46 protein-coding genes and 1 riboswitch (1 of these 47 cut by a window edge) are annotated in these 57,671 nt (G+C 68.7%); of the genes, 30 read left to right on the plus strand and 16 right to left on the minus strand.

The window, feature by feature from the left end:
- Together AC07NI_RS04540 and AC07NI_RS04545 are read right to left on the minus strand one after the other, a co-directional pair.
- A protein-coding gene (locus tag AC07NI_RS04540) for a PepSY-associated TM helix domain-containing protein (RefSeq protein ID WP_494616495.1) crosses the window boundary here: on the minus strand, window positions 1-1,524 show its 5' portion. Its footprint begins 45 nt before the window's first position; only the first 1,524 of its 1,569 coding nucleotides appear in the window; its start codon is at window positions 1,522-1,524; the stop codon falls past the left edge of the window.
- A complete protein-coding gene (locus tag AC07NI_RS04545) occupies window positions 1,521-1,772 on the minus strand; it encodes a hypothetical protein (RefSeq protein ID WP_494616496.1) in 252 nt (83 codons plus the stop codon). The genes AC07NI_RS04540 and AC07NI_RS04545 overlap by 4 nt, the downstream gene beginning before the upstream one ends.
- 230 nt (window positions 1,773-2,002) lie before the next feature.
- On the opposite strand from AC07NI_RS04545, the gene AC07NI_RS04550 reads away from it, so the two are divergent.
- The 4 genes from AC07NI_RS04550 to AC07NI_RS04565 all read left to right on the plus strand — a co-directional run bounded on the left by AC07NI_RS04550 (window position 2,003) and on the right by AC07NI_RS04565 (window position 5,800).
- Window positions 2,003-2,830 carry an AraC family transcriptional regulator gene (locus AC07NI_RS04550; RefSeq protein WP_494616497.1) on the plus strand — a complete coding sequence of 276 codons (828 nt, stop codon included), beginning with the start codon at window positions 2,003-2,005 and terminating at the stop codon, window positions 2,828-2,830.
- Window positions 2,831-2,872: 42 nt separating this feature from the next.
- Window positions 2,873-3,256 (plus strand): BlaI/MecI/CopY family transcriptional regulator, encoded by a 384-nt coding sequence (locus tag AC07NI_RS04555; RefSeq protein ID WP_494616498.1) that lies wholly within the window; start codon window positions 2,873-2,875, stop codon window positions 3,254-3,256.
- On the plus strand, window positions 3,253-4,440 hold the full coding sequence (locus AC07NI_RS04560; protein ID WP_494616499.1) for a M56 family metallopeptidase: 1,188 nt from the start codon (window positions 3,253-3,255) through the stop codon (window positions 4,438-4,440). Before AC07NI_RS04555 ends, AC07NI_RS04560 begins: the two co-directional genes overlap by 4 nt.
- 61 nt (window positions 4,441-4,501) lie before the next feature.
- Window positions 4,502-5,800, plus strand: a complete 1,299-nt coding sequence (locus AC07NI_RS04565) for a hypothetical protein (protein WP_494616500.1) — start codon at window positions 4,502-4,504, stop codon at window positions 5,798-5,800.
- Here the strand turns inward: AC07NI_RS04565 and AC07NI_RS04570 are convergent, their stop codons facing one another.
- On the minus strand, window positions 5,801-6,154 hold the full coding sequence (locus tag AC07NI_RS04570) for an L-rhamnose mutarotase (protein WP_494616501.1): 354 nt from the start codon (window positions 6,152-6,154) through the stop codon (window positions 5,801-5,803).
- Window positions 6,155-6,247: 93 nt separating this feature from the next.
- Here AC07NI_RS04570 and AC07NI_RS04575 point away from each other — a divergent pair, with 93 nt between their 5' ends.
- Genes AC07NI_RS04575 through AC07NI_RS04625 form a run of 11 tightly spaced genes read left to right on the plus strand, consistent with a single transcriptional unit; the run spans window position 6,248 to window position 19,081 of the window.
- A complete protein-coding gene (locus AC07NI_RS04575) occupies window positions 6,248-7,426 on the plus strand; it encodes an aldose 1-epimerase family protein (RefSeq protein WP_494616502.1) in 1,179 nt (392 codons plus the stop codon).
- A gap of 1 nt (window position 7,427) precedes the next feature.
- Entirely contained in the window at window positions 7,428-8,174 is a 747-nt protein-coding gene (locus AC07NI_RS04580) for an SDR family NAD(P)-dependent oxidoreductase (protein WP_494616503.1), read from the plus strand.
- Between the two features lie 23 nt (window positions 8,175-8,197).
- Window positions 8,198-9,385 carry a CaiB/BaiF CoA transferase family protein gene (locus AC07NI_RS04585; protein ID WP_494616504.1) on the plus strand — a complete coding sequence of 396 codons (1,188 nt, stop codon included), beginning with the start codon at window positions 8,198-8,200 and terminating at the stop codon, window positions 9,383-9,385.
- Entirely contained in the window at window positions 9,382-10,479 is a 1,098-nt protein-coding gene (locus tag AC07NI_RS04590) for an extracellular solute-binding protein (protein ID WP_494616505.1), read from the plus strand. Before AC07NI_RS04585 ends, AC07NI_RS04590 begins: the two co-directional genes overlap by 4 nt.
- Window positions 10,480-10,490: 11 nt before the next feature.
- Window positions 10,491-11,261: an enoyl-CoA hydratase/isomerase family protein gene (locus AC07NI_RS04595; protein WP_494616508.1), complete on the plus strand. Its 771-nt coding sequence runs from the start codon at window positions 10,491-10,493 to the stop codon at window positions 11,259-11,261.
- A 10-nt stretch (window positions 11,262-11,271) separates the two neighbouring features.
- The gene (locus tag AC07NI_RS04600; RefSeq protein WP_494618261.1) at window positions 11,272-12,426 is read left to right on the plus strand and encodes a fumarylacetoacetate hydrolase family protein; all 1,155 of its coding nucleotides are present in this window, start codon (window positions 11,272-11,274) and stop codon (window positions 12,424-12,426) included.
- Window positions 12,427-12,435: 9 nt separating this feature from the next.
- The gene (locus AC07NI_RS04605; protein WP_494616509.1) at window positions 12,436-13,392 is read left to right on the plus strand and encodes a 2-hydroxyacid dehydrogenase; all 957 of its coding nucleotides are present in this window, start codon (window positions 12,436-12,438) and stop codon (window positions 13,390-13,392) included.
- A complete protein-coding gene (locus tag AC07NI_RS04610; protein WP_494616511.1) occupies window positions 13,376-14,155 on the plus strand; it encodes a kinase in 780 nt (259 codons plus the stop codon). The genes AC07NI_RS04605 and AC07NI_RS04610 overlap by 17 nt, the downstream gene beginning before the upstream one ends.
- Entirely contained in the window at window positions 14,152-15,291 is a 1,140-nt protein-coding gene (lldD, locus tag AC07NI_RS04615) for an FMN-dependent L-lactate dehydrogenase LldD (protein WP_494616513.1), read from the plus strand. Before AC07NI_RS04610 ends, lldD begins: the two co-directional genes overlap by 4 nt.
- Window positions 15,292-15,347: 56 nt before the next feature.
- Window positions 15,348-16,979, plus strand: coding sequence for a rhamnogalacturonidase (locus AC07NI_RS04620; protein WP_494616514.1), 1,632 nt, complete (start codon window positions 15,348-15,350; stop codon window positions 16,977-16,979).
- Window positions 16,980-17,002: 23 nt separating this feature from the next.
- On the plus strand, window positions 17,003-19,081 hold the full coding sequence (locus AC07NI_RS04625) for a glycoside hydrolase family 2 protein (protein WP_494616515.1): 2,079 nt from the start codon (window positions 17,003-17,005) through the stop codon (window positions 19,079-19,081).
- A gap of 78 nt (window positions 19,082-19,159) precedes the next feature.
- Here AC07NI_RS04625 and AC07NI_RS04630 read toward each other — a convergent pair whose 3' ends face one another.
- The 9 genes from AC07NI_RS04630 to AC07NI_RS04670 form a co-directional block, all read right to left on the minus strand.
- Window positions 19,160-22,381, minus strand: a complete 3,222-nt coding sequence (locus tag AC07NI_RS04630) for an alpha-L-rhamnosidase (protein ID WP_494616516.1) — start codon at window positions 22,379-22,381, stop codon at window positions 19,160-19,162.
- Window positions 22,378-24,399 (minus strand): right-handed parallel beta-helix repeat-containing protein, encoded by a 2,022-nt coding sequence (locus tag AC07NI_RS04635; RefSeq protein WP_494616517.1) that lies wholly within the window; start codon window positions 24,397-24,399, stop codon window positions 22,378-22,380. Before AC07NI_RS04635 ends, AC07NI_RS04630 begins: the two co-directional genes overlap by 4 nt.
- A gap of 40 nt (window positions 24,400-24,439) precedes the next feature.
- Window positions 24,440-25,282 carry a fumarylacetoacetate hydrolase family protein gene (locus AC07NI_RS04640; protein ID WP_494616519.1) on the minus strand — a complete coding sequence of 281 codons (843 nt, stop codon included), beginning with the start codon at window positions 25,280-25,282 and terminating at the stop codon, window positions 24,440-24,442.
- Window positions 25,282-26,007, minus strand: a complete 726-nt coding sequence (locus tag AC07NI_RS04645; RefSeq protein WP_494616521.1) for an SDR family oxidoreductase — start codon at window positions 26,005-26,007, stop codon at window positions 25,282-25,284. The genes AC07NI_RS04640 and AC07NI_RS04645 overlap by 1 nt, the downstream gene beginning before the upstream one ends.
- 147 nt (window positions 26,008-26,154) lie before the next feature.
- Window positions 26,155-28,860 (minus strand): TonB-dependent receptor, encoded by a 2,706-nt coding sequence (locus AC07NI_RS04650; RefSeq protein ID WP_494616522.1) that lies wholly within the window; start codon window positions 28,858-28,860, stop codon window positions 26,155-26,157.
- Window positions 28,861-28,976: 116 nt separating this feature from the next.
- Window positions 28,977-30,236, minus strand: a complete 1,260-nt coding sequence (locus tag AC07NI_RS04655; RefSeq protein ID WP_494616523.1) for an MFS transporter — start codon at window positions 30,234-30,236, stop codon at window positions 28,977-28,979.
- Window positions 30,233-31,102, minus strand: a complete 870-nt coding sequence (locus tag AC07NI_RS04660; RefSeq protein WP_494616524.1) for an amidohydrolase family protein — start codon at window positions 31,100-31,102, stop codon at window positions 30,233-30,235. The genes AC07NI_RS04655 and AC07NI_RS04660 overlap by 4 nt, the downstream gene beginning before the upstream one ends.
- The gene (locus AC07NI_RS04665; RefSeq protein WP_494616525.1) at window positions 31,099-32,040 is read right to left on the minus strand and encodes an aldo/keto reductase; all 942 of its coding nucleotides are present in this window, start codon (window positions 32,038-32,040) and stop codon (window positions 31,099-31,101) included. The genes AC07NI_RS04660 and AC07NI_RS04665 overlap by 4 nt, the downstream gene beginning before the upstream one ends.
- A 37-nt stretch (window positions 32,041-32,077) precedes the next feature.
- Window positions 32,078-33,235 (minus strand): mandelate racemase/muconate lactonizing enzyme family protein, encoded by a 1,158-nt coding sequence (locus tag AC07NI_RS04670; protein ID WP_494616526.1) that lies wholly within the window; start codon window positions 33,233-33,235, stop codon window positions 32,078-32,080.
- Between the two features lie 196 nt (window positions 33,236-33,431).
- Here AC07NI_RS04670 and AC07NI_RS04675 point away from each other — a divergent pair, with 196 nt between their 5' ends.
- A complete protein-coding gene (locus AC07NI_RS04675; RefSeq protein WP_494616527.1) occupies window positions 33,432-34,181 on the plus strand; it encodes a FadR/GntR family transcriptional regulator in 750 nt (249 codons plus the stop codon).
- On the opposite strand, the gene AC07NI_RS04680 is transcribed toward AC07NI_RS04675, so the two are convergent.
- Window positions 34,178-34,912, minus strand: a complete 735-nt coding sequence (locus tag AC07NI_RS04680) for a CbtA family protein (protein ID WP_494616528.1) — start codon at window positions 34,910-34,912, stop codon at window positions 34,178-34,180. The genes AC07NI_RS04675 and AC07NI_RS04680 overlap by 4 nt on opposite strands.
- 19 nt (window positions 34,913-34,931) lie before the next feature.
- Entirely contained in the window at window positions 34,932-35,159 is a 228-nt protein-coding gene (locus tag AC07NI_RS04685; protein ID WP_494616529.1) for a CbtB domain-containing protein, read from the minus strand.
- Between AC07NI_RS04685 and AC07NI_RS04690 the strand changes: the two genes are divergently transcribed.
- The 10 genes from AC07NI_RS04690 (at window position 35,152) to AC07NI_RS04735 (ending at window position 50,534) form a co-directional block, all read left to right on the plus strand.
- A complete protein-coding gene (locus AC07NI_RS04690; protein WP_494616530.1) occupies window positions 35,152-35,901 on the plus strand; it encodes a histidine phosphatase family protein in 750 nt (249 codons plus the stop codon). The two genes, AC07NI_RS04685 and AC07NI_RS04690, sit on opposite strands and share 8 nt — an antisense overlap.
- Window positions 35,902-35,920: 19 nt before the next feature.
- A riboswitch (cobalamin riboswitch) is annotated at window positions 35,921-36,104 on the plus strand.
- A 117-nt stretch (window positions 36,105-36,221) separates the two neighbouring features.
- Window positions 36,222-37,256 carry a cobalamin biosynthesis protein CobW gene (gene cobW, locus AC07NI_RS04695; RefSeq protein ID WP_494616531.1) on the plus strand — a complete coding sequence of 345 codons (1,035 nt, stop codon included), beginning with the start codon at window positions 36,222-36,224 and terminating at the stop codon, window positions 37,254-37,256.
- Window positions 37,256-40,951 (plus strand): cobaltochelatase subunit CobN, encoded by a 3,696-nt coding sequence (cobN, locus tag AC07NI_RS04700; RefSeq protein WP_494616532.1) that lies wholly within the window; start codon window positions 37,256-37,258, stop codon window positions 40,949-40,951. The genes cobW and cobN overlap by 1 nt, the downstream gene beginning before the upstream one ends.
- Entirely contained in the window at window positions 40,948-41,559 is a 612-nt protein-coding gene (gene cobO / locus AC07NI_RS04705; protein WP_494616533.1) for a cob(I)yrinic acid a,c-diamide adenosyltransferase, read from the plus strand. The genes cobN and cobO overlap by 4 nt, the downstream gene beginning before the upstream one ends.
- Entirely contained in the window at window positions 41,556-42,419 is an 864-nt protein-coding gene (locus tag AC07NI_RS04710) for an ABC transporter substrate-binding protein (protein ID WP_494616535.1), read from the plus strand. The genes cobO and AC07NI_RS04710 overlap by 4 nt, the downstream gene beginning before the upstream one ends.
- Window positions 42,420-42,749: 330 nt before the next feature.
- A complete protein-coding gene (locus AC07NI_RS04715; protein WP_494616536.1) occupies window positions 42,750-45,551 on the plus strand; it encodes a TonB-dependent receptor in 2,802 nt (933 codons plus the stop codon).
- A gap of 71 nt (window positions 45,552-45,622) precedes the next feature.
- A complete protein-coding gene (locus tag AC07NI_RS04720; protein WP_494616539.1) occupies window positions 45,623-46,261 on the plus strand; it encodes a sulfotransferase family 2 domain-containing protein in 639 nt (212 codons plus the stop codon).
- On the plus strand, window positions 46,258-46,869 hold the full coding sequence (locus AC07NI_RS04725; RefSeq protein WP_494616540.1) for an aspartyl/asparaginyl beta-hydroxylase domain-containing protein: 612 nt from the start codon (window positions 46,258-46,260) through the stop codon (window positions 46,867-46,869). The genes AC07NI_RS04720 and AC07NI_RS04725 overlap by 4 nt, the downstream gene beginning before the upstream one ends.
- Complete coding sequence (locus tag AC07NI_RS04730) at window positions 46,866-48,764, plus strand: tetratricopeptide repeat-containing sulfotransferase family protein (RefSeq protein WP_494616541.1); 1,899 nt, start codon at window positions 46,866-46,868, stop codon at window positions 48,762-48,764. The genes AC07NI_RS04725 and AC07NI_RS04730 overlap by 4 nt, the downstream gene beginning before the upstream one ends.
- Window positions 48,765-48,767: 3 nt before the next feature.
- Window positions 48,768-50,534, plus strand: a complete 1,767-nt coding sequence (locus tag AC07NI_RS04735) for a sulfotransferase (RefSeq protein WP_494616543.1) — start codon at window positions 48,768-48,770, stop codon at window positions 50,532-50,534.
- On the opposite strand, the gene AC07NI_RS04740 is transcribed toward AC07NI_RS04735, so the two are convergent.
- Window positions 50,526-51,101: an HD domain-containing protein gene (locus AC07NI_RS04740; protein ID WP_494616544.1), complete on the minus strand. Its 576-nt coding sequence runs from the start codon at window positions 51,099-51,101 to the stop codon at window positions 50,526-50,528. The genes AC07NI_RS04735 and AC07NI_RS04740 overlap by 9 nt on opposite strands.
- Window positions 51,102-51,124: 23 nt before the next feature.
- The gene (locus tag AC07NI_RS04745) at window positions 51,125-53,248 is read right to left on the minus strand and encodes a phosphocholine-specific phospholipase C (RefSeq protein ID WP_494616545.1); all 2,124 of its coding nucleotides are present in this window, start codon (window positions 53,246-53,248) and stop codon (window positions 51,125-51,127) included.
- Between the two features lie 185 nt (window positions 53,249-53,433).
- Between AC07NI_RS04745 and AC07NI_RS04750 the strand changes: the two genes are divergently transcribed.
- The 4 genes from AC07NI_RS04750 (at window position 53,434) to phnX (ending at window position 57,472) form a co-directional block, all read left to right on the plus strand.
- Window positions 53,434-54,153 carry a UTRA domain-containing protein gene (locus AC07NI_RS04750; protein WP_494616546.1) on the plus strand — a complete coding sequence of 240 codons (720 nt, stop codon included), beginning with the start codon at window positions 53,434-53,436 and terminating at the stop codon, window positions 54,151-54,153.
- Between the two features lie 69 nt (window positions 54,154-54,222).
- Window positions 54,223-55,536: a DUF5690 family protein gene (locus AC07NI_RS04755; RefSeq protein WP_494616547.1), complete on the plus strand. Its 1,314-nt coding sequence runs from the start codon at window positions 54,223-54,225 to the stop codon at window positions 55,534-55,536.
- Window positions 55,536-56,663: a TIGR03364 family FAD-dependent oxidoreductase gene (locus AC07NI_RS04760; protein ID WP_494616548.1), complete on the plus strand. Its 1,128-nt coding sequence runs from the start codon at window positions 55,536-55,538 to the stop codon at window positions 56,661-56,663. The genes AC07NI_RS04755 and AC07NI_RS04760 overlap by 1 nt, the downstream gene beginning before the upstream one ends.
- Window positions 56,660-57,472 (plus strand): phosphonoacetaldehyde hydrolase, encoded by an 813-nt coding sequence (gene phnX / locus AC07NI_RS04765; RefSeq protein ID WP_494616549.1) that lies wholly within the window; start codon window positions 56,660-56,662, stop codon window positions 57,470-57,472. Before AC07NI_RS04760 ends, phnX begins: the two co-directional genes overlap by 4 nt.
- Window positions 57,473-57,671 lie beyond the last annotated feature (199 nt).

Genomic DNA, 57,671 nt, shown 5'->3' on the forward strand with positions numbered 1-57,671 from the left:
CTTCTGCTTGGCTTGCGAGCGGGCCACGCGCCAGGCGATCAGCAGGAAACTCGCGCCGGTGGCTAGCAGGCCCAGCTCCATACCGACCAACGCGCCGTCGCCGGCCTTCAGGCTGTCGATCAGGCCTCGGGCGGTGGCGGCCTGATCGAAGACCGGCAGCAACACCAGCGCGATCCCGGTCAGGCTCAACTGCTCGATCCAGCCTCGACGCGGGGCGCGGACGAAGGCGTGGAGCAGCGTGGCGGCCCAGGTCAGGAACATGGCGTGGACCTCCCAGTCCGCGCGGTGGGCCATGCCAACGGGCAAGAGGCGGTTGGCCCATAGGAAGCCGGTCATGGCTAGAGGCAGGCCGGCCACCGCGCCGATGTTCAGCCGCTCGACCAGCCAGAAACCGAAATGGCGCGTATTGCCCAGCTTGGCGCGACGCTTGGCGGTCCATAGGACCAAGCCAGAGGCGACCATGGCCGTGCCCGCGACGCCCGACAGGAAGAACAGCCAGCGCAGGGTCATCGGCGCGAAGCGGCCGGCGTGGATGCCGATCATGCCGCCGCGCGTGATCATGCCGGCCGAGGTCGGCGCGACGCTGCTGCGGACCTTGCCGGTCACGCCGTCGAAGACGATCTCCCAACGGCCATCGACCAGCTTGTCGGACGCGCGGCGGGTCAGGACGATGCGGGCGGCCTTGTCGCCCGGATTGTCGATGCGGATGATCCCCGGCTGGCCGCCATCCCAAGTCTTGGCCGCCGTCGCCAGCACCGGTCCGATGTCGGTCAGCGGCGCGGCCTCGCCCTTGGGCTTGGGCGCCTTGGTGCGCGGCGCGCTCTCGGCGTAGTAGGCGGTCTTGGTCGGGTAGTTGGCCGTCACGCCGAAGGGCACATAGATCACCATCAGGGTGACCAAGCCCGTGTAGGTGATCATGGCGTGGAACGGCAGGGCCAGCACCGCCAGGGCGTTGTGGCCGTCCAGCCAACTACGCTGACCCTTGCCCGGCCGGAAGGTGAAGAAGTCGGCGAAGATCTTCTTGTGGGTGATGACGCCGCTGATGATCGCCACCAGCATGAACATCGAGCAGAAGCCGACCACCCAGCGGCCCCAGATCGCGGGCATGTACCGAAGGTCGAAATGCAGCCGATAGAAGACGTCGCCGCCCTCGGTGTCGCGGGCGATCACGGGCTTGCCGTCCGGGGCGATGGTCGTGGCGGTCGGATCGGCGGCGCCGGGACGCAGCGGTTTGGGCTTGCCCTTCGCCTTCCAGGTGGTCTCCGCGCCGCTGGCCCGTTCGTCGGGCAGGACGATCTGCCAGGAGGCGGCCTTCGGCGCCGTGGCCTGCAGGTGAGCAACCGCGCCGCGCGCCACGGTCTCCAGGTTCTGGGTGGCGGCGATCTCGGGGCGCGCCCAGCGGGTCAGCTCCTCACGCCAGTAGCTGACCGCGCCGTTGAGGAAGATCAGGTACAGCACCCAGCCGACCAGCAGGCCGGTCCAGGTGTGCAGGCCCGCCTGCGATTGCCGAAAGCCTTGCTTCATGCGGCCAGCACCGCGCCGAGCCACGCGAGGCCGCCGATGGCTAGCAGGACGGCGCCCGCGCGCAAGGCGCTGGACGCGGCGAACACCCACACCACCAGGGCCGCATAGATTCCAAACGCCGCGATGGTCGACCACAGGGTGGCGTCGAGGCGGGCGGCGGGGATCGTCCGGGCCAGCAGCATGGTGCAGGCGGCCATCACGAAATAGGCCCCCGGAATGGCCAGCACCACCCGAGCGGCCAGGTCCAAGCCCCTTGGCCAGCCGCCTTGCTTCCGTCCTTGAACGACACCCGTCGCCATACGCCTGACACCCCCGCGGCAGCGCCGCTTTGATTTCAGGCTCGCCTAGCGTTATTGATAGTCAGTCGCAACGATGAGGCCGGGCTTTGGCCCGATCGCTGAACATATCGACCCGTTCGCGACTGCCGCGCGCGCCGATCCGCGGCTGATATCGATCGCCAGTTGTCCTCAGAGATTCCGTGTCCTCTCCCGATCCCACCGAACCGCCGATCGACCAGAGCAGCGCCGACTACCCGCCCGTGCGGCCGGTCATCGGCTTCTACGGCCGCCAGCCCACCGGCTATTACGACCCGCCACACGTCCACGACCGCGCCCAGTTCTCGTACCGGCTGGAAGGCGTGGCTGCGGTGCGGGCAGGGGATGCGGCCATCGTGTTGCCGCCGGGCCGCGGGGTCTGGATCCCGGCCGGCATGCGTCACGAGGTCAGCTGCCGGGGCCCCGCCGCCTACAACGTCCTCTATGTGACGACGCAAGCCAGCCCGCAGCCTGACGACCTGCGGGTGATCGACATCAGCCCGTTTCTCCACGCCCTGGTCGAGGAGTTCCTGACCTTCGACGCGCGCTATGACGACGCCGGCCGGGAAGGCGACATCGTCCGCTTGATGCTGGGCGAGATCACCCGCGCGCCGCCCTCGACCGACGCCGGACCGCGCCTGCCGACCGATCCGCGCCTGCAACGGGTCTGTACCGCCCTGCGCAAGGACCCGGCCGACCCCAACGACATCGACGCCTGGGCCGCCGAGGCCAGCATGAGCCGCCGGACCTTCACCCGCAATTTCCGCCTGGAGACTGGGATGAGCTTCGTCGCCTGGCGCCAGCAGCTGCGCATGACCCAGGCCGCCGCCTTGCTGGCCACGGGGCAGTCGGCCACCCAGGTGGCCCAGGTCCTGGGCTTCTCGTCGCTCAGCGCCTTCGCGACGTTGTTCCAGAAGTCGTTCGGCATCTCACCAGGACGCTATGCGGAGCAACTGGAGCCCGGCCGACGGAGCGCGCTGCGGCGACCTTAGGCTGGTCTTGTCCGCCCGCGTCGAAGCAAGCATCCTGGGCCGATGACGACCAGCACGCCCACCGCCGCGGAATTGACCGTGCTCCAGGTCCTCTGGCGCGAAGGGCCCTCGACGGTCCGGGCCGTGCACGACCTCGTCCATGGCGGCAGCGAGGTGGGCTACACCACGACCTTGAAGACGATGCAGAACATGTTGGCCAAGCAGCTGGTGACCCGCGTCGCCGACAGTCGTCAGCACGTCTACGCCGCCGCCGCCGACCAGCGCCCAACGCTGAACCATCTGGTGCGCGGCTGGATCGACACCGCCTTCGCCGGCTCGTCCCTGGCCCTGGCCATGCAGGCCCTCGACGCCCGGCCGGCCGCGCCCGGCGAGCTGGAAGAGCTCAAGGCGTTGATCGCCCGGCTGGAAGCCGAGAGCGCCGAATGACCGACTTCACCCTCAGCTATCTGGCGCGGCTGGCCAGCTGGGGGATCGCGGCGGCGCTGGTCCAGGGCGGGTTGCTCTGGCTGTCCTGGCGGGTCTGGGATCGAAGGACGCGTCACCTGTCGGCGCGGGTTCGCTACAACCTGCTGAGTGGCCACCTCGTGGCCTTGCTGCTCCTTCCGGTGCTGACCGTGCTGGTCCTGCACGCTGGCTTCGCGGGGATGGGGCCGGAGATTTCTCGCAGTAAGCCGCCGCAACCGCTCGCCGCGCCACTGATTGGTGCGCCGGTCATCATCGTCGGAGTCTGGCTGGCGGGGATCGGCGCGATGGTCTGGCGGCTGGGCGCCCAGCTGCGAGCCCTCGACCGCCTGGCGCTCATGCGGCCGCCGTTTGGCCTGACACGGGCTGTGCGCGGCTTGTGGGGGAGCAAGCTGACCGTGAGGGTGGCCGAGGTCCCCAGCCCCTTCGTGATCGGCGCGGCGCGTCCGGTGCTGATCGCGCCGCGTGGCCTGGAGGCGCGTCTTGCGCCCGCCGAGCGGGATGCGGTGCTGCTGCACGAGCTGGCCCATGTCGAGCGTCGGGACTACGCCTGGAACCTAGTCCTGCGCGTCGGGCTGGCGCTGGTCTGGTTCAATCCGTTCGCCTGGCGGCTCTATCGGAACCTGGCCGAGGAGCGGGAGGCGGCCTGCGACGCCTTGGCCGTGGCCTGGGGCGCATCGCCGATCGCCCTGGCGCGGGCGCTGGTCCGGCTGGCCGAGACGGCGCCGACCGCGCCGCAGGTCGCCATGCTGCTGTCGGCCCAGGGCGCGCTGACGTCGCGCATCCACCGCCTGCTGGAACCCGCGCCGGCTGCGAACGGTGGAGTCCTCGCGGTGGTCGCTGTGACCGCGCTCTGCCTCGCGGGGCCGGTGCTGGGCGGGGTAGGCCGCATCGATCGCGCCATGGCCGACGTCTATGTCGCCAGCGCCTTTGGTCCCGTCGTCCGCATCCAAGCTCGCGATCCCGCCGGCCCGTTCGCGCTGAAGATCCGCCAGGGCCGGGTGATCGAGGCTTCGGTCCAAGGCGCGCCTTCGCGCGTCGTGCAGGTCGGGCAATCCGTGACCCTGCTGGGCACGCGCGCGCCCAGCCTGTCCCTACACGTGTCACCCCACGGCGTAGTGACCTGGGAAGCCCGTCGAAAGGGCTGATTGACAAATACGATCGACGTCGTAGTTCTTGTCTACGATTTCCATCGTAGGGGGGGCGAGCATGCGCGCGATCGGCTTGAGCGGGGCGGTACTGGCGGCGGCCTTGGCCGCATCTCCGGCGAAGGCGCAGGTCGATCCCGCTGGCGCGGCGCGGACCTTCGCCGAGGCCAAGGCCATCTGCGAGCGCGATGGCGGGGCGCTGTGGGGCCACACGCTGTGCGGACCGATCCTGCTGGTCGAGCCGGCTACGCGGGACATCATCGCCAACCAGGCTGACGCCGAGGGGCGTCTGAAGCCTTCCGGCGCGACCTATGTCGGTCGGCTGCCGGACGGCGAACTGATCGCCAACACCTCGGTCAAATGGTCCGGGACCCTGTGGTCGCAGCTGCTGTGGCCGCTGCCCGAGGATGCCGAGGCGCGGCAGGTGATGCTGGCGCACGAGATGTTCCACCGCGTCCAGACGACGCTGGGCATGGTGCGCGACGACGGCGACAACGGCCATCTTGATACGTTGGAGGGCCGCTATCTCCTGCAACTCGAATGGCGCGCCCTGGCCGAGGCCCTGACCGCTAAGGCGGCTCGCCAGAAGCGCGAGGCGACCGGTGACGCCCTGCTGTTCCGCCAGGAGCGCTATCGCCTGTTCCCCAAGGCCGCCGTGGCCGAAGGGGCGCTAGAAGCCAATGAGGGCGTGGCCGAATATACCGGCGTGAAGCTGGGCCTGACCACGCCGGACGCCCGCACCGCCTTCGCCGTTCGCGACCTTTCGGCCTTCGTCGGCGCGCCCAGCTTCGTGCGCTCGTTCGCCTATGCGACGGGGCCAGCCTACGGCCTGCTGCTTGACCAGGCCGACCCGGACTGGAAGCGCAAGGTGATCTCCGGCGCCCGGTTCGACACCGTGCTGGCGGCGGCTTTGAAGATGCCGACGACCGACGCCTCGGCCGTGACCAAGCGCGCGGCGGTCTACGACGCCGACCGCGCCTTGCGCACGAGCGAAGAAGCGCGCGAGGCGGCGCGGCTGGCTCGGGCGGCGGAGATGAAGGCGCGCCTGGTCGATGGCCCCGTGCTGCTGCTGCCGCTGAAGGCCGCTGGCTACCAGTTCAATCCGCAGACCCTGATGGCGCTGGCGCCCCACGGTACGGTCTATCCGACCGTGCGCCTCAGCGGCCCCTGGGGCGTGCTGGAGGTCAAGAGCGGCGGGGCGCTGTTCGACAAGACGCGCGGCATGGCGGCGGTGGCCGCGCCGAGCCTGGATGTCGCCCATCCGGCCGGGGAGGGCTGGACCCTGACCCTGAAGCCGGGCTGGTCGATCCAGCCGGGCTCGCGGCCTGGCGACTATGCCGTCGTCGCCAACCAGCCCTAGTTAGGGCTGTTCCGACAGGGCGTAGATCCGCTCCATTTCGACCCAGGTCTGGCCCGGGGCGAAGGGCAGGGACTTTTGGAAGGTGCGCATCAGCGCGTCCCAGGCCTGGACGTCGGGATTGGCGGCGTCGCGGTCGGCCTTGGCGGCCGGATCGTACTGGTCGCCCTGTTCCAGGATCATGAACATCCGGTCGCCGACCAGCCAGATCTCCAGCTCGCGTACGTCGTCGGCGCGGATCGCCTCGGTGACGGCTGCGGGCGGCCCGCCGGCTTCGTGCCAGGCGCGGTAGCGCGCGATCGAGACGGGGTCGTCGTACAAGTCGACCGCGAAGCATCGACGGACAGTCTTGCTCATTTCCACCTCGACAAGCCCGTTGACGGGATCGGCGTGACGCCTATAAACATCATACATATTATCTTATAGAGATCGTTGCCGGGGAGGCAAGGCGTGCCCGAGTTGTATGGACGGAGTCTGAGCCGACGCACGCTAGCCGAACATACCGGTTCGCTGTCGCAGTTCGCCGGTGTCCGCCTCTCGACCCTGGGCGACGGCGTCGAGCGCGGCGTGCGGCAGCTGGAATTCCGTACCGGCACGGGTCTGCGTTTCACCGTCCTGGTCGACCGGGCCATGGACATCGCCGAGTGCGAGCACAACGGTCGCGCGGTCGGCTGGCACTCGCCGTCGGGCTTCCGCCATCCGGGCCTGCACGAATACGAGGGGGAGGGCGGCCTCTCGTGGTTCCGGTCGTTCTCGGGCCTGATGGTCACCTGCGGCCTGGACCACGTGCTGTTCATGCACGACGACCCGGCGGGCCACTATTTCTACGACCCCAAGAAGACGGTCAGTTCGTCGCTGCACGGCCGCGTCGGCACGATCCCCGCGCGCCTGACCGGCTATGGCGAACGCTGGGAGGGTGATGAGTGCATCCTGTGGGCCGAGGGCGTCGTCCAGCAGTCGACGGTGTTCGGCGAGGACCTGCACCTGATCCGCCGTATCGAGGCGACCGTCGGCTCCGACGAGATCCGCCTGCACGATCGGGTGGTCAATCACGGCTTCTACAAGACGCCGCACATGTACTGCTACCACATCAATGTCGGCTATCCGGTGCTGGCCGAGGGCTCGCGCTATGTGGCCCCGATCCGCGACGTGGTCTGGGCCGCCCATGCAGGCGAGGACTACCAGAAGCAGGGCGTCGGCTACCGCACGCTGTCGGCGCCGATCCGCAACTTCCACGAACAGGTCTGGCAGCACGACATGGCCCCCGACGCCGAGGGCAAGGTCAATGTCGCCCTGGTCAACGAGGCCTTGGGTTTCGGCTTCGAGGTCCAGACCCTGAAGTCGCAGTTCCCGGCCATGTACGAGTGGCAGAACCTGCACGCCGGCCACTACGCCCTGGGTATCGAGCCCTCGACCAACCACGTGCTGGGCAAGGACTTCGCCCGCGAGCGCGGTGAGCTGATCGAGCTCGAGCACGGCGAGGAGCGCCGCTACGACAGCGTCTTCCGCATCCTGCCCGACGCCGCGGCGGTGTCCGAAGCCGTGACCCGCATCGAAGGTATCGCCCGCCAGCCGGCAGAGGACTATCCCGCGCCGTCCGGCGTCTATCCCGCCATCGGGGGGCGCTGAGATGGAGGGCAAGGTCGTCCTCTACACGGGCGCTGCTGGGGGTCTCGGTCAGCAGACCACGCTGCAGCTGATGGAACGCGGTGCGACCGTCGTCGCCATCGACAACGACCCGGTCAAGGTCGAGGTGTTGAAGGCCGCCGCCGAGGGCGTGGCCACCGGCAAGCTGATCGTCTCGACCTCGGACCTCTCCGACCTGGAGGGCTTCCGCGCCGACCTACGCGCGTTGTTGGCGCAGGTCGGCGGCTTTGACGTGGTGATCAACAACGCCGCCATCTACCCGTCGCGGCCGTTCGAAGAGTACACGATCGAGGACCACCAGATGGTCCAGCGGGTCAATGTCGACGCGGCGATCGTGGCGGTGCAGGAGGCCTTGCCGGCCATGCGCGCCAAGGACTTTGGCCGCATCGTCAACATCTCCAGCATCACTATCTCGGGCGAGTGGGCGAACTTGTCGCCCTATGTCGCGTCCAAAGGCGCGCTGATCGGCCTGACGCGGGCCTGGGCGCGCGAGTTCGGGCCGTACGGGATCACCGTCAACGCCATCGCCCCTGGCGCCTTCCCGACCGACGCCGAGAAGATCCATCCCGATCCCGAGGGCTACACCCGCCACGTCCTCGACAGCCAGGCCATCAAGCGCCGCGGCCATGTCGGCGACATCGCCCACGCCATCGCCTTCTTCGCCGCCGACGCGGCGGGCTTCATCACCGGCCAGACGCTGCACGTGAACGGCGGCTGGGTGATGAGCTGATCCAGCCAAAGGTTTGTTCTGAAATGGGTATCCTGAGCGGAATTCGCGTTCTCGACTGTTCGATCGCCATGGCCGGCCCGTTCGCCGCCCAACGCATGGGCGACATGGGCGCCGACGTCATCAAGGTCGAGCCGACCACCGGCGAGTGGCAGCGCCACGTCGCGGCCGGCGGGGCGCGCGGCAATCAGATCAATGTCTCGTTCCTGTCCCTGAACCGCAACAAGCGCTCGCTGGCCGTCGACCTGAAGAGCGCCGAGGGCAAGGCCCTGCTGCTGGAAATGGTCAAGACGTCCGACGTCTTCCTGCAGAACTACCGCCCCGGCGTCGCCCAGCGGCTGGGGGTCGACTACGAGACCCTGTCGAAGATCAATCCGCGGCTGATCTACGTCTCGATGTCGGGCTATGGCGAGGACGGGCCGTACAAGAACTATCCCGGCCAGGACCTGCTGCTGCAGGCGATGTCGGGGGCGATGATGTCCGCAGGGTCGGCCGACCAGCCGCCGCAGCCGGCCGGCCAGTACCTCGTCGACGCCATCACCGCCTACACCGCCTTCGAGGGCGCCCTGGCGGCCCTGTTCCATCGCGAGCGGACGGGCGAGGGGCAGCTGGTCCAGATCAACATGCTGGACGCCATCACCACCATCCAGATGCAGGAGCTGTCGGTGTTCACGGTCGGCGGCAAGCCGCAGACCCGCTCGGCCGAGCCGCACGCCCACACCTATATCCGCGCGCCCTACGGCGTGTACCAGACCGCCGACGGCTACATCTCGATCGCCATGGCCTCGCTGAAGACCCTGGGCAAGCTGATCGAGGAGCCGTTCTTCGCCGACCTGGACGACGAGACCGACAGCTGGACGCACCGCGACGAGATCTTCGCCTGCGTCCGCAAGCGCCTCGTCAACCGCACCAGCGCCGAGTGGCTTGCCCTGTTCCGCGAGCACGACATCTGGTGCGGCCCGGTCTACGGCTATGCCGATCTCGTCCAGGATCCGCAGATCCAGCACAACGGCACGTTCGTCGAGTACGACCACGCCACGGAAGGCCGGGTGAAGGTTCCGGGCTTCCCGATCAAGTTCTCCAAGACGCCTTCGACCATCGACCGTGGGGCGCCGCTGGTCGGCGAGCACACCCGCGAGATTTTGGCCGAAGCCGGTCGCTCGGCGGAAGATATCGAGGCCCTGATCCAGGCCGGCGTGGTCCGTTCGGCATGACGGCCTATCGCGGCCTGACCTGGGATCATCCGCGCGGCTACAAGGCCCTGGAGGCCGCCGCCGCGCAGGCGCGCAACCTCTCGCTGACCTGGGATCGCCATTCGCTGGAGGGCTTCGAGGAACGGCCGATCGGCGAGCAGTGTGCGCTCTACGACCTTGTGGTGCTGGATCATCCGCACGTCGGCGAGGCCGTGGCGGCAGATTGTCTGCGGCCGCTGGAAGAGCTGTTCGCGCCCGGGGAGATCGCCGCTTGGCGCGACCAGGCCATGGGCAAGAGCATGGTCAGCTACCACTATGCCGGTCAGCACTGGGCGCTGCCTCAGGACGCGGCCACCCAGGTCATGGCCTGGCGCCGCGACCGCCTAGATGCTCCGCCGGTGCAGTGGGACGAGGTCGCGCGGCTGTCCGAGGCCGGCGTCGTGGCGATGTCGCTCTCGGGTCCGCACGCGGCCCTGACCTTCCAGTCGATCTGCGCGGCGCATGGCGGGACCTTCCGCAACCGTCCTGAGGCTCGCGCGGCCTGGGATCTGCTGAGCCGGCTGGCGGCGAACAGCCCGCAGGCCCTTCAGTCGCTCAACCCGATCGGCATCCTGGAGCACATGAGCCGCCACGACGACGTCGCGGTCTGCCCGCTGGTCTACGGCTATGTAAACTACGCCCCCGGCGGGTCCTTGAGCTTCGCCGACGCGCCGCGCGTGACGGCGGACGGGCCGGTGGGATCGATCCTGGGCGGCACGGGTATTGGCGTCTCGCGTCGATGCGAGGTGACGCCGCAATTGCTGGACCACTTGCGTTGGCTGATGTCGGACGAGGCCCAGCGCGGCTTCATCCCCGAGCACGAAGGCCAGCCGGCCCTGAAGAGCGCCTGGCGCCATCCGGCGGTCAACGCGCGCTGGGGCGGGTTCTATGCCGACACCTACGCCACCCTGGACGGGGCGAGCCTGCGGCCGCGCCACGACGGGGCCATCGCCTTCCAGACGGCGGCCTCGCAGCGCATCCGCGTCGGTCTCGACGCCGGCGAGCCCGCCGATGTCGTGCTGGACGACTTGCAAGCGCTGTTCGAGCGCCACCGCCCCGCCGGCGCTGAGATCTAAAGGACTGCGAGATGAGCCAAGACGTTCTGTTCGATGTGACGGGCCACGTCGCCGTCATCACCCTGAACCGCCCGCAGAAGCTGAACGCGGTCACGCCCGACATGGCCAAGGCCGTCGAGGCGGCGATCGCCGAGGTCGACGCCTCCGACACCATCCGCTGCGTGGTCATCACCGGCGCGGGCGAGAAGGCCTTCTGCGCCGGGTCGGACATCTCGACCCTGGACAGCTACGAGACCCCCTGGGACTTCCGGAACCGTGGCGACTATTGCGACGCGGTCCGCCTATGCCGCAAGCCGACGATCGCGGCGGTCAATGGCTACGCCCTGGGTGGTGGGCTGGAGACGGCGATGAGCTGCGACATCCGCATCGCTTCGACCAACGCCAAGTTCGCCGCGCCGGAGATCAAGCTGGGCTGGATCGGCGGCGGTGGCATGGCGGCGGGGCTGGTCCACTCGATTGGCGCGTCGAATGCGGCGCTGATGATCCTGACCGGCGACCCTGTCGATGCCGAACGCGCCCGCGAGTGGGGCCTGGTCAGCGAGGTCGTCGCGCCCGAGGACCTGCTTGCCCGCGCCAAGGCCCTGGCCGAGACCATCGCCTCGCGCGCCCCGATCGCCGCCGAGACCGCCAAGCTGAACCTGAAGGCCGCCCACGCCATGCCCTACGAAAAGGCCGTGGAATATGAGCGCGACCTGCAGACCATCTGCTTCGCCACCCAGGACGCCGCCGAGGGCCGCGCGGCCTTCGCCGAGAAGCGTTCGCCCGTGTTCAAGCGCCGGTAGAGCCATGCGTCTGCAACCCTCCGACATCCTGCCCGCCGACACGCGGGCCCTGTTGTTCGGCCGCGTCTGGACGCCGGCCGGCCCGGCGGTGGTCCGCGTCGATGGCGAGCGCCTGACCGACGTCTCGCGGGCCTTCCCGACGGGCCGCGATCTTTGCGAGGTCGACGACCCGGCTGGTGCCCTGCGCGCCGCCGAGGGCGAGGACCTTGGCCTGCTGGCCGACGTCCTGGCCAACACCGATCCAGATACCCGCGATCCCGCCAAGCCCTGGCTGCTGTCGCCGATCGACCTGCAGGCCGTGAAGGCCGCCGGCGTCACCTTCGTCACTTCTATGCTGGAGCGGGTGATCGAGGAGCGGGCGCGGGGCGACCTCTCGGCCGCTGCTGGCCTGCGGGGCCAGATCCGTGATCTGGTCGGCGACGACCTGCGGCGGCTGAAGCCCGGTTCGCCCGAGGCGGCGGCGCTGAAGGCGACCCTGATCGCCGCCGGCGCCTGGAGCCAATATCTGGAAGTCGGCATAGGTCCCGACGCCGAGATCTTCACCAAGGGCCAGCCGATGTCGTCGGTCGGCACGGGCGCGGATGTCGGCGTGCACCCGGCCTCGACCTGGAACAATCCCGAGCCCGAGGTGGTGCTGGCCGTCTCGTCCAGCGGTCGGATCGTCGGCGCGGCGTTGGGCAACGACGTCAATCTGCGCGACGTCGAGGGCCGCTCGGCCCTGCTGCTGGGCAAGGCCAAGGACAACAACGCCGCCGCGGCCATCGGCCCGTTCGTGAGGCTGTTCGACGAGGGCTTCGACCTCGACACCGTCGGCCGGCTGGAGATCGCTCTCACCGTGACCGGCGAGGACGGCTTCGTCATGCGGGGGCGTTCGTCGCTCAGCGAGATCAGCCGCGCGCCGGCCGACCTTGTCGCCCAGGCGATCAATGAGCATCACCGCTATCCCGACGGCCTTGTGCTGTTCCTGGGGACCCTGTTCGCCCCGGTCGAGGACCGCTACGAAAGCGGCAAGGGATTCACCCACGCGACGAACGACGTGGTCCGCATCGCCTGCGACGAGCTGGGCGCGCTGGTCAACCGCGTGCGCCCAACCGACGTTTGCGAGCCGTGGACCTTCGGCGTCGCCGACCTGATGCGGAACCTGGCCGGTCGCGGCCTGATCTAGGACGAGACGATGAAGCCGAAGATCCTGATCAGCCGCAGTTGGCCCGAGGCCGTCCAGCAGCGCCTGGCCGCGCGCTACGACGTGACGCTGAACGCCACCGACACGCCGCTGACCGTCGACCAGCTGAAAGCGGCAATGACCGAGTACGACGCCCTGTGCCCGACGGTGTCGGACAAGATGCCGGCCGAGGTGCTGAGCACGCCGGGCGCACGGGTGAAGATCGTCGCCAACTACGGTGCGGGCTTCGAGCATATCGACCTGGAGGCCGCCAAGGCCGCTAGTGTCGTGGTGACCAACACGCCCGACGTCCTGACGGACGCGACGGCCGAGCTGGCCGTGCTGCTGATGCTGATGACCAGTCGGCGGGCCGGAGAGGGCGAGCGCGAGCTGCGCGAGGGCCGCTGGGCCGGCTGGCGGCCGACGCACCTGCTGGGCCAGTCGCTGGCCGGCAAGACCCTGGGTCTGGTGGGCTACGGCCGCATCGCCCGCGCCACCGCCCAGCGGGCCAAGGCGGCCTTGGGCATGGAGCTCGCCTACTACAGCCGCCGGCGCGTGGCGGACGAAGACGGCGCTACCTATCACGAGAGCCTGGAAAGCCTGGCCGCGGCCTCGGACGTACTGTCGCTGCACACGCCGGGCGGCGCCGAGACCCATCACCTGATCGACGGCGCGCTGCTGGCGCGGATGAAGCCGACGGCGATTCTGATCAACACCGCGCGCGGCTCGGTCGTGAACGAAGCGGACCTGGCCCAGGCCCTGATCGACGGCGTCATCGCCGGGGCGGGCCTCGACGTCTATCAGGGCGAGCCCAAGGTGAACCCGCTGCTGCTGGCCGCGCCCAACACAGTGCTGCTGCCGCACCTGGGCAGCGCGACGCTGGAGACCCGCACGGCCATGGGCATGCGGACCGCCGACAATCTCGACGCCTTCTTCGACGGCAAGCCGCCTCATGACCGGGTCGCTTGACGTCGTCGAGCGGGCGCTGGACGGCTGGCGCGGCGACGGGCCGTTCGTCCTGGGCGTCTGCGGCGCGCAGGGCTCGGGCAAGTCGACCCTGGCCGAGGGGTTAGCGGAACGCTTGACCGCGAAGGGCCTACGGGCGGCGACGCTGTCGATCGACGACCTCTACCTGTCCCATGCCGAACGGGCGCGGCTCGGCGAGATCGTCCATCCGTTGTTCGCCACGCGCGGTGTTCCGGGGACGCATGACACTGGACTGGGTGTCCGTCTGCTGGACCAAGTCCGCGCCGGCGCTGACGTCGTGCTCCCGCGCTTCGACAAGGCCACCGACGATCCCGCGCCGGCTGGCACGCCGGTGAAGGGGCGGCTGGACGTGCTGATCTTCGAGGGTTGGTGCGTTGGCGCGCGCGCCCAGGACGACACGGCCCTGGGTACTCCAATCAACGCCTTGGAGGTCGAGCGCGACCCCGACGCCACTTGGCGGCGCTGCGTGAACCTCGCCCTGGCCACCGACTATGCCGACCTGTTCGCGCGGATCGACCGTCTGGTGCTACTCGCCGCGCCCGGCTTCGAGGTCGTGCGCGACTGGCGCATCCAGCAGGAGCACGAGCTCAAAGCCCGCGTGGGCGAGGGCGCGCGGACGATGAGCGACGCCGAGATCGGCGTGTTCATCCAGCACTACGAGCGCCTGACCCGTCACATCCTTTCCGACATGCCGGCCTATGCGGACCTGACGCTGCGGCTGGACGAGCAACGCGGCCTCACATGATCATCGCCTCGACGACCGACTTCCGCGCGGCGGCTCAGCGGCGCCTGCCGCGCTTCCTGTTCGACTATATCGACGGCGGGGCCTTCGCCGAGAAGACCCTGCGCAGCAATGTCGACGACCTGGCCGGCATCGCCTTGCGCCAGCGGGTGCTGCGCGACGTCTCCGCCCGCAGCCTCGAGACCAAGCTGTTCGACGAGACCCTGGCGATGCCGGTGCTGCTGGCCCCGATCGGCCTGGGCGGCATGGCGGCCCGGCGCGGCGAGCTGCAGGTGGCCCGCGCGGCGACGGCGGCCAACATCCCGTACGTCCTGTCCACCGTCAGCGTCTGCGACCTCAAGGCGGTCACCGAGGCGTCGGGCCGGCCGATCTGGTTCCAGCTCTACGTGCTGAAGGACCGCGCCTTCATGCGCGACGCGCTGGAGCGGGCCATGGCGCTGGGCGTGACCAAGCTGGTCTTCACGGTCGACATGCCGGTGCCCGGCTCGCGCTATCGCGACCCGCACTCGGGGATGAGTGGGCCGTGGTCGGGCGTGCGGCGCATGAAGCAGGCGATGTTCAAGCCCGGCTGGGCCTGGGACGTCGGCCTGCACGGCCGTCCGCACGACCTGGGCAACATCTCGGCCTATCGGGGCAAGGCCACGGGCCTGGCGGACTATATCGGCTGGCTGGGCGAGAACTTCGATCCGTCGATCTCGTGGAAGGACCTGGAGTGGATCCGCGACGTCTGGAAGGGCCAGATCATCATCAAGGGGATCCTCGACCCTGATGACGCCCGCGATGCCCTGCGCTTCGGCGCCGATGGCCTGGTGGTCTCCAACCACGGCGGTCGGCAGCTGGACGGCGTGCTCTCGACCGCGCGAGCGCTGCCGCCGATCGCGCAGGCGGTGGGCGACCGGATGACCGTGCTGGTCGACGGTGGCGTGCGCACGGGCCTGGACGTCGTGCGGATGCTGGCCCTGGGCGCTGATGGCGTCATGCTGGGCCGGGCCTATGTCTACGCGCTGGCGGCGGGCGGGCAGGCGGGCGTGACGCGCCTGCTGGAGCTGATCGCGGCCGAGATGCGCGTGGCCATGGCCCTGACCGGGGTGACCTCCACGGCGGAAATCTCCGCCGACATCCTGGCGAAGATGGGTTGATATAAGATAATACATCATACAACATGCCGCCCTCAAACAAGAAGAGGCGGGGAGGCATGGCGGACGACGCGTTGGGCCATAGGGCGGAGTTCAGCCGTCGGTTCGTGACCCTGGGCCTGGGCGCGGCCATGGCGGCCAGTCCGTCCCTGGTGCGGGCCGCTGGCTCGCTGAAGGGCTTCTACGACATCCGCGACTACGGCGCGGTCGGCGACGGGATCGCCATCGACTCCGACGCCATCAACCGCGCGATCGAGGCTGCGGCCGCCGCTGGTGGCGGTACGGTCGTCGTGCCGCCAGGCCACTACCTGTGTTTCTCGATCCGGCTGAAGAGCTTCATCACCCTGGTGTTGATGAACGGCTCGGTGATCGAGGCCGCCGATCCGCGCAAGCACGCCGGCCGCTACGACCTGCCCGAGAGCGTCTATGACGAGCAATATCAGGACTATGGCGTCAGCCACTTCCACAACAGCCTGATCTATGGTGACGGGGTCAATGACGTCGCCATCATCGGCAAGGGCCTGATCCACGGCTTGGGCCTGGACCGCGAAGGGCCGGCGCCGCGCTGGCACGGCATCGCGGGCTGGAAGTCGCCGGCCGAGCAGGGCCTCGGCCCCGATGCCGCCCGCCGGGCGATCCCGCGCGAGATGGCCTATGAGGGGCGCGGCAACAAGGGCATCGGCCTGATCCGCTGCCGCAACGTGCTGCTGCGCGACTTCACCATCCTGCAAGGCGGCCATTTCGCCTGCTACGTGCTGGGCTCGACCAATGTGCGCATCGATGGCCTGACCGTCGACACCGATCGCGACGGCATCGACATCGACTGCTGCCGCGACGTGAAGGTCACCAACTGCATCGTCAACGCCCCCAAGGACGACGCCATCGTCCTGAAGAGCAGCATGGCCCTGCAGGAACCGCGCTTCTGCGAGGACGTCAGCGTCATCGGCTGCAAGACCAGCGGCTACCTGCTGGGCACGGTGGTGGACGGGACCTATCAGCCGTCGCCCTACATGTCGGTGGACGACATCGGGGTGCTGGGGCGGATCAAGCTGGGCACCGACAGCGTGGCTGGCTTTCGCAACATCCTGATCTCGGACTGCGTCTGCGAGAACACGCGCGGCCTTCAGCTGGGCGCGATCGACGGCGGGATCCTGGAGGACGTGACGTTCTCGAACATCCTGCTGCGCAACCCGGTCAACCACCCGATCTTCGTGCGCCTGTCGGCCCGCAACCGCGCGCCGGAGGGCAATGGCCCGTCGCAGGTACGGCGCGTGCGGTTCTCGAACATCAACGTCTCGGGCGCGCGCGGCCCCTATGCCAGCGGCGTCGTGGGCATCCCTGGCGGGATCATCGAGGACGTCAGCTTCTCGGACATTCATGTGCGCTCGGCCGGCGGTGGCACGCGCGAGGATGCGGAGCGTCAGATCGAGGAGCGGCCCAAGTCGTCGCTGGAGCCAAGCTTCATGGGCGCGTTCCCGGCTCACGGCCTGTGGGTGCGCCACGCCCGCAACATTAGCGTCAAGGACGTTAGCTTCACGGTCGACAAGCCCGACGCGCGGCCGGCCGTGGTGCTGGACGACGTGCAGGGCGCGACCATCGACGGCCTGAGCTCCAGCCTCGCGCCCGGCTCGGCCGTCCGCGCCGTGCGCAGCCGCGAAGTGCGTGTACGTGACGTCGAGCGCCTGACCTGAACATCGAATTCAAGAGAGACGCCATGACCCCTCGATCGTTCCGCGCCGGCCTGCTGGCCGGCCTCGCCGTCCTGGCGTTCAGCGCGGCCCAGGCCGCCGAGGTCAAGCCGTTGAGCGACGGCTGGCGCTTCGTGCGCAGCGACGCCGCCGGCGCCGAGGCCGTGGCCTTCGACGACAAGGCCTGGAGCGTGGTCTCGACGCCGCACACCTACAACATCGCCGACTCCGGTATCGGCGGGGCCAAGGCGCGGGGTGAGCCGGAAGGCGTCTATTATCGTGGACCGGCCTGGTACCGCCTGGCGCTGGACCATGCGCCCAAGGCCGGGCAGCGCTACTTCCTGCAGTTCGACGGCGCGGCGCTGAGGGCCGACGTTTATCTCAACGGCCAAAAGCTGGGCACGCACGAGGGCGGCTACGCGGCCTTTCGCTATGACGTCACCGAGGCGCTGAAGGCCGGCCGCAACGTGCTGGCCGTGCGGGTCGACAACGCCCGCAACACCCGTTTCGCGCCGCTGAACGGCGACTTCAATGTGTTCGGTGGCCTCTATCGCGCGGTGAAGCTGGTCGAGACCTCGGACGTCCATGTGGACCTCGGCGACTGGGGCGGTCCCGGACTCTATGGCCGCACCGAAGCCCTGAGCGCCGGCCAGGCGAAGATCGCCGCCAAGGTGCTGGTCCGCAACGATCGCAGGGCGGCCGCCAGCGTCCAGGTCGTAACCACCATCCTCGACGCCAAGGGCGTGGTGGCGGCTCAAGCCAAGGGCTCGGTCAGTCTCGCGGCCGGCCAGAGCCAGACGGTACCGCAGGCCTTGGTGCTGAAGAAGCCCAGGCTGTGGGAGGGCCGGCGTTCGCCCTATCTCTACCGCCTGCGCACCGAGGTGCGGATCGACGGCAAGCTCGTGGACACCGCCGAGGTCCCGCTGGGCGTCCGCACCGTTGGCCTGGACGGGGAGGGGCGGTTCCTGCTGAACGGCAAGCCCTACGCCCTCTATGGCGCCAACATCCAGATGCCGACCCGCTTCGGCAAGGGCCCGATCATCAGCGACGCCGAGATCGATGAGGACATGCAGATCATGTCCGAGATGGGCGTCACGGCCCTGCGGCTGGCCCATATGCAGCACCCGCAGCGGGTCTACGACGCGGCCGACCGCCTGGGGATCCTGCTGACCACCGAAGTGCCGCTGATCGACGACATCGATCCGTCGGACGCCTTCCGCGAGAACCTCGTCCAGCAGATGCGCGAGCTGATCGCCCAGAACGTCAACCACCCGTCGGTGGCGCTGTGGGGCATCGGCAACGAGCTGCGCGCCTCGGGCGAGGCGCCCAACAAGCTGCTGGCGGCGTTGCAATCGACGGCCAAGGACCTCGACCCGACCCGGCCGACGACCTACGCCCACTGCTGCCTGAAGGACGACGACCCGATCGCCCAACACAGCGATACGGTCTCCTACAACCGCTATTTCGGCTGGTACTGGACCGAGAGCAAGGACATCGGTCCGTGGGCGGACGACCTGCATGCGCGCCTGCCCAAACGACCGATCGGGGTCAGCGAATACGGGGCCGGGGCCAGCATCCTGCATCAGGAAGACCCGGTGCTGCGTCGCCCCGTGGCAGACGGCTACTGGCATCCCGAGCAGTGGCAGACCGGCTTCCACGAGGTCCACTGGCGCGAGCTGAAGAAGCGCCCGTTCCTGTGGTCGAACTTCATCTGGGTCGGCTTCGACTTCCCGTCGTTCAAGCGCAACGAGGGCGACCGCCCGGCGATCAACGACAAGGGCCTGGTGACCGAGGACCGCAAGGTCCGCAAGGATGCCTACTACTGGTACCAGGCTAACTGGTCCGAGGTCCCGATGCTGCACATCACCAGCTCGCGCGACGTGAACAAGCGGACCAAGCACGTGAAGGTGAAGGTCTATTCGAACCAGCCGTCGGTGCGGTTGCGGCTGAACGGCGGGGAGTGGGCGAGCGTGGCGGTGGATGACCACATCGCGCTGTGGGAGATCGACCTGGCGACGGGGGAGAACGTGGTCGAGGCGGAGACGCAAGGCGCGGGGAAGGCGCTGAGCGACAGCGTGCGGTGGACCTACAGGACCAACCCCTAAGCCGCTGAACCAGAAACAAGAAAGCCCTCCCGCGATCGTCGCGGGAGGGCTTTTTCGTGCTGCGTAGCAGGGGAGGTCTTACGCGCGCGTCTCGAACCGGTGATCGCCGGAGCCGATCTCCAGCACCAATCGGCCACGCTTCAGGCCCTGGATCGTCACGCCTGGCGCCTGAGCGACAGGGACGCCGTTGACGCGGACGGCGTCGACGCTCTTCGCCGGCACATGCACCTCGGCCCGGCTGTTGGTCGGCGCGACCAGCCGCAGCGCGAACCCGCCGTCCGCCTTCAGCTCCCAGTCCGTGCTGATCCGCCCCAGCACGCTGTCATAGTCCCCGCCGCCCTTCGGCACGCGCGGGTCCAGCACCGGATCGAAGCGGAACGACAGGAAGCCCGCGCGGATCGGCTCGATGCCGGCGATGCGACGGAAGACGAAACCAGTCACCGCGCCTAGGGCGTAGTGGTTGAACGAGTTCATGGACACGTCGCCCACGTCGCCGTTCCAGCGCTCCCAGATCGTGGTGGCGTCCTTGCGGATCATGTAGCCCCACGAGGGGAAGTCGGTGCGCAGCAGCAGGTCGTAGACCACGCTGTCCTGGTCGTTGTCGGCCAGGGCGTCGAGGCTGAACGGGGTGCCCAGGAAGCCCGTCGACAGCAGGTTGCCGCGCCGGCGGATGTCGGCCACCAGATGGGCCGTCGCGGCCGCGCGCAGGGCTTCCGGCACGAGACCGAAGCGCAGGGCCAGGATGTAGCCGGCCTGCGAGCCATTGCCCATCGACCCGTCGGGCCGCACGAACTCGCGCTGGAAGGCGGCGGTGATCTGGCCCGCGAGATCGCGGTACCGGACCGCGTCCGGCTTGCGGCCCGAGCCATAGGCCATGTCGGCCATGGCCTCGACCGAGCGCTTCCACCAGGCCGTGGCGATCAGGGCCTTGGGCGTGGTCTCGTCGCCGGGGTTCTTGGCGTCCAGCGCCACCCAGTCGCCGAAGTCGTAGCCGCGCTCCTTGCGCCAGATCAGGTCCGGATTGTGGGTGCGGATGAAGGCCAGGTAGCGCGTCATCGCCGCCCAGTTCTGGTCGACGATGGCGGTGTCGTTGTAGCGCTTCCAGACCGTCCACGGCAGCATGACGCCGGCGTCGGCCCAGCCGGGCGAGGCGCCGAGGCCGAGGTCCGCCCAGCCGGCCGGGGCGTAGTCCGGGAACTCGCCGCGCGGGCCTTGAGCGTCGCGCAGGTCGCGGCCGAAGCGCTCGGTGAAGGCGGCGACGTCCATGTTGAAGGCCGCCGCGTCCCAGAAGACGTTGGCGTCGCCGGTCCAGCCCAGGCGCTCGTCGCGCTGCGGGCAGTCGGTGGGCACGCCCATGAAGTTGCTGCGCTGGCTCCACAGGCTGTTGCGCCACAGCTGCTGGATCACCGGATTGGCGATGCGCAGGTGGCCGGTCTCGGCCAGGTTCGAGGAGACGACGATGCCCTCGACGTCCTCGGCCGTCGGCGCGCGGCCTAGCGCCTCGGCCAGACCCTCGACCTCGACATAGCGGAAGCCGAAATAGGTAAAGCGCGGCTCGTAGGTCTCGCCGGCCGGGTCGCCCTTCAGGGTGTAGACCGTGGCCGCGCGGGCGGCGCGCAGGTTCGACTGGTCGGCGCGGCCGTCGGCGGTCAGCACCTCGGCGAAGCGCAGGGTGACGACCTGGCCGGTCTTGCCGCGCACCTTCAGCCGGGCCCAGCCGGCGAAGTTCTGGCCGAAGTCGAAGACATAGCGCGACCCGACGGCCTTGATCGTGACGGCCTTCAAGGTCTCGATCCGGCGGATCGGTGGGCTGGTCTGGGCCTTCAGGACGCAGGGCGGTGTCGGCGCGATGTCGACCGCGCGCCAGCCTCGACCGGTGAAGCCGGCGGTCGCCCAGCCGGTCTGCTCCAGGCGGGCGTCGTAGTCCTCGCCGTAGTAGATCTCGCCGCGGGTGATCGGGGCTGGGGCGATGCGCCAAGTCTCGTCGCTGGCGACGGCCTCGCGAGTTCCGTCAGCGTAGGTGATCTCCAGCTGACCCAGGAACCGCAGCGGCGCATCGCCGAACGTGTAGCGGCCGGCCGGCGCGTGGTAGCTGCCATACCAGCCGTCGCCGACCATGGCGCCGATGGCGTTGTCGCCCTGGCTCAGCAGCGCGGTGACGTCATAGGCGCGATAGAGGGCGGTCTTGCGGAAGTCGGTGCTCTCGGGCGTCAGCAGGGCGTCACCGACCCGCTTGCCGTTGATCTGGGCCTCGTAGGCGCCCAGGGCCGTGGCGTAGAGGCGGGCGCGAGCGATGGGGCGGCCGACCTTGAAGTCCTTGCGCAGCAGGAACGCCCCGTAGCCCGGCCAGACCTGGGGCTGGGTCTTCGAGACCTCGGCCTTGGCCCAGCCGCCGTCGGCGAAGCCCGGACGCATCCAGCCGTCGGGCGCGTGCAGGGCGGTCTTCATGCCGCGCGAGGTGATCCGCAGCGCCTTGCCGGGAAATTCGGCTCGGATCATCACAGCCGTGGCGATCTCGTGCAGCTTGGGTTCGTTGAAGCCGGTCGGGTCCTCGACCTTGATCGCGACCACGTGGCGGCCGGCGGCCAGCTTGTGGCGGGTCTCGGCGATCGGGGCGACGCCGAAGGCGATGGGCGAGTGCGGCGGGCGCTGGACCGGCTGGCCGTCCAGCCAGACGTCGGACTTGAAGTTGGCGATCGAGAACAGGGTGACACTGGCCGCCGTCGGCAGGTCGAAGGCCAGGCGGAAATAGCGCGCCGAGCGGTCGGCGGGACGGTCGCCGCGCATCCAGACGAGGCCCGCCTGGCGGTCGGCCTTGGCTAGGTCGCTCTCGGCCGCGATCCACTTGGCGGTCCAGTCGGACGGCGTCAGCAGGCCGGTCTCGAAGCTGGCGATGGCGCTGGTCGCCTTGCGGCCCATGTTGTCGCGCACCAGCACGCGCCACCAGACGATCTGGCGCGATGTCAGCGGGCTGCCCAGCCACGAGACGTCCATCGACTGGTCGGTCAGCACCTCGCCGGCGTTCCAGAGGTCGGCGTCGCCGGCCTCCAGCTTCTCGCGCGAGCTGGCGGCCTGGATCTCGTAGCGGGTCTGCTTGACGTCCGGATCGGGACTGACCAGCCGCCAGGACAGGCGCACGGCCTGGTCCTCGACGCCGATCGGCGCGGTGACAGAGCCGGCCTTGAGGTCGAGGACTTCGAGCGCCGGACCCTGCAGCGCCTGTTGCGCCAAGCCGGGCGAAGCCGCCGCGACGCCGGCCAGGCCGGCGCCCATCATCAGGCCGCGACGGGAGACGCTCATTTGCCGGCCTCCGGACGTGGGCCGGCCTGGTCGATCACCGCCTGGGCTTCAGCGGGCCAGTCGCGGGTCGGGACCAAGATGTTGTCCTTCTCCACATTGCCGATCTCGGCCAGCCAGCGGCCGCCGGTGCGCAGCGAGTTGTGCCAGTTGCCGGTGGCGGTGTTGTCGGTCGAGATCTTGCGGCGGAACATCTTGCCGGCGGTGTTGATGTTCAGCCACTTGCCCTGGGTGTCGACGACATTGCCGGTCACCTGGAAGTGCTTGGAGCCCTCGTCCAGGTAGATGGCGATCTTGCCGTCGATGTCGAAGATGTGGTTGCCGCGGATCACCGAGCCCGGATTGGCCGACAGGTTGTAGATGGCGCCGCCGTCCATGTACCAGGTCTTCACGCCGTGGATGCGGTTGCCCTCGACCAGGGTGTTCCGCAGCACGGTCGGCGTCGCGTACTTGGTGTTGTAGCGGTAGCCCTTCTGGTTCTCGTCGTAGTTCGGGTTGCCGCCGGCGTCGTTGTAGCCCCAGCCCCAGCCGACCGCGACGCCGTCATAGGGGGCGTCCGAGATCTCGTTGTGCAGGATGCGCGCGCCGTCGATGTAGGTCGTCAGGATGGCGGCGTTGTCCTTGTAGTCCTGGCTGACCGTGGCGATCGTGTTGTCGGCGATCTCGAGGTCGGCATTGGTGAGCTCAGGCGCGGACGGGTGGTGGGCGTCCTCGCGCACGCCGCCGGCCATGATGGCGCTGCCAGACAGCACGGCGAACAGGTTGCGGCTGACGCGGACGCCCTTCGTGGCGAGGCCGGCGCCCGAGAGGTTGGCGTTGGCGTCGTTTCCGATGCCAAGAGCGATCTGGCCAAGCTGCGAGAACTGGTTGCCGGTGAAGACGATGTCCTGCGCCGCGGCGACCTGCACGGCGGCCGGGATCTGGCTCCACTTCTGGCGCATGGACTCGAACTCGGGACAGCCCCAGCCGCACGAGGTCCAGGCGTCGGTCGGGCGCAGGGGCGAGGTGTCCTTCAGGAACGCGCCGCTCTGCTGGTTGGCGTAGCCGGTCGGCTCCGACGGACCCATCCACGAGGTGTACGAGAAGCGCAGGCCTTCGAAGGTCAGCCCGCGCACCGGCGCCTTGGTCGTGCCGCCGATCGAGACCAGGGCGGGCAGGGCGGGGACGGTCACCCGCAGGGTCTTGATGTCGTCGTCCTCGGCGATGCGCAGGTAGAGCTTGCCGGCGGCCGGATCGACGAACCACTGATAGGGCTTGGCGTGCCAGTCATTGGTCTTGCCGATCAGCTCCAGGGCGTTGACCAGGAAGAGCCGCGAGTCCTCGGGGAAGATCGGCTTGGACAGCGTGTCGTAGCCCCAGGTGTTGTTGTCCCAGGCCGGCTGGCGCATCGTCACCCTGGTCCCGTCGATGGCCTGCACCGGCGAGACGCGGTCGGTGAAGAAGCCGGTGGCCTCGACCTCCAGCCGCGACGGGTGCTTCAGGCTCGACAGGAAGGTCAGCTTGGGATTGGTGACCTCGAAGCCCGCAGCATTGAAGGTGACATCGGACGCGCGGATCTCCATCCACGGACGCTCGGCCAGGGTGTCGTTGACCCAGACCTGGCGCGTGTCCAGGCCCTTGGGGATGTCGGCGACATAGATCCGGCGGTCGGCGTCGAAGGCCGCGAAGTTCGTGACGTCGAAGCCGCCCGAGACCAGCGGCCGTGCGCCGGTCTGGCCGCGCCAGGTGACGCGGTGACCGGCCTGGCCGCCGTCCGCCGCCGTGAACACCAGCGGCCTGTCCAGCCGGTACTCGCCGGTCGCCACCTCGACGGTGACGTCGGCCTTGGCGTTGCTGGCCCGCACCAGCGCTTGAGCGCGGGGCAGGGTGCGGACCGGGCGCTCGGCCGTGCCGGGGTTCTTGTCGTCGCCCTGGGGCGAGACGTGCAGCGTCACTTGAGCGTTCGCGAGGGCCGTCCAGGCCAGGACGGCGCCGGAGACCATGGTCGCCGCGATACCGCGAGCGAGGAGGGTTTTGACCATCACGAACTCCCTAGTCTTGTTCTTCTTGTCGAGGGCGGCCCTAGGCCTGAGCGACGACCTGCCGCTGCTGGCCTAGGCCTTCAATCCCCAGCTCCATGACGTCGCCGACCTCGAGATAGAGCGGCGGCTTCTGGCCCAGGCCCACGCCCGGCGGCGTGCCGGTCGAGATCACGTCGCCCGGCAGCAGGGTCATGAACTGCGAGAGATAGGCGACGATGAAGGCCGGTTTGAAGATCATGGTCGCGGTCGAGCCGTCCTGGAACGTCTTGCCGTTGACGGTCAGCCACATCTTCAGGTTCGCCGGATCGGGAACCTCGTCGCGGGTCACCAGCCAGGGGCCGATCGGGCCGAAGGTGTCGCAGCCCTTGCCCTTGTCCCACGTGCCGCCGCGTTCGATCTGGAAGGCGCGTTCGGAGACGTCGTTGATCATGCAGTAGCCGGCGATGTGGGCGTCGGCGTCCGCTTCGTCGATGTAACTGGCGGTCTTGCCGATCACGATGCCCAGCTCGACTTCCCAGTCCAGCTTGGTCGAGCCGCGAGGCTTCAGGACCTCGTCGTTTGGACCGCAGATGGCCGAGGTGAACTTGGAGAACAGCACCGGCTCGTCCGGGATCGGCAGGCCGCTCTCGGCGGCGTGGTCGGCATAGTTCAGGCCGATGCACAGGAACTTGCTGACGCCCGCGACGCAGGCGCCGTAGCGCACGCCTTCGGGCGCGAGCGGCACGGTGTCCAGATCGAGCGTCCGCAGTTTGGCCAGGCCCTCGTCGGACAGCGTCTCGCCGCCGATGTCGGCCACGACGCCGCTCAGGTCGCGAATGCGGTTCTGGGCGTCGAGGACGCCGGGCTTTTCCTGGCCGAGGGGGCCGAAGCGGAGCAGTTTCATCAGTTCACCCAGCCGCCGTCGATGACGTTGATGGTTCCGGTCGTGAAGGCAGACTCGTCCGAAGCCAGATAGACCGCGAGAGCCGCCAGTTCCTCGACGCGCCCGAAGCGGCCCATGGCCTGGCGGGCGGTGAACTCGGCATAGGCCTTGTCGAAGTCGCCGGTGTCGCGCAGGCGCTGCAGCAGGGACGGGGTCTCGACCGTGCCCGGGCAGATGGCGTTGCAGCGGATGCCCTTGGCCACGAAGTCGGCCGCGACCGACTTGGTCAGGCCGATGACGGCGGCCTTGGTGGCGCCGTAGGCGAAGCGGTTGGGCACCGCCTTGATGCTGGAGCACACCGACGACATGTTGATGATCGACGCGCCGCCATTGGCGATCATGCGCGGCAGGAAGGCGCGGATCATCCGGTATTGGGCCGTGACGTTCAGGGCGTTGGAGAAGTCCCAGGCGTCCTCGTCGCAGTCCAGGATCGTGCCGGCATGGACGAAGCCCGCGCAGTTGTAGAGCACGTCGACGTTCGGGAACTCCTCGGCGATGGCCTTGACGGCCTCGCGGTCGGTGACATCCAGCTGGCGGACGGTCAGGCCCGCGACGCCTTCCAGCGCCTCGGTGCGGATGTCGGCCGCGATCACCGTCGCACCTTCCCGCTGGAAGGCCTCGACCGTCGCGCGGCCGATCCCCTGCGCCGCCGCCGTCACCAGGGCGGTCTTGCCTGCGAGCCTCATCTCGTCACCTCAAACATAAGACGTATGATGTTTTGCTAGTGGCGATGGCCCGGGCCGTCAAGGCGTGATCGGGGCCATCGCCGCAAAGAAAAACCGCGCCACGACGAACGTGGCGCGGTCCACCAAATTGGCAGGAGGGGGAAAGGTTTAGAAGCGCATCCGCACCCCGGCCGCGACACGACGGCCCGTGGTCCGGAACTCCTTCGTGCGGTCCGGCGTGACCGAGTAGATGAACTCCTCGGTGTCGGTCAGGTTCAGACCGTCGACGAACACCGTGAAGTTGGCCGAAACGTTGTACGAGGCGCCGACGTCCAGCTGGCCGTAGCTGTCGAAATATTCCGGCTCGCCGTTACGACCCGAGGCCACCTGCAGGAACTTGTCACGCCAGGTGTAGGCCACGCGGGCCTGGATCGGACCCTTCTCGTAGAAGCCGACCAGGCTGTACGAGTACTTGGAGAGGCCTTCCAGACCGTAGGACACGTTGGCCACGGTGTTGGTGTAGTTGGCGTTCGACTCCGCGTAGGTGAAGCTGGTCTGCACGCCCAGGCCGTCGAACGGCGCGGGCAGCTGGTTGAACACCTGGCGGTAGCCCAGCTCGAAGCCCTTCACGACCGCGCCCTTGCCGTTGCTGGGCACCGTCACCTGGAAGGTGACCTGGTCGACCTTCTGCGGCGTGGTGGTCAGGGTCACGAACGAGTCGATGTTCTTGTAGAAGACCGCCGCCGACAGCAGCGACATCTCGCCGAAGTACCACTCGGCGCCGCCTTCGATCTGGGTGGCGCGGAAGGGCTGCAGGTCCGGGTTGCCCCGACGGATGGTCTCGTTGCCCGGGTTGGTCTGGATGGTCTGGCGCGGCGACAGGTCCGACAGGGTCGGGCGGGTCATGACGCGCGAGGCGGCCAGGCGGACGATGAAGTCGTCGGTGACGTTCAGGCGGGCGTTCAGCGACGGCAGGATGTCCGTGTAGTGGCCCTTGAAGCTGACCGGCACGACCGGCGACACCGTGATGATGTTCTGGCCGGCGCCGTTCGGCTTGGCGCTGGTCACCGTGCGCGAGGCGCCGGCCGAGGTGTAGTCGGTGTCCTCGATGCGGACGCCCACGTTCACGGCCAGCGGCATCGAGCCGAGGTCGGCCTTGATGTCGGTCATCAGGTAGCCCAGCAGCACCTTCTCATCCACGACCGACGAGGCCGAGGGCGAGGGGACCGAGGGGTTGAAGGCCTTGCCGTCGCGGGTGGCGTATTCCTTGACCTGCAGGATCAGGGCGCGCGGATCGTAGATCAGCCAGTCGTGCAGGATGGTGTTGCCGTACTTGCCGTCGAAGAAGTTGCGGTTGGTGTTCTGGAACAGCGAGGCCGGCAGCACCTGGTTGGAGTCGCAGTAGGCGCACTGCTCGCCGAACGGCATCTCGATCGCGGTGATGGTCTTCTTGCGGTTCTGGGCAGCCAGGCCGGCGCGCAGCGACACCATGCCTTCCGGCTTCCAGTTGGCGTCGACCGAGAACTCGTTGATCGCGTCGTCGACGTCCGAGCCGCCGCCCCAGATGTAGTAGTGGGCGGTCACGCCCTGTGGGTTGGTCGCGGCGTTGGTGTAGTTGGGGCTCGTGAAGCCGTACGAGTACATCTCGTTGCCGCCCCGGCGATCGAACCAGGTGTCGACGTTCTTGCGACGGATGGTCGTGAAGTCGTTGTCTTCCTTGCCGCGACGCTCGGCCTTCGAGTGCGAGGCGTCGAAGGTCAGGGTCAGGTCGTCGGTGGCTTCCCACTTCAGGTTCAGGCCCAGCTGGTCGGTCGTGACCTTGCGGTGATCGTACTGGATGATCTGGTCGACGAAGCCGCCCTGATAGCGCTGATAGACCGCTTCCTTGCCCGCGATGACCTGCTCGACCAGCGTGCCGCCGGCGAAGTCATAGGCCAGGCCCGTCTGCTGTTCCTTGATGTTGGCGCGAGCGTACAGGGCGTCGACGGTGGCCGTCAGGCGCTCGGTCGGCTTGTATTGAACGGTGCCGTTCAGGCCCAGCATGGTCTTGTCGCGCTCGAAGAAGAACGGCGACAGGTTCGAGGGCATCGAGATGTTGCTGAACGGCGCGACGCCGGGGCCGATACGGCCGCTCGTGACGCCGTTGGCGGTGTAGTAGGAGTCCGTGCTCGAGCGGTACACGTGGCCGGCGCCGATGGTGAACTCGTCGTCGCGGACCTTCTGGTCGGTGTACGAGGCCGAGACGGCCACGCCGAAGGTGCGGTCGGCGTTGCGCCAGCTCAGCACGCCCGAGGCTTCCGGATTGTACTTGTCGCGCAGCTCGGCCCACGTGCCGCTGACCGAACCGGCGGCGCTGAACGCCTGGCGCTGTTCCAGGGGGCGCAGGGTGCGCACGTCGATGGTCGCGCCGATCGAGGCGCCGTTGATGTTGGCTTGCGGCGACTTGTAGACGTCGGCGCCCGAGATGATCTCCGAGGGCAGGACGTCGAATGAGAACTCGCGGCCGTTGTTGTCGGTGGCCAGGGTGCGGCCGTTGACGGTGACGGCGTTGAACTTCGGGCCAAAGCCCCGGACCGAGACGTAGCGGCCTTCGCCGCGGTTACGCTCGATGGTCACGCCGGCGATGCGCTGCAGGGACTCGGCGACGTTCTGGTCGGGCAGCTTGCCCAGGTCTTCCGAGGCGATCGAGTCAACAACGCCGACCGCGTTGCGCTTGATGTCGATCGATTGTTGCTGGCTGGCGCGGATGCCGGTGACGACAACCTCTTCGACGGCGGTCGAGGAGGCGTCCTGCGCCCAGACCGCTGAAGGAGCCGCCCATGCCCCCATGAGTCCGAGGGCGGTTGCGGCCATCAAAGTCGTCTTCGTGGACATGCTTGGATCCTGTCGTTTCAACCCCTTGGCCGTTTCCCGGCCTTAGTAAGAGTATTTACGGCCAGGTAAGACGTATGTCAAGTTATCATAATACGTCATACAAATATGCAGCCCTCTTAGCGCACACCTTTGATCGGGGCGACGCACAGGGCGGAGGCGAAGACGAAGACGATCGCCGCCACGAAGATGGCCGCGTAGTTGTTGTGGAAGAGGTGCAGCAGCACCGCCGCCATGACCGGGCTGAGGATCTGCGGGATGTTGACCGCCGTGGTCAGCACGCCCAGGTCCTTGCCCTCGTCGCCGACGGCGCTCTTGGGCAGCACCTGGGTCATCAGCGCCATGTCGATCGACATGAACATGCCGTAGCCGACGCCGATCACGCCGGCGTAGATCCACATGCCGGTCATGTTGGGCAGGACCAGCGGCGCGACCATGGCGCAGCCCATGATCAGGCTGGAGGCGATGACGAACGGCTTGCGGCGCTGGAACTTGTCGGACAGGAAGCCCGAGGTCAGCGACGAGACGATCAGGCAGACCAGGGTCAGCATCGCCAGGTTGGCGATGGTCCGGTTCGAGGCCGCGTCCGACAGGCCGATATAGTCGCGCAGGATGTAGAGCAGATAGGCTGCCACGGCCTGATAGCCCATATAGACCGTGAACCGGCCGGCGAAGGCCCAGGCGAAGTCTGGGTGCTTCTTGGGGCTGATCCAGAAGCTGGCGGCGAAGGCCTTCCACGAGAAGGCGCGGGCGGGGGCCTCGGCGCTGGAGGGTTCGCGGTTGATCAGCACGAAGGCCAGGCACGAGACGGCGATGGCGATCGCGAACAGGCTGTAGGCCAGCACCTGGGCCCCGGCCAGATAGCCCGCCACGACGGTGCCGGCGGTCAGGCCGGCCGTCATGCCCGCGCCGACGATGCCCGACACCGCGCCGCGCGTTTCCGGGGCGAAGCGGTCGGCGATCACCGTGGTCATGGCCGGCTGCATGGAATTGTAGGCCACGGTGGCCATCACCCACAGCACCATCAGCGACCAGAAGCTGGTCTGCCAAGAGACGCCGAACAGGGCCATCGAGCCGATCAGCGAGGCGACGGCGATCCAGGGCGAGCGGCGGCCCCAGCGCGTGCGGGTGCGGTCCGACAGGGCGCCGGCGATCGGCGTGGTCAGGGTCGAGAACACCGAGGTGATCGCGAACAGCAGGGCCAGGTTGTTGGCCTTCTCGCCGGGATTCAGGGCGGCGATCTGGTTGGGCAGCAGCACGCCGAGCACACCGCTGTAGAGCGCCATCAGCAGGAAGAAGTTGACCATCAGCGACAGCTGCAGGCGCATGCGGCCGGCGCTGGCCGGAGGAGCGACGGGGAGAGTGGTGTCCAGGCTCATGCGAGCGTCTCCGTCGTCAGGGCGTAGAATTGGGTCGCGGTCCCGACCTCGATGCGGAGGCGGTCGCTCGGGGGCAGGGCGGTGATCGTGGTCTCGAACAGACTCAGCCAGCGGGCGTAGCCGCCGGCCAGGTCCACGACCGGCCAGTCGCCGCCGAACATCAGGCGGTCGGGGCCGAAGCAATCCAGGGCGTGGCGAACATACGGGACCAGGGTCTCGTCGCGGCCGTCGGTCCAGTGATCCTGGGTGGTCAGGCCCGACAGCTTCGCGAAGACATTGGGGAAGGCGGCCAGGCGGCGCAGGTTGCCGGCCCAGTCCGCGCCGTGGATGTCGCCGGTGTGAGCGGCGATGTCGGGCTTGCCTAGGTGGTCCAGGACGACGCGGGTGTCGGGCGCGCGCTCGAACAGGGCGTCGAGCAGGTCGATGATCAGCGGCAGCTGATGGTCGCGCGCGCAGACGTCGATCGTCAGGCCGCGCTCGGCGACCGCGACCAGGCCGTCCAGATGGCGCGGATCGGTGATGAAGGCGTCGGGCTCGTTCTGCACCGAGCGGCGGACGCCGCGCACTAGGGACCGCTGGCTTAGGGCGTCCAGGTGGTCGGCGACCGCCGCGCCTTGCTCTAGCGGCGCGAAGGCGACGATGCCGAGAATTTCAATATCTGGGTGCGCCTGTTCGGTGACCCAGTCGACCTCGGCCAGCGCCTGATCCGGCGCGCAGTCAGCCTGCACGAAGACGGTCCGACGCACGCTGGTGCGCTGGGCGCTCCACTGCTCCGGACCCTGCCGATCAGCGATGGTCGGCACGAAGCGTAGCCAGTCGTAGTCGAGCCGGGCGGGGTCCCAGAGATGCAAATGGGCGTCGATCATTTGCCAGCCTTGCCGCCGCTGCCGGGCCGGATGTCCCAGCCGATGTCCAGCACCGGCGCCAGGGCCTCCTCGACCGCCGCCAGCACGGCCGCGTCGAGCGGCGTGGTCAGGGCGGCGAGGTTCTGGCGCAGGTTCTCGGCCTTGGACATGCCGACGACGGTCGAGGTGATCCCCGTGTCGGCGGCGGTCTGAAGGGCGAACTGCAAGGCGGTGAACGACAGGTCCGCGCCCAGCGTTGCGCAACGTCGCGCGGCTTCGGCGGCGGCCGCCTGAACGCTCTCATGCGCGGGGTGCCAGTCCGGCGGGCCGCCAGCCGTTAGCAGGCCCATGCCCAGCGGCGAGGCGTTGAACACCGTGACCCCATGGGCCGCCAGTCTCTTTGAGACGGGGCCTAGGCGCTGGTCCTGCAAGGTGTAGGTGCAGTAGGCCATCACCGTATCGACCTGTTCGGCGATGGCGATCTCTTCCAGCAGGGCCAGGTCGTAGCCGGTGATCCCGACATGACCGATGACGCCCTGGGCCTTCAGCTCGCGCAGCGTCGGCAGGGCCTCGTCCAGCAGCTGGCGGCGGTCGCCATGCTCGATGTCGTGGCATTGCAGGACGTCGATCCGATCGATGCCCAGGCGGCCCAGGCTTTCGTCCAGGCTGCGCAAAGTGGCCTCGCGCGAGAAGTCCCAGTCCTTGTCGCCATAGCGGCCGATCTTGGTCATCAGCACGTACGAGCCACGGTCCGCGCCCCCCAACGCCGCGCCCAGCGCCGTCTCGGCCCGCGTCAGGCCGTAATAGGGCGCGACGTCGATCAGGTTGACGCCGGCCTCAAGCGTCGCGGCGACCACGGCGTCGGCCTGGGCTTGCGACACGGCGTGGTACACGCCGCCCAGCGAAGCGCCGCCGAGGGCCAGGGGCGAGAGGGGCGCGCCGAGGCGTGTGGTGATCATCCGTTCTGTTTCCTACCCTTGCGTCCTTGTGGACGTCTTATCGTTCGCCGGCGGCGCGGCTGTTGGGCACTAGCCCCAGGCCCGCTCGGCGGGGCCTGACGTGAGGCCCTCCTGACTTCGACCATGTTCCGCTGAGTCGGTTGGCGGCGATGGCGGCTTCGTCGACCTCGATGCCCAGGCCAGGCTTGTCGCCCAGCACCAGACCGCCATCGATGATCTGCTGATCGACCGACAGGCCCAGCGGGAAGTTGAAGTCCTGGATCTCGATGCCGACCATGTTGGGGACGGCGGCGGCGGCATGGGCCACCGGGTTGCAGTCATAGCCGACAGGCGAAACCGGCAGGTTGTGGGCGTGGGCCGCCAGGGCGACGCGGTTGAAGTGGGTGATGCCCCAGACGCTGCCGGTCTGGACGATGTCGACGGCCTTGGCCTCGAACAGCGGTGTGAACTGGTCCAGGCCCGTCAGGTTCTCGCCGGTGGCGACGGCGGCCTTGATCGCGCGGCTGACGATGGCGTGGCCCTCGGCGTCCCAGCGGCGCAGGGGCTCCTCGATCCAGGTCAGGTCGACGTGGGCCTCGATCTCGCTGGTGTGGCGCACGGCCTGCTTGCGGCTCCAGCACTCGTTGACGTCCAGCATCAGGGCCGGGCGTTCGGTGTTGCGGCGCAGGATGTCGCCCGCGACGTTCAGGCGGCGGATGTCGCGCTCGACGTCGCGGCCGCCCTTGATCTTGGCGGCGGTGAAGCCGCGTTCGGCCCATAGGCTGTAATGCGCCTCGAACGCCTCGTCGGTCAGGCCGTAGCACAGGCCCGAGGCGTAGCCGGGGACGAAGCGGTCGCGCGCCCCCAGGGTTCGCCACAGCGGCTCGCCGGCCATCTTGGCCTTGAGGTCCCACAGGGCCATGTCGACCGCGGCGATCGCGCCATAGGTCGCCCCGGCGTGGCCGCTCTTGAAGACGTGCGCCAGCATGCGGTCGTACAGCGCCGAGACAGCGCGGGGGTCCTCGCCCTCGACAGCCGGGAACACGCGGTCGATGTCGGTGTGCTGGCCCAGGCCCACGCCGGTCAGGCCGCCGTCGGTCTCCAGCAGCAGGATCGGCGTCTCGGTGACGCCGGCTTCGACCACGCCGTTCACGTCCCCGACGGGGCGCTGCCAATCGTGGATGGTCGTCAGGCTGCGATAGCCGGTAATCCGCATGGTGTCGGTCTTTAATCCAGAATATGGGACTACTGCCCTCGGATGAGATAATATGTATTATGAATTTTCGCTTTGCAACCCTTCGTAGGGCGGAAGCGGGTACGGCTTTCACAGCCTCATCGCCGCTCGAATCTCGTATTGTGATACGACTGGGGCGTCGGGTAGAACGCTCCGGCAACCAGATGAGCGCCAGGCCATGACAGCTTCCACGACCGCCACGGGCTTGCGAGCCGTCGCCGCGCGCCGTCCCCGTCTGGCCGTGGCCGTGGTCGAGGACCTCGTCAACGCGATCGTCACCGAGATCTATCCGTCCGGCACGGTGCTGCCGCCCGAGAACGTGCTGTGCGACATGTACGCCGTCAGTCGCACGGTCGTGCGCGAGGCGACGACAGCGCTGACGGAAAAGGGCCTGGTCGTCTCCCAGCAAGGGCGGGGCACGATCATCCAGGACGCCTCGTCCTGGAACCTGCTGGACCCGATGATCCTCAGCGCCCTGTTCCGGCGCGAGGACGGCCTCAGCTATCTCGACAACCTGTCGGAGATCCGCGCTTCGCTGGAAGCCAGCATGGCCTCGAAGGCCGCCCGCAACATCACCCCGGAAGCCGCCGCCCAGCTGGGCCGGCAGATGGAACGGCTGGAGGGGCTGATCGACACCCCGGCCGGCTATGTCCACGAGGACGTGGCCTTCCACGACATCATCATGCGCCTGTCGGGCGACCGCCTCAGCAAGGCGATCATCGACAGCATCCAGAGCAAGGCCGTGAAGACCTACGGCTACAGCGGCCGCCTCAACGTCGACCACGTCCGGGCTACGCACGAGGCGCACAAGCGGATCTACGACGCGATCGTGGCCGGCGATTCCGACGGCGCCGCCCATGCGATGCGCGACCACATCGAGACGTCCTGGCGCAAGCGCCGGCCGACCAGCATGGACAACAAGGGCTAGCCGCGCTGGATGATGCGCTTGGCCAGAGCGCCAAAGCCGACGCCGATCACCGTCCACAGCAGGGCCTGCATGCCGATCGAGGCGATGCGGAAGTTCCACAGCACCACGGCCGGGAAGTCGGCCGGCACCTCGTTGATCCTGGGCAGCATCGCCTGGGCCACCGAGATCAGCACGACATAGGCGCCGACGGCGGCGAAGCCGGCGTTCAGTGCGCCCAGGCGGACCTGCAGCTTGCGGCCGATATTCAGGGCCGTGACGGCCGAGATCACCGACAGCGCGATCATCAGGAAGAAGGCCGCCGTGCGCAGGGCGACGGTCTCGTGCTGGCCGACGGCCGGCGGGGTCGGCGGGTACTTGAAGGCCGGGACCAGGGCGATGGCGACGAAGGCCGCGCCGGCCAGGATCAGCGCCAGGACGCGCGGGCTGAGCCGCGCCCAGCGTCCGTAGGCATAGGCGAACACCAGGGCGAAGATCCCGCCGACGGCCGCGCCATAGAGGGTGACGGCGGTCAGGAGGCCCAGGCCCTTCTGGGTCGCGCGGCTGACCAGCTCGGGTTCGGGCGCAGCCGGCGTCGCCTTGCCGGCATGGGCCATGTGGGCCATCTCGTGCGAGGCTTCATAGGCGATGGCGAGATCGACCTGGGGTTCGGCGAAGACACGCGCGAAGGCGAACGCGAACAGGGCGGCGATGACGCCAGCCAGCATGCCGCGCCACAGAAGCTGAGGTGTCATGTCGGTTGCTCGGCCCCGCCTAGTGGCAGGGGAAGCCCATCAGGTGGCGGCCGTCATGCACGAACTCGTGGACGTACATGCCCTTGAACAGCGACAGCGCGCCCTGCTCGGTGCTGACGAAATAGAGGCAGACCAGCGCCAGCAGCACGCCGAAGACGGCCCAGGGCGCGATGTCCTTCAGCGGGATCGCGGTCTCGCCGCCGATCGGGATGAAGACGTCGTCGGAAATCGTAGAGGCCGTGGCCATCGTGAAGCTCTCCCTGGGATTTTCGCGTCCCGGCGCTGAAGCGAACCTGGAAGGGTCTGACTCTCGACGATTGCTCGTCGATCACAGTGGCGCGACCGCGCCGGAGTTTCACCGGCTTCCTTCCAAGGCCATGTTCGAGCTAGGAGGCGTCGCCACGCGTCGTCAAGATTTATCGGAGCCCGCCTTGGCCACCCGCCTCGTTTTTCTGTGCCACGCCGCTACGCTCTCCATGCGCGAGGGCGGCTTTCCTGAGCCTGACGAGGCCATCGACGCAGCCGGCCGCGAGCAGGCGAAGGCGCTCGCGCTCCGCCCCGCGCCGCAGCGGGTGTTCACTGCGCCGTCGCTGGCCGCACGCCAGACGGTGGAGATACTGGGGCTCGATGCGGCCGTTGAGCCTGCCTTGGCCGACATCGATCACGGCGTCTGGCGCGGTCGCGGCCTCGCCGAGATCCATGCCGAGCAGCCCGAGGCGCTGATGGGCTGGATCGCCGATCCGGCCGCCGGGACGCCGGACGGCGAGGCCTTCGCGGCGGTTATCGCCCGGGTCGGAGCCTGGATCGACGCCCAGGCGGCAAGTGACGACCGCATCCTGGCTGTCACCCATCAGCCGGTGATGCGCGCCGCGCTGGCCCACGTCCTGGATATCCCACCAGCCGCCGCGTTCCGGATCGATATCGCGCCGCTGGCCCAGCTCACCCTGTCGTTCAATCGGCAATGGCGGTTCCAAAGCCTGACCGCTTGACCCCACGCGGGGCTCAGCCTACGCCCGTCGTCGTGAAGGCATGGAGGCGAAAGCCTCCGGGAATGCGGTGACCAATCCGCGGCTGCCCCCGCAACTGTGATCGTCCGTCGATCGCTTCGGCACACGCCACTGGGACTAGTCCTGGGAAGGCGCCGAGGCGGGAGGGCGTAAGCCAGGAGACCGGCCTTCACGAAGATTGATGCGACCGGGCGGGGTGCACCGGTGCGGCAAGGCATGGCCTTCCGGACGCCCCGCGTCCGCGTGGTCCTGCGCGCCGTTCCTTGCCCCGTCTGGCGACAGCCAGAGGCAGGGACGACAAGATGGCCAGAATTCCGACAACCGTGGTGACCGGCTTCCTGGGCGCGGGCAAGACCACCCTGATCCGCCATCTACTGGAGAATGCCGGCGGCCGGCGCCTGGCCGTGGTGGTCAACGAGTTCGGCGATGTCGGCATCGACGGCGAGATCCTGCGCGGTTGCGGCGTCGAGGGCTGCTCGGACGACGACATACTGGAGCTGGCCAACGGCTGCATCTGCTGCACCGTCGCCGACGACTTCCTGCCGACGCTGCAGAAGCTGATCGACCGCCCGAACCCGCCCGAGCACATCCTGATCGAGACGTCCGGGCTGGCGCTGCCCAAGCCCCTGGTCAAGGCCTTCACCTGGCCGGAGGTGCGCACCCGCGCCACGGTCGATGGCGTGGTGGCGATGATCGACGCCGAGGCGGTGGCCGCTGGTCGCTTCGCCCATGACGAGGCCGCGTTGAGCCAGGCCCGTCTGGCCGATCCGACCCTCGACCACGACACCCCGCTGGAAGAGCTGTTCGAGGAGCAGCTGGGCTGCGCCGACCTCGTCATCCTCAACAAGACCGACCTGATCGACGCCGAAACCCTGGCGCGCGTGGAGGCCTCGCTGGCCGAGCACCTGCGCCCGGGCGTCAAGGTGATCCACGCCCGCCAGGGCGCGCTGGACCCGGCCGTGCTGCTGGGCCTGGGCGTCGCGGCCGAGGACGATCTCGACAGCCGCAAGTCGCACCATGAAGGCGAGGACGATCACGACCATGACGACTTCGACAGCTTCGTCGTGCGCGGCGGCGCGGTGACCGATGTCGAGGCCCTGACCTCTGGCCTATTGGGCGCGCTCACGGCCCACGACATCCTGCGCCTGAAGGGCGTGGTGGCCGTGGCGGGCAAGTCGGCCCGCCTAATCGTCCAGGCCGTCGGCCCGCGCATCCAGACCTATTTCGACCGGCCCTGGCGCGAGGGCGAGGTCCGCGCCTCATCGCTGGTGGTGATCGGCGAGAAGGGCATTGACCAGGCCGCGATCGCGCCGATCGTCGAGGCCGCGCTGGCCTGATGCACCTGCTGGCGGTCCAGCCGGGGCAGGTCCTCGACGGCGAGGAGGCGGTCGACCTTGGGCAGAGCCCCGGCGACATCGTCGTCCTGTCAGCCGCCGACAGCGACCTGGCGTGCCTGTCCCAGGCCCTGGCCGGACTGCCGGACGACTTCCCGACGGTGCGGCTGGCCAACCTGCTGCGGCTCAAGCATCCGCTGTCGGTGGACCTCTATGTCGACAGCGTGGTCGACAAGGCCCGGATCGTGGTCGCGCGGCTGGTCGGCGGTCGCGCCTACTGGCCTTACGGCCTGGACGAGATCGCCGCCTCCTGCCGGCGGCGCGGCGCGCTGTTCGTGGCCTTGCTGGACGAGCAGGCCGACGGGGAGGGGCGGGCGATTTCCGTCGCGCCGTCAGAGGTTTGCGATCGGGTCTTCGCCTATCTGCGCCAGGGCGGCATCGCCAACGCCCGCAATCTGCTGCTCTACGCCGCCGACCTGATCGGCCGGCCGCAAGGCGAGTGGAGCGAGCCCGCGCCGTTGCTGGATGCGGGGTTCTACTGGCCAAGCCAGCGGCTGACCGATTTGGCGGGGCTGAGCCAGGCCTGGTCGCCAGAGCGGCCCAAAGCGGCGCTAGTCTTCTACCGCGCTCTTGTGGCGGCTGGGACGACCCAGGCGATCGACGCCCATATCGCGGCGCTGGTCGCGCGCGGCTTCGACGTCGCGCCGATCTTCGTGCAGAGCCTGAAGAACCCTTTCGCCGCCGAGTTGATCACAGAGACCTTCGCGCGGATTGCGCCGGACGTGGTGCTGAACGCCACGGCCTTTGCGGTGTCCAATCCCGGCGACCATCGCCGCGCCAGTCCGTTGGAAGTCCGCAGTGCGCCGGTGCTGCAACTGGTGTTCGCGGGCCTGGACCGCGCCGCCTGGGAGGCCAGCGCGCGCGGCCTTGGCGTACGAGACCTGGCGATGAATGTCGCCCTGCCGGAACTGGACGGGCGGGTGCTGGCCGGCGCGACGGCGTTCAAGGCCGCGCTGCGCCACGATCCTCGGACCCAGTGCGATGTCGTCAGCCATGCGCCGGCGGAGGACAATATCGCCCACGCCGCCGACTTGGCGTGGGGCTGGGCCGATCTGCGTCGCGCGCCGGCCGCCGAGCGCCGCGTGGCGCTCGTGATGGCCAACTATCCCAATCGGGACTCGCGCCTTGGCAACGGCGTCGGCCTCGACACGCCAGCCAGCGTCACGGCGATCCTGAAGGCGCTTGAGACGGCCGGCTATCGCGTCGATGGCGCGCCTGAGGTGTCGGCGGACCTGATGGACCGGCTGAGGGGCGGGGTCACCAACGCCGGCGTCGCCGGTCGCGCGGTCGGGCCGACCCTGTCACTGGCGGATTACGAGGCCTTCTTCGCATCCCTGCCGGAGGCGACCCGCGCCGCCGTGACCGCGCGCTGGGGCGAGCCGGCCAGGGACCCGGCCTTCGAGGGCGACGCCTTCCGCCTGCCGCTGCACGTGTTCGGGAACGTCGTGGTCGGCGTCCAGCCGGCGCGGGGCTACAACATCGATCCGAAGGCGACCTATCACGACCCGGACCTGGTGCCGCCGCACAACTACCTGGCCTTCTACGCCTGGCTGAGGACGAGCTTCCGAGCCCACGCGGTGGTCCATGTCGGCAAGCACGGCAATCTTGAATGGCTGCCGGGCAAGGCCCTGGCCCTGTCGGAGGCCTGTTTCCCGCAGGCGATCGCCGGGCCGGTTCCGCAGCTCTATCCTTTCATCGTCAACGATCCGGGCGAGGGGACCCAGGCCAAGCGCCGGATCGGCGCGGTGATCGTCGACCACCTGACGCCGCCCCTGACCCGCGCCGAGAGCTATGGCCCGCTGAAGGCGCTCGAGGCCCTGGTCGACGAATATTACGAAGCCGCCGGCCTCGATCCGCGCCGGCTGAAGCCCCTGCGCGAGGAGATCCTGGCTCTGGCCGCCAGCCAGGGGCTAGACGTCGATTGCGGTATGGACCTGACCGACGAGGACCAGGCCCTGTCGGCGCTGGACAACTATCTGTGCGACCTCAAGGAAATGCAGATCCGCGACGGCCTGCACGTGTTCGGCGCTTCGCCAGAGGGCCGATTGCGGGACGATTTAGTGGTGGCCTTAGCGCGGACGCCGCGCGGCCTCGGTAAGGGCGGCGAGGCTTCGCTACTGCGCGCATTGGCCGACGACCTGGAGCTCGATTTCGATCCGCTGGTGGCAACGCTGGGCGACGCCTGGACTGGTGTGAAGCCCCTGGCGCTAGCGTCGATGTCGGGTGATCCCTGGCGCACCGCCGGCGACACGGTCGAGCGGCTGGAGCTGCTGGCCTCGCGCCTGATCGCCGGCACCGCCGCTGATCCGACCTGGACCCGCACGGCCGACGTTCTCGCGGAGGTCCGCGACCGCCTCCTGCCCCGCGTCAAAGCCTGCGGCCAGGCCGAGATGGCCGCGCTGCTCACCGGCCTCGACGGTCGCTTCGTCGCGCCGGGCCCCTCTGGCGCGCCGACCCGTGGGCGGCCCGACGTCCTGCCGACCGGCCGCAACTTCTACTCCGTCGACACCCGAGCCGTCCCGACCCCGATCGCCTGGCGTCTGGGTTGGGCGTCGGCTCAGCTGCTGGTCGAAGACCATCTGCAGCAGGTCGGCGACTACCCCAGGGCCGTGGCGCTGTCGGCCTGGGGTACGGCCAATATGCGCACCGGCGGCGACGACATCGCCCAGGCCCTGGCGCTGATGGGCTGTCGGCCCACCTGGGAGGCCGCGACGGGGCGGGTGACGGGGTTCGAAATCCTGCCGCTGGCGACGCTGGGCCGGCCGCGCGTTGATGTGACCCTGCGCATCTCCGGCTTCTTCCGCGACGCCTTCGGCCCGCAGATCGACCTGCTGGACAGCGCCGCCCGCGCGGTCATGGCCCTGGACGAGCCGCCCGAGGACAATCCCGCCGCCGCCCGCTTCCAGGCCGAAGGCGGCGACGAGGCCGCCGGCGCGCGGGTGTTCGGCTCCAAGCCCGGCGCCTATGGCGCGGGCCTGCAGGCGATGATCGACGAGAAGCTCTGGACGGATCGCGCCGACCTTGCCGAGGCTTTCCTGGTCTGGGGCGGCTACGCCTATGGCGCGGGCGGGGAGGGCGAGGCGGCCCGGCCGTTGTTGGAGCGCCGCCTGACCGCCGTCGATGCGGTGATCCACAACCAGGACAACCGCGAGCACGACCTGCTCGATAGCGACGACTACTACCAGTTCGAGGGCGGGCTGACGGCGGCGGTGACGGAGCTGAAGGGCGTCGCGCCGCGCGTCTATCACAACGATCATTCGAGGCCTGAGCGACCGGTGATCCGCACCCTGGAGGACGAGATCGGCCGCGTGGTCCGGGCCCGTCTCGTGAACCCCAAGTGGATCGCCGGGGTCATGCGCCACGGCTACAAGGGCGCGTTCGAGATCGCCGCCAGCCTCGACTACCTGTTCGCCTTCGCCGCCACGACCGGGGCGGTGCGCGACCATCACTTCGACCTGGCCTATGACGCGCTGCTGGCCGACGAGGCCGTGGCCGAGTTCATGCGCGACGCCAATCCCGACGCCCTGCGCGAGGCCGCCGAGCGCCTGCTGGAGGCCGTCGAGCGCGGCCTCTGGCGTCCCCGATCCAACAGCGCCGCCGTGCGCCTCGCCCACCTCGCCCAGGAGCAGACCCGATGAGCGACGACACCGATCTGAACGCCAAGCACAACGCCAAGATGGCCAAGATCCAGACGGCCCGCGCCAAGATGATGGCCGAGCGGCAGATCGAGAAGGGCCTGCTGATCGTCAATACAGGCACCGGCAAGGGCAAGACCACGGCCGCCCTGGGCATGGTCTGCCGCGCCATCGGCCACGGCCAGAGGGTGGCGGTGATCCAGTTCGTGAAGGGCGCGTTGAAGACCGGTGAGAAAGTCGTGTTCGACGCCTTCCCCGACCAGGTCGAGTTCAAGCCGATGGGCGAGGGCTTTACCTGGGACACCCAGGACCGCGCCCGGGACATCGCCGTGGCCCGCGAGGCCTGGGAAGCCGTGAAGGCCCGCATCGCCGATCCGGATATCGACATGGTGGTGGCCGACGAGCTGAACATCGTCCTGCGGTACGAGTACCTGCCGGTCGATGAGGTGGTCGAGGTCATCGTCAACCGGCCCGAGGGCAAGCACGTCATCGTCACGGGCCGCAATGCGCCCCAGGCGCTGATCGACGCCGCCGACCTCGTCACCGAGATGACGATGGTCAAGCATCCGTTCCGGTCGGGCGTGAAGGCCCAGGCGGGGATCGAGTTTTGATCCTCACCCGTCGGGCGGCTGCGGTCGGCCTGCTGTCCCTGACCGCCGGCGCGGCGCCCGAACGGCCACAGCGTATCGTCTCCATCGGCTCGTGCCTGGATATCGTGCTCATGGAGGTCGCCGACCGCCGGCAGATCGCCGCGCTCAGCCACTTTTCGCGCGATCCGGACGTGTCGATCATGGCCGCCCGCGCGCGGACCTTTCCATTCACCCACGAAGGGGCCGAGGAGGTGGTAGCGCTGAAGCCCGACCTCGTCCTGGCCAGCAAGCGCTCGGGCCTCTACACGCGCTCGGCGCTGAAGGCGCGGGGGCTACACGTCGTCGAGTTCGACGTGCCCAACACGGTCGAGGCCAGCCTCGAACAGGTCCGCAAGATCGCCGAGCTGGTCGGCAATCCGGCGCGTGGCGAGGCGCTGGTGGCGCGAATCGAGGAAGCCCTCGCCGAGGCGCAACCCAAGCCGGGCGAGCCGCGCCTGGGGGCGCTGGTCTACCAGCCGGGCGGGCTGGTCGCCGGGCGCGGCACGCTGGTCGGCGACATGCTGGAGCGCTGCGGTTTCGACAATCTCGCCAGCCGCTACGGTCTGAAGAAGTGGGGCAATGTCTCGCTGGAGAGCCTGCTGGCCGATCCGCCGACCGTGCTGCTGGCGGGCTCACGCTGGGAAGGCGCGCCCAGCTGGGCGGACCGGGTGGTCAACCATCCGGCCCTCAAGAGCCTGGAGCCGAACACCTTCCGAGGCGTCTTCCACCAGCGGCTGCTCTATTGCGGCGGCCCGGTGCTGATCCAGACCGCCGCGACCCTGGCCAAGGCCCGCAAGAACGCCGTGGCCTGGAACAGCCGCCGCCCGCACGCTGTCGGCTAGGCCTTATTGGTATAGTCCAGATATTGAACTTTGGCGCACGGGCTGCGGTGTCGTGGTCGCGGCGTGGTCCGTCGGCTTCCCAACAAAAGAAGCCCGGCCTCCGGGGAGGGGCGTCGTTGCTGAGCGCTATCCCTATGCGACGAAGGCGCTCGGTTAGCCCCATTCCGTCAGCCCTCTGACTTCAACTTGGATTTGCAGCCGGCATATCCGCTGACGCTCCGCGTGGGCTCGGCGGAATTTCTGCATGATCTAGGTCAACTGTCACGGTGATGTCGCCGCAAGCTGCTTAAAGCGCTCTGGTCCATACCAGTTGGGGCAGGGGAACCACTCATGTCGACGCGATATCCCGTTCGAGCCGCGCGCTCGAACCTCAAGAGCTTTTTGCTGGCAGGCGTTGCGGCGCTGGCCGTCGGCGCCCATTCATCGGCCGCGCTCGCGCAGCAGGCCGCCGGTGAAGCGGCCGCCCCCGACGCGGTCGACGAGGTCGTCGTCACCGGCTTCCGCAAGTCGCTGAGCGACGCCCGCGCCATCAAGCGCGACTCGGTGATCCAGAAGGACGCCATCGTCGCGGAGGACATGGCCAAGTTCCCGGAACTGAACCTGGCCGAGTCGCTGCAGCGCCTGCCGGGCGTCCAGATCAACCGCGAAGCCGGCGAAGGCCGTCGCATCTCGCTGCGGGGCCTGGGTCCCGACTTCGCCCGCGTCCAGCTGAACGGCATGGAAGTGCTGGGCAATGTCGACTCGGCGCAGGACAGCCGCGGCCAGCGCTCGCGCGACCGCGCCTTCGACTTCAACATCTTCGCTTCCGAACTGTTCTCGAAGGTCGAGGTCGAGAAGACCTATCAGGCCGCCCAGAACGAAGGCGGCATGGCCGGCACGGTCGGCCTGTTCACCGGCAAGCCGTTCGACTACGCGGCTGGCGGCAAGGGCGCGATCTCGATCAAGGCCGGCACCAACCAGTACACCAAGGACACCCAGCCGCGCGTCGCCGGCCTGTTCAGCTACAACTGGGACAACAAGTTCGGCGCCCTGGTCTCGGTCGCCTACGCCAAGCGCCGCACCACCGAGCAGGGCCACAACACCTACAACTACGACCAGCCCGACGCATCCAAGCTGAAGGACATGGTCGCCGCCGGCCTGGACATCTCCAAGCTGAGCGCCGCCCAGCAGACCAAGTTCCTGTCCGGCGACCTGATCTTCGCCGACGGCAACCGCCTGTCGTCGTGGGACGCCAAGATGGAGCGCCTGGGCGTGACGACCGCGCTGCAATGGAAGCCGGTCGACAACCTGCTGTTCACGCTGGACGCCCTGTACGGCCAGTTCACCACCCACCGCGATGAGCTGCATCTGGCCACGCGTCCGCTGAACTCCGACGGCTCGATCGCGTTCGACGCCCCGGCCGGCGGCGTCTGGCCGGCCGCCTTCCAGAAGGGCTCGGTGATCAACAACCTGGCGTGGGACAAGAACAACTACGTCACCATGACCGACGTCACCGGCACGACGTTCGGCAGCGAGCATCGCCGCTCGCTGAACAAGAACCGCTTCAACCAGATCGCCCTGACCGGCAAGTGGGACGCGACGGACCGCTTCTCGCTAGACGGCCACGTCGGCTACGAGAAGTCGACCTACAAGACGCCCTATGACGACAAGTTGTACATGCGCGCCAAGGGCAACCTGATCGCCAACTACGGCTCGGACGGCCAGTCGGCGGACTTCCAGTATCCGGGCTGGGACCCGACCAACGCCGCCACCTACGCGATGGACTCGTTCTACTACCGTGGCTTCAACAACCAGTCGGAGCTGAAGGAGGGCGTGCTGAACGCCCACTACGAGCTGAACGACATCTTCACGCTGCGAGCGGGCGTGGCCTATCACCGCTTCGTCCAGGGCGGCCGCGACGTGTTCTATGACGACAACGTCAACGGCACCCGCTCGAAGATGCGCGGCACGGCGGTCGGCGACGTCACATCGGTGTTCAAGAACAGCTTCGGTTCGTGGCTGATCGGCGACTACGACAAGGCCTTCGCCAAGTACAAGGAGTACCACCGCTTCGAGCCGAACAAGGACGGCACGGGCGGCGCGCTGCAGGACATCGAGAACGTCTACACGACCACGGAAGAGACGGTGTCCGAGTACGCGCAGGTGGACTGGGACAGCCAGCTGGGCGGCATGCGCTTCCGCGGCAATGTCGGCCTGCGCGGCTATCAGACCGACACCCACAGCACCGGCTGGATCCAGGGCGACAGCTACGCCTATCTGGGCACGACCGACGTGAAGGGCAGCTATGACGGCGTCCTGCCGGCCATGAACGCCGTGCTGGAACTGACGCCCGAAGTGCTGGTGCGCTTCGCCGCCTCGAAGAACCTGAACCGTCCGGGCCTGGGCTCGATGGCGGCCGAGGGCAGCGCGTTCAAGGACGACAGCTCGGGCGAGATCACCGCTTCGCGCGGCAACCCGAACTTGAAGCCCTACAAGGACACCACGCTGGACGTGTCGGTCGAGTACTACTTCGGCAAGGTCGGCCTGCTGTCGGCCAGCGTGTTCCACAAGAGCATCGACAACTTCATCGGCTCGCTGACCCTGGAGAACGTCCCGTTCAGCCAGACGGGCGTGCCGTTCACGACGATCCCGGGCGCGACGGCCAACACCATCGTCTCGGAATTCTCGATGCCCATCAACGTCGAGGGCAAGAAGAAGCTGACGGGCGTCGAACTGGCCGCCCAGACCCAGTTCTCGTTCCTGCCGGCGCCGTTCGACAACCTCGGCGCGGTGGCCAACTACACCTATGTCGACGCCGACGAGGCCCTGACCGGCATCTCGAAGACCAGCTACAACTTCACGCTCTACTACGAGACCGACAACTGGGGCCTGCGCGGCTCGCTCAGCCACCGGGCACGCTGGTACTCGGGACGCAGCGACGACCCGATGAGCGCCAGCACGCGAGGCTTCGAGGGGTCCACCTATGTGGACGCGGCGGCCTTCTACAACATCACCGACAAGCTCCAGTTGTCGGTGGATGCGGTCAACCTCACCAACCAGAAGGACACTCAGTTCTGGGGTCAGAACCGCTACCTCTACAACCAGACCCAAAGTGGCCGGACCTACATGATGGGTCTCAGCTACAAGTTCTGACATGAGCGCACGCTAGGCTGGGCGCCCGTCTCCTTCGCGGAGGCGGGCGCCTTTCCCGTGTTTCCAGGCCGATGATCGTTTCCCACCGCCACCGTTTCATCTTCGCGGCCGTGCCCAAGACCGGCACCCACTCCGTGCGGCAGGCCCTGCGCGAGCACCTGGACGACGCCGACGTCGAGCAGGTGGGCCTGTTCGTCAACAAGCGCTTCCCGTGGGAGGACCTGGCGGCGATCAGGCATGGCCACCTGGCCCTGCGGCAGGTGCGTCCGCACCTCGGCGACGAAGCCTTTGACGGCTATTTCAAGTTCGCCTTCGTGCGGAACCCGTTCGACCGCTTCGTGTCGTACTGCGCCTTCATGCTGCGCGGGGGCGACGATTTCGCCCAGCGGCCGCGTGAGGCGATGAATCATTTCCTGTTCGCTGCCCCGCCAGAGCAGCACATCCTGTTCCAGCCGCAGGCCTCGCTGCTGGTTGATGATGACGGCAAGACTCTGCTGGCCGACGCGGTGGGTCGCGTCGAGGACATGCAGGGCTCGTACGACGCGATCTGCGCGCGGATCGGCATCGCCTCGCGCCCGCTCGACCGGGTCAATGGCAGTACGCACGGCGACTACCGCCAGTACTACGACCAGGCCCTGATCGATGGTGTCGCGGCGCGCTACGCTCTGGATCTCGAGCTGTTCGGCTACGGCTTCGAGGGGCCGCGATGAGCGCGCCCACCGCCAATCCGCGCAAGACCACGACCATCCGTTCGCTCGGCGCGGTCGACATCGACGCCTTGCGCGCCGCCGTGCTGGCGATCCCCGAGGACGTCTGGGCGGCCGAGAACGCCGACAAGCCGAACCGGTTCGAGGCGCTGGGGACGACAAGCCATATCGTCTTCCGCTTCATCGACAGCCCGCGCGACTGGCGCGGCTCGCATGATCGTCCTGCCTGGGGGCATTGGCGCGCGCTGCTGGAGCCGGTGTTGGGGGCGGCGGTCCGCGACTATGGCTATGCGCGCGGCGTCTTTCCCCGGGTGATGCTGGCGCGGATGCCGCCTGGCGGGGTGATCCATCCGCATATCGACGCCAATCCGGCGGCGAAGTGGCCGCACAAGATCCATGTACCGCTGACTACTAATCCCGATGTGGTGAGCTTCTTCGGTGGAGAGGAGCGCTATCTCCCGGTCGGCGAGGCGGTCGAGGTCAACAATCTCGGCCCGCACTGGGTGCGCAACGACGGTGAGACCGACCGCATCCACCTGATCTTCGAATATTATGACGCCGACCAGCCGGACCCGGACTGGCTGGAGCCGTTCCTGGTGGCGACACGGTGAGCGAGCGCGACGTCCTGTTGCGGGAGGCCCAGGCGCTGCGCGCCAGTCAGCGCATGCCGGACGCCTTGGCCGCGCTCGCAAGGCTGGAGGCCCTGCATCCCCGGTTCAGCCGCCTTCATCAGGAGCGCGGCCATTGCCATATCCTGCTGAGAGACGGGGACGCGGCCCTTGAGGCACTGCACGAAGCTGTGCGGCTGAACCCAACCCTGCCGGCCAGCTGGGACATGCTGGAGCAGCTCCACCGGATGCGCGGCGACACCGCCCAGGCGGCTGCTGCGGCCCAGCAACTGGCCGTGCTGAAGCAACTGCCGTCCCAGATCGTCGTGGCCAACAGCTTGCTGGCCGACGGTGACCTGGAGCCGGCCGAAGAGGTCCTTCGAGATTACCTGCGCCAGGACGGCGACAACGTCGGCGCGCTGCGCCTACTGGCCCGGATCCGTCAGGAGCAGGGGGCGCTCGACGAGGCCGAGGCGCTGTTGGCGTCGGTGCTGGAGTACGCGCCGGACTACCATGCCGCCCGCTTCGACTACGCCATGGCGTTGCTGCAAGGCCAGAAGCCGCTGCTGGCGCGCCAGGAGGCCGAACGTTTGCTGGCGGTGGAGCTCGACAACCGCGACTACCTCAAGCACTACGGCGCGGCCTGCGTGGCGTTGGGCGACCACGAGCCTGTCATCGATCTGTACGAGCGACTGCTGACGCAAGCCGCGTCGGACACCGAGATCGCCGACCTGCGCCTCTGGCGAGCCAACGCCCTGAAGGTCACCGGCCGCCAGCCGGAAGCCATCGCCGACTATCGCGCCTCCCTGGCGGCGCGGCGGGACAACGGCGTGGCCTGGTTCAGCCTCGCCAACCTCAAGACCTACCGCTTCACCGACGATGAGGTCGTGGGGATGCAGGCCGTGGCGGCGCGCAACGACCTTCAGGACATGGACCGCGTCTATCTGGCCTTCGCACTGGGCAAGGCGCTTGAAGATCGGGGCGACTATCAGACTTCGTGGCGCTCGTACGAACGCGGCAACGCGGTGCGGCGCACCCTGAGCCGCTGGCGTCCGGAGGTCGCTGAAGCCTGCGCCACGCGGCTGAAGTCGGTGTTCACCGCCGAGGTCTTCGCCGAGCGCGCCGGCTGGGGCGTGGACGATGCCGCGCCGATCTTCGTGCTTGGCCTACCGCGCTCGGGCTCCACCCTGATCGAGCAGATCCTAGCCTCGCACTCGCAGGTCGAGGGCACGCAGGAGCTGACCGAGATCAGCCGCTACGCCGGCGAACTCTGCGGCCGCGATCCGGACTGTGGCCTGCCGCTCGAGCCCGAGGCGCTGCTGGACCTGACGGCGGAGCAGGCGAGGGCGCTGGGCGAGCGGTTCCTGGCCGAGACCCGCACCTACCGCCGCCTGGGCCGGCCGTTCTTCATCGACAAGATGCCGAACAACTTCTGGCACATCGGCCTGATCCAGCTGATCCTGCCGCGCGCCACGATCATCGACGTGCGGCGCGAGCCGATGGCCTGCGGCTTCAGCAATCTCAAGCAGCTGTTCGGCACGACCAATCAGGAATTCACCTACGGCGTTGACGACATCGCCCGCTACTACCGCATCTATCTCGACCTCATGCGGCACTGGGACGAGGTTCTGCCGGGCCGGGTACTGAAGGTCTCGTACGAGGAGATGGTCGATAACCTCGACGGCGGTGTGCGGCGGATGCTGACCCATGCCGGACTGACGTTCGAGCCGGCCTGTTTGGCCTTCCACGAGACCCGGCGCAGCGTGCGTACGCCCAGCTCGGAGCAGGTGCGCCAACCCCTCGGTCGCGAGGGCCTGACGCAGTGGGAAAACTATGTGCCCTGGCTGGAGCCGCTGCGCACCGCGATGGGCGACGCCGTGACCAGCTACAAGGACTGACCGATGCGGCTGTCGCGCCCCTTCTTCCAGCTGCCCGTGCTCTTCGACGTCGCTCGCCTCCAGGCCGAGGTCGCCGCCTTGCCGCCCGAAGCCTGGGTCGCGCACCCGGACCAGGTCCCCGGCAACAGCGCCGCGCGGCTGATCAGCGCCGATGGCGGTGAGAGCGATTCCGTGCACGGACAGATGCTGCCGACCCGCTGGTTGGCCGGCATGCCTTACCTGCAACAGGTGCTGGCCGGCTTCGGCGTCGTCTGGAGCCGCTCGCGGCTGATGCGCCTGGCGCCGGGCGCGACCGTGCCCGAGCACGCCGACATCAACTACCACTGGCACAAGCGTGTGCGGCTGCACATCCCGGTCTTCACCCAGCCGGAGGTGGCCTTCCACTGCGACGGCGAGGCGGTGCAGATGGCCGCCGGCGAGGCCTGGATCTTCGACAACTGGCGCCGCCACCATGTCGAGAACGGCTCCGACCAGACGCGCATCCACCTGGTCGCCGACACCACCGGCACGGCCTCGTTCTGGCAGTTCGCCTGCGGTCCGACGCCGCCGCGCGAGCAGTGGCGGACGGTCGGTTGGGAGCCTCAGGCCAAGCCGCAGCTGTTGACCGAGAACGACCAGCGCTCACCGGTGATGCCGGCCGCCGAGGTCGAGTGGCTGGTCGACGACCTGCGCGCCGAACTGGTGGTCGCGACCGGTGGCGCCGACGTCCGACGGTTCTCGGTGCTGCTGGACAGCTTCATCCTCGACTGGCGTCAGCTCTGCGCGCTGCATGGCGTCGGCGGTAAGGGGCGGTCCGAATTCCTGCGCCTGGCCGCCGCTGTACGCGGGGCCGCCGCATCGCTGGCCGACGGCCTCGTCATGCGCACCAACGGCGCCGGCGCGTTGCTGGTGCTGGAAAAGCGCGTGCTGCAACACTTGGTCGCCGAGGAACCCGCCCGGACCCGTCCGCTGGAGAAGCCGGTCTTCATCATCGCCGCGCCGCGCTCGGGCAGCACGCTGCTGTTCGAGACCCTGGCCTGTTCGCCGGGCTTCAACAGCTTCGGCGGCGAGGCCCACTGGCTGATCGAGGACCACGCTGCGCTGCGCCCCGGCGCGCCGGGCGTGGACTCCAACCGCCTGACCGCAACCGACGCCACGGCGGGCATCAGCGCCGCCATCCGCCAAGTCGCGTTGGATAGACTGCAAGGACCGGCGGGGCAGGCTCCCGCCGACGGTGCGCCTCTACTTGAGAAGACGCCGAAGAACGCCCTGCGCATCCCGTTCCTCAAGAAGCTCTTCCCCGACGCGCGGTTCATCTTCTTGTGGCGGGACCCGCGCGAGAACCTCGGCAGCATCATCGACGCCTGGCAGGCCGGCGGCTGGGTCACCTACAAGGCGCTGCCTGGCTGGGAAGGCCCGTGGTCGTTGCTATTGCCGCCGGGCTGGCAGGCCCTGCGCGGCGCGGCGTTGGAGACGGTCGCCGCCTGGCAGTGGCGCAGCGCCAACCAGACCGCGCTGGAGGACCTCCAGCAACTGCCGCCGGAAGACTGGACCCACGTCGCCTATGACGACTTCCTGGCCGATCCCGAAGGCGTGATGCGCCGCCTCTGCGGCTTCGCGGGCGTGCCGTTCGACGCGGCGCTGCAAGCGCGGGTCGCGGGTCAGTTGCCGCTGTCGCGCCACACCCACACCGCGCCGGCGCTGGACAAGTGGCGTCGCCACGAGGACGCCATCCTGCGCGCGCTACCGGGCGTGGAAGCCTGCTGGCAGAGGCTACGAGCGCTAGACTGAGGTGTCGCGCTCGATCAGCTCGATGAGCAGGTCGCGATAGGTCTCAAAGCCGGCCACCTCAGCGTCGGGGGCCTTGCCGGCCTCGTCATAGCCGCGCAGTTGCAGGGCCGCCTGCGCCGCCGGATCGGCCAGGAAGTCTTCGATCTCGGCGGGGCTCATTGGGCCGCCTTGCAAGGCCAGGCTCTGCAGCGAGGCGGGGCTGAGGCGTTCGAGGTAGTCCGCATCGACCGCCACCCGATAGCGCTTGGCCGCCACGTGCAGGCGGACCGGCTCGGTGACGCCGGGGCCGAAGGCGCGGGCCAGATAGCCGGCGCTGATGTGCTCGTGGCGGGCGTCGATGCCGAGGTCGGCGGCGTTCTCGCCGATCTTCTGCATCATGTGGCCGACGTCGTGCAGCAGGGCGGCGGCGATCAGTTCCGGCGGCGCGCCATCCGCCTTGGCGTGGTGCGCGGTCTGCACCGCGTGCTCCATCTGGCTGACGCCTTCGCCATAGCGCAGGTCGCCCAGGCGGGTGAACAGGTCGGTCAGCTCGGCCACGAAAGCATCGGCCGCAGGGCGAGAGGTCATCGAGTATCCGTGAAATAGAAGGCTTAGAGACGCATCCGGCCGATGCCGGGGTCGGTGCGGCTGGCGCGGCCGGTTTCCAGGTGCCCGGCCAGGCGCTGGGTGAACGAGGGATCGTCGGCCAGGGTCAGGGTCAGGTCGTACCAGTGGTCGCTGCCGCGCAGGTCCCAGACCGAGCGGGCGACGCTCGCGGGTTTCAGCATGACATTCTGGCGGGCCTCGCCCTCTGCCAGCGGATAGTCCTCGGCCATGCGCAGGGTCGCGAGACCCGAACCCGCCAAGCTGACGACTAGGCGTGAACGCGCGTCGGCGGCGACCGTGACGATCGGCTGGGGTTTGGACGTGTCGCCAGCGAAGCGGCGGTAGAAGCCGTTCGGGCCATGGACGGTCAGGTCGTAGGGGCCCGGCGCGCGGCCGGCCTTGTTCCAGTGCCCGGCGGCGTACTTCTGGCCGGCGGCCAGGGTGAAACGCCAGGGGGCGTCGCGGTCGGTGTTGTCGAACACCTGGAACACCGCGCCCGCGCGGCCGGCGTTGACGAGGTCGATCCACAGCGCGCCGTCCGTGACGCGGGCGTCGGCCGACAGGACGTAGGGCAGGGGACGTGCGCCGCGCTGCGGGCCGTCCTGGGCGGAGGCGGCCTGTTTCGCCGGGATCTTCAGGCTCGGCGCGGCCTTGGAACGGGCCACGCGCTGCATGTAGTCGGCGGTGGCCGGCAGGGTCAGGGCCGTCCAGTCCTGGTTCGGCGTGGCGAAGTCGAAGGCCGAGGTCAGGTCGCCGCAGACTGCGCGGCGCCAGTCGCTGATGTTCTCTTCCCGGACGCCGAAGCGCTTTTCCAGGAACTTCAGCGTCGAGGTGTGGTCGAACACCTCCGAGCAGACGAAACCGCCCCGGCTCCAGGGCGAGACGATGATGGCCGGCACGCGGATGCCCAGGCCCAGAGCGTGCGTGCCTTTGTTGGCGCCCTCGGCGTCAGGGCCGTAGGTCTTGGCCTCGCCGGCCACCGAGACCGAGCTCCAGCCCTGTTCGGCGGTCAGCGGCGGCATCGGCGGCTGCATGTGATCGTAGAAGCCGCCGGCCTCGTCGTAGTTGACGATGAAGACGGTCTTGGCGAACACCTCGGGGTGGTCGACCAGGGCCTTGATCAGCTCGGCGCAGACGTGCTCGCCCTTCGAGGGTTCGGCCGAGGGGTGTTCGGAGAGGTCGGCGGCCGTGACGATCCACGACACCTGCGGCAGGCGATCGGCGGCGACGTCGGCGCGGAAGGCCTCGACCAGCTGCACGCCGTCCGAGCGCTTGCGGTCGGGATCGGCCTTGCCTTCGCCCACCCACGAACGGCCGCGCGTATAGAGCTCGGAGTCCTTGGCGCAGGGGCGGAAATTCTTGAACACCGACAGGATGTTGTCGCCGAAGTTGTCGTACTCCTGGTAGACCTTCCAGCTGATCCCGGCCGCCTGCAGGCGCTCGGCATAGGTGGTCCAGTCGTGCGGCCCGTTGGCCATGACCTTGTCTTCGGCCATGTCGGCGCTGGGCGTCTCGTCCTCGCCGTAGTTGCTCATCTCCGGATCGCCGCCGACCTTGCCGCCGCCGTTGCAGCCCGTCCAAAGGTGCAGGCGGTTCGGATAGGTCTGGGTCAGGGTCGAGCAGTGATAGGCGTCGCAGACCGTGAAGGCGCTGGCCAGGGCGTGGTAAAACGGCAGGTCCGAGGCCTTGTAGTAGACCATCCGCTTGTGCAGCTCGCCGGTGTGGCCCCACTGGTCATAGCGGCCGCCGTTGACGATGGTGATCGCCGCCTGGTGGCCCTGGTCGGCGCCGTCGACCGTGTAGGCGTTGGTGACCGAGGCGTCGCCGTGGAACGGAGCGACGAAGCCGTCGGGGTGTTCCTTGGACGGCTGGCGCCAGACCGAGGCCCCGCCGGGCAGGCGCTGCGGGCGCGGATCGCCCAGGCCGCGCACGCCGTTCAGCGCCCCGAAATAGTGATCGAACGAGCGGTTTTCCTGCATGAAGATCACGACGTGCTCGACGTCCATGATCGTGCCGGTGCGGTGGCGGGCCGGGATGGCCATGGCCTTGGCGACAGTGGCGGGCAGCAGGCCGACGGCGGCGCTGGCGGTCGCGGCGGCGCGCAGGAAGGAGCGGCGGTCGGTCGTCATCGGCTCGTCTCTTGAAGTTCGGATTTGGTATAGACCAGATTGCCTAGAGTGTCGGCGAAAGTTTCGTGACATCGCGGTTGCGGGCCAGCGCACTGGGCATTGGTCTGATCCAGTTCCTTGACCCTGGGAGAGCGCCCTCCCATCCTCGCGCCCAGGCGGGATTCGACCGCTGTCCAGGTCGCCCGATGCAGCAGCCCGAAGGTCATCAGTATATCGGCGTGCGCGACGACATCGCCGCGCGCATCGCCGGCGGCGAGTTCAAGCCGGGCGAGCGCCTGCCGTCCGAGCGTCAGCTGCAGGTCGGCGGCGGCGTCGCGCGCGGCACGGTCCGCGAGGCGCTGTTCCAGCTCGAGGCCGAGGGCGTCATCTACCGCAAGGAGCGCAGCGGCTGGTACGTCTCGCCGCCGCCGGTGGTCTATGACCCGACCCGCTGGGAAGGCTTTATGTCATATGTCGAAGCGCAGGGGCGGCGGCCGGAAACCGAGACCCTGAGCAAGACCGAGATCGTCGCCGACGGCATGCTGGCCCAGATCTTCTCGCGTCCGATCGGCGCGCCGATGTACTGGATCCTGCGCCGCCGATCGATCGACGGCCGGGCGGTGCTGCTGGAAAGCATCATCGTCGACGCCGCCCTGGCGCCGGGCCTGATCGAGCACGACCTCAACGGCTCGCTGACCAGCGTCCTGAAGTCGAGCTACGGCATCGGCGTGGCGCGCAACAAGGTCGACATGCGGCCCTGCGCCCTGACCCGCGACGAGGCCGAGGCCCTTGGGGTCAAGTCGGGTCTGCCGGGTCTCAGCCTGGTGCGGGTCTGCTACGACGCCCAGGGTCACGTGGTCGAATTCGACCGCGAATACTGGCGGCACGACGCCCTGACGGTCAGCGTCGATATCCGGGTGCGCTAGGCCTATCCGCCGTCACCGACCTGACATCTACGTGGTATAGACCAGAATGCTCCATTAGGGGGCGTTCCCATGACAACTGGTCCTCAGCGCTGGCTGGAGCGGGCCAACCCGCTGGTCTTCACCCTGTTCGCGGGGCTGGCCGGCTTCTGCGCCTATTTCTCGATGTACGCGTTCCGCAAGCCGTTCGCGGCGGCGACGTTCGGCGCGGTCGAGGGCTGGCACTTCGCGCTCGACTACAAGATCGCCCTCGTCCTGGCCCAGGTCGCCGGCTACGCCCTGTCCAAGATGATCGGGGTCAAGGTGATCTCCGAGATCGCGCCCCGCCATCGCGGCGTCGCCATCCTGGGCCTGATCGGCGTCTCGTGGGTGGCGCTGCTGGCCTTCGCGGTCGTCCCCGCGCCCTGGAACGTCGCGGCCCTGTTCCTCAATGGCCTGCCGCTGGGCATGATCTGGGGGCTGGTATTCGGCTTCATGGAAGGCCGCCGCACCTCGGAAGTGCTGGGCGCGATCCTTTGCGCCAGCTTCATCCTGTCTTCGGGCGTGGTGAAGTCGGTCGGCAAGTGGCTGATGGTCGACCTGCACGTCTCGCCGTTCTGGATGCCGGCCGCCACGGGCGCGATCTTCCTGCCGCTGCTGGCCGTGTCGGTCTGGGCGCTGGTGCAGATGCCGCCGCCCAACGCCGCCGACGAGGCCGCCCGCGTGCGCCGACAGCCGATGGACCTGGCCCAGCGTCGGGCCTTCCTGGCCGTCTACGCGCCGGGCATCGTGCTGCTGGTCCTGGCCTACATCCTGCTGACGGCCCTGCGCGACTTCCGCGACAACTTCGCCGCCGAGATCTGGACGGCCATGGGCTTCGGTGAAGCGTCGGGCGTCTTCACCGCCAGCGAGCTGCCGGTGGCCGTGGTGTCCCTAGCCGTGATGGGCGCGGTGATGCTGGTGCGTGACAACCTGCGGGCCCTGCTGGTCATGCACGGGGTAATCCTGGCCGGCTTCCTGATCCTGGGCGGCTCGACCCTGGCGTTCCAGGCCCATATGCTGACGCCTCTGACCTGGATGATCCTGACCGGCGCGGGGCTCTACATGGCCTATACCCCGTTCAACGCCATGCTGTTCGATCGCATGATCGCCTTCAGCGGCCGGGTCGGCACGGCCGGCTTCCTGATCTATGTGGCCGACGCCTCGGGTTATCTGGGCAGCGTGGCGCTGCTGGTCTGGCGCAACTTCGCCATGGTCGATCTCGACTGGCTGGGCTTCTTCATCGACAGCGTCTACGCGACCAGCGCCGTCGGCGCGGTCTGCACGATCTTCGCGGGCGTCTATTTCCTGCGCCGACGGGAGGCGTGCGCGAGGACGACGTTCTCGGCTCAGACTGTCGAGCCCTGATGTCGGAGCGCTCCTTCGATCTCGCCGTCGTCGGCGCCGGCATCGTCGGCCTTGCCCACGCCCTGGCCGCGGCAAGGTTGGGCAAGCGGGTGGCGGTCATCGATCGCGACGCCCAGGCCAATGGCGCTTCGGTCCGCAACTTCGGTTTCGTGACCGTCACTGGCCAGGCGCGCGGCGAGGTCTGGCGGCGGGCGCGGCGCTCGGCCCAGGTCTGGGGCGAGATCGCCGGCCCGGCCGGCATCGAGATCGTGCAACGCGGCCTGACCATGGTCGCCCGCAGTCCCGAGGCCAAGGCGGTGCTGGAGGCCTTCCTCGAAACCGAGATGGCCGAGGGATGCGCCTGGCGCGACGCCGGTGACCTCGACGACCGGCTGCCGCAACGGGGCGAGGTGCTCGGGGCGCTGACCAGTTCGGTCGACCTGCGGGTGGAATCCCGCACCGCCATCCCGCGTCTTGCCGCCTGGCTGGAAACCGCCCACGGCGTGACCTTCCTGCGCGGCGTCGCCGTGCGTGGCGTCGAGACGGGACGGTTGGAGACCTCGGTCGGCGTCATCCGGGCCGGGACCATCGTGGTCTGCCCCGGCGATGACCTCGTCACCCTGTTCCCGAACGCCTTCGCCGAGGCCGAGGTGACGCGCTGCAAGCTGCAGATGCTGCGCCTGGCCGCGCCGGGTTGGCGGCTGCCGGCCCCGGTGATGTCCGACCTCGGCCTCGTTCGCTACCTGGGCTACGCCGCCTTGCCGGAAGCGGCCGCGGTGCGCGCGCGATTGGAGGCCGAGCAGGCCGCCCACCTGGAGCACGGCGTCCACCTGATCGTGGCTCAGAGCGCAGACGGCTCGCTGGTGGTCGGCGACAGTCACCACTACGCCGCCACGCCCGATCCCTTCTCCCGTGAGGACGTCGACGCCCTGATCCTGGACGAGTTTGCCCAGGTGTTCGGCCAGGCTCCGCCGCCGGTGCTGGAGCGCTGGACCGGCACCTACGCCTCGGCCGCCGGCCACAGCCTGATCGAAGCGCCGTTGCCGCGCGTGCGTCTGGTGACGGTGACCAGCGGCACGGGCGCCTCCACCGCCTTCGGCCTGGCCGAGGACGTGATCGCCGGACTTTACCCAGGAGCCGCCGCATGACCCGCAGTCCAATCCAGGCCGTCGTCTTCGACTGGGCCGGCACCATGATCGACTTCGGTTGCCGCGCGCCTGTCATGGCCTTGCGCGAAGTGTTTGCCGAGGCGGGGATCGAGATTTCCGAGGCCGAGGCCCGCGCCGACATGGGCAAGGCCAAGCGCGATCACGTGCAGGCCCTGCTGGCCATGCCGCGCATCGCCGGCCTCTGGACGGAGCGCCACGGCGCGGCCTCCACCGAGGCCGATGTCGATCGCCTGCACGACGCCGTCGAGCCCAAGATGCGCGCCGCCGCCCGCGACTGCGCTCAGCTGATCCCCGGCGCGGCCGACCTCGTCGCCGACCTGCGGGCGCGCGGCGTGAAGATCGGCTCGACCACCGGCTACACCCGCCCGATGATGGCCGACATCCTGCCGTTGGCGGCGGAACAGGGCTACGCGCCCGACGCCGTGGTCTGCGCCGGCGAGACGGCGGCGGGACGGCCTTCGCCGCTGATGATGTGGAAAGCCCTGGTCGAGCTGGGCGCCTGGCCGGCCCGCGCCTGCGTCAAGGTCGATGACGCCGTCGTCGGTATCGGCGAGGGCCTGGAGGCCGGCGCCTGGACGGTAGGCCTGTCGGCCTCGGGCAACGGCGTGGGTCTGTCGCAAGACGAGCTGGCTGGACTGCCGGAGACGGAGCGCGCCGCTCGGATCGAAGCCTCCGCCAAGGCCCTGCGCGACGCCGGCGCCCACTACGTGGTCGAGAGCGTCGCCGAACTTGGCCCTGTTCTGACCGAGATCGAGGCGCGGATCGAACGCGGCGAGCAGCCCAAATAGAGTCAATTTTCGTCCGTTCCGCGATCATCCTGGGAATCGTCGGAGCGATCGTCTAGGCCGCCCCCGCAATGGCGTCCGACCTGCGCCTTGCCCGCTCCACGACGTCCGTCGCGTGGCGGTCTTAATGTTCCCGTCACGGTTGTTGATGCTGTATCGCATCACGCTGTTCGCTCAAAATGGGGATGGCATCTCATAGGTC

The sequence above is a fragment of the Caulobacter sp. GW821-FHT10E02 genome, assembly GCF_059415225.1.

Excerpts from the sequence above, each read along its gene's own strand:
- AC07NI_RS04580 (WP_494616503.1), top strand. The coding sequence starts at position 7,428 with ATGGAGGGCAAGGTCGTCCTCTACACGGGCGCTGCTGGGGGTCTCGGT.
- AC07NI_RS04750 (WP_494616546.1), top strand. The coding sequence starts at position 53,434 with ATGCAGCAGCCCGAAGGTCATCAGTATATCGGCGTGCGCGACGACATC.
- AC07NI_RS04620 (WP_494616514.1), top strand. The coding sequence starts at position 15,348 with ATGGCGGACGACGCGTTGGGCCATAGGGCGGAGTTCAGCCGTCGGTTC.
- AC07NI_RS04745 (WP_494616545.1), bottom strand. The coding sequence starts at position 53,248 with ATGACGACCGACCGCCGCTCCTTCCTGCGCGCCGCCGCGACCGCCAGC.
- AC07NI_RS04625 (WP_494616515.1), top strand. The coding sequence starts at position 17,003 with ATGACCCCTCGATCGTTCCGCGCCGGCCTGCTGGCCGGCCTCGCCGTC.
- AC07NI_RS04635 (WP_494616517.1), bottom strand. The coding sequence starts at position 24,399 with ATGGTCAAAACCCTCCTCGCTCGCGGTATCGCGGCGACCATGGTCTCC.
- AC07NI_RS04590 (WP_494616505.1), top strand. The coding sequence starts at position 9,382 with ATGACGGCCTATCGCGGCCTGACCTGGGATCATCCGCGCGGCTACAAG.
- AC07NI_RS04735 (WP_494616543.1), top strand. The coding sequence starts at position 48,768 with ATGCGGCTGTCGCGCCCCTTCTTCCAGCTGCCCGTGCTCTTCGACGTC.
- AC07NI_RS04560 (WP_494616499.1), top strand. The coding sequence starts at position 3,253 with ATGACCGACTTCACCCTCAGCTATCTGGCGCGGCTGGCCAGCTGGGGG.
- AC07NI_RS04570 (WP_494616501.1), bottom strand. The coding sequence starts at position 6,154 with ATGAGCAAGACTGTCCGTCGATGCTTCGCGGTCGACTTGTACGACGAC.
- AC07NI_RS04760 (WP_494616548.1), top strand. The coding sequence starts at position 55,536 with ATGTCGGAGCGCTCCTTCGATCTCGCCGTCGTCGGCGCCGGCATCGTC.
- AC07NI_RS04655 (WP_494616523.1), bottom strand. The coding sequence starts at position 30,236 with ATGAGCCTGGACACCACTCTCCCCGTCGCTCCTCCGGCCAGCGCCGGC.
- AC07NI_RS04685 (WP_494616529.1), bottom strand. The coding sequence starts at position 35,159 with ATGGCCACGGCCTCTACGATTTCCGACGACGTCTTCATCCCGATCGGC.
- AC07NI_RS04645 (WP_494616521.1), bottom strand. The coding sequence starts at position 26,007 with ATGAGGCTCGCAGGCAAGACCGCCCTGGTGACGGCGGCGGCGCAGGGG.
- AC07NI_RS04640 (WP_494616519.1), bottom strand. The coding sequence starts at position 25,282 with ATGAAACTGCTCCGCTTCGGCCCCCTCGGCCAGGAAAAGCCCGGCGTC.
- AC07NI_RS04740 (WP_494616544.1), bottom strand. The coding sequence starts at position 51,101 with ATGACCTCTCGCCCTGCGGCCGATGCTTTCGTGGCCGAGCTGACCGAC.
- lldD (WP_494616513.1), top strand. The coding sequence starts at position 14,152 with ATGATCATCGCCTCGACGACCGACTTCCGCGCGGCGGCTCAGCGGCGC.
- AC07NI_RS04680 (WP_494616528.1), bottom strand. The coding sequence starts at position 34,912 with ATGACACCTCAGCTTCTGTGGCGCGGCATGCTGGCTGGCGTCATCGCC.
- AC07NI_RS04595 (WP_494616508.1), top strand. The coding sequence starts at position 10,491 with ATGAGCCAAGACGTTCTGTTCGATGTGACGGGCCACGTCGCCGTCATC.
- AC07NI_RS04565 (WP_494616500.1), top strand. The coding sequence starts at position 4,502 with ATGCGCGCGATCGGCTTGAGCGGGGCGGTACTGGCGGCGGCCTTGGCC.
- AC07NI_RS04755 (WP_494616547.1), top strand. The coding sequence starts at position 54,223 with ATGACAACTGGTCCTCAGCGCTGGCTGGAGCGGGCCAACCCGCTGGTC.
- cobW (WP_494616531.1), top strand. The coding sequence starts at position 36,222 with ATGGCCAGAATTCCGACAACCGTGGTGACCGGCTTCCTGGGCGCGGGC.
- cobN (WP_494616532.1), top strand. The coding sequence starts at position 37,256 with ATGCACCTGCTGGCGGTCCAGCCGGGGCAGGTCCTCGACGGCGAGGAG.
- AC07NI_RS04715 (WP_494616536.1), top strand. The coding sequence starts at position 42,750 with ATGTCGACGCGATATCCCGTTCGAGCCGCGCGCTCGAACCTCAAGAGC.
- AC07NI_RS04660 (WP_494616524.1), bottom strand. The coding sequence starts at position 31,102 with ATGATCGACGCCCATTTGCATCTCTGGGACCCCGCCCGGCTCGACTAC.
- cobO (WP_494616533.1), top strand. The coding sequence starts at position 40,948 with ATGAGCGACGACACCGATCTGAACGCCAAGCACAACGCCAAGATGGCC.
- AC07NI_RS04585 (WP_494616504.1), top strand. The coding sequence starts at position 8,198 with ATGGGTATCCTGAGCGGAATTCGCGTTCTCGACTGTTCGATCGCCATG.
- AC07NI_RS04665 (WP_494616525.1), bottom strand. The coding sequence starts at position 32,040 with ATGATCACCACACGCCTCGGCGCGCCCCTCTCGCCCCTGGCCCTCGGC.
- AC07NI_RS04675 (WP_494616527.1), top strand. The coding sequence starts at position 33,432 with ATGACAGCTTCCACGACCGCCACGGGCTTGCGAGCCGTCGCCGCGCGC.
- AC07NI_RS04555 (WP_494616498.1), top strand. The coding sequence starts at position 2,873 with ATGACGACCAGCACGCCCACCGCCGCGGAATTGACCGTGCTCCAGGTC.
- AC07NI_RS04670 (WP_494616526.1), bottom strand. The coding sequence starts at position 33,235 with ATGCGGATTACCGGCTATCGCAGCCTGACGACCATCCACGATTGGCAG.
- phnX (WP_494616549.1), top strand. The coding sequence starts at position 56,660 with ATGACCCGCAGTCCAATCCAGGCCGTCGTCTTCGACTGGGCCGGCACC.
- AC07NI_RS04725 (WP_494616540.1), top strand. The coding sequence starts at position 46,258 with ATGAGCGCGCCCACCGCCAATCCGCGCAAGACCACGACCATCCGTTCG.
- AC07NI_RS04630 (WP_494616516.1), bottom strand. The coding sequence starts at position 22,381 with ATGAGCGTCTCCCGTCGCGGCCTGATGATGGGCGCCGGCCTGGCCGGC.
- AC07NI_RS04650 (WP_494616522.1), bottom strand. The coding sequence starts at position 28,860 with ATGTCCACGAAGACGACTTTGATGGCCGCAACCGCCCTCGGACTCATG.
- AC07NI_RS04605 (WP_494616509.1), top strand. The coding sequence starts at position 12,436 with ATGAAGCCGAAGATCCTGATCAGCCGCAGTTGGCCCGAGGCCGTCCAG.
- AC07NI_RS04720 (WP_494616539.1), top strand. The coding sequence starts at position 45,623 with ATGATCGTTTCCCACCGCCACCGTTTCATCTTCGCGGCCGTGCCCAAG.
- AC07NI_RS04610 (WP_494616511.1), top strand. The coding sequence starts at position 13,376 with ATGACCGGGTCGCTTGACGTCGTCGAGCGGGCGCTGGACGGCTGGCGC.